The 57,671-nt window shown below is 65.9% G+C and carries 44 protein-coding genes and 1 pseudogene (2 of these 45 running past the window's edge); 20 read left to right on the forward strand and 25 right to left on the reverse strand.

Going from position 1 to position 57,671, the window contains the following annotated elements; all coding sequences use genetic code 11:
• The 4 genes in view from H1Q64_RS17005 to H1Q64_RS17020 are tightly spaced (at most 9 nt apart) and all read right to left on the reverse strand, a layout consistent with a single transcriptional unit that may run on beyond the window.
• Positions 1-320, reverse strand: partial view of an ABC-type transport auxiliary lipoprotein family protein gene (locus tag H1Q64_RS17005; RefSeq protein WP_237906310.1) — the beginning only. The gene continues 361 nt to the left of window position 1, outside the view; only the first 320 of its 681 coding nucleotides appear in the window; its start codon is at positions 318-320; the stop codon falls past the left edge of the window.
• The gene (locus tag H1Q64_RS17010; protein ID WP_137140833.1) at positions 317-1,276 is read right to left on the reverse strand and encodes an MlaD family protein; all 960 of its coding nucleotides are present in this window, start codon (positions 1,274-1,276) and stop codon (positions 317-319) included. Before H1Q64_RS17010 ends, H1Q64_RS17005 begins: the two co-directional genes overlap by 4 nt.
• A 9-nt stretch (positions 1,277-1,285) precedes the next feature.
• Positions 1,286-2,080, reverse strand: coding sequence for an ABC transporter ATP-binding protein (locus H1Q64_RS17015; RefSeq protein ID WP_237906311.1), 795 nt, complete (start codon positions 2,078-2,080; stop codon positions 1,286-1,288).
• Positions 2,081-2,086: 6 nt separating this feature from the next.
• Positions 2,087-3,223, reverse strand: coding sequence for an MlaE family lipid ABC transporter permease subunit (locus H1Q64_RS17020; RefSeq protein WP_237906312.1), 1,137 nt, complete (start codon positions 3,221-3,223; stop codon positions 2,087-2,089).
• Between the two features lie 199 nt (positions 3,224-3,422).
• Between H1Q64_RS17020 and H1Q64_RS17025 the strand changes: the two genes are divergently transcribed.
• Both H1Q64_RS17025 and H1Q64_RS17030 read left to right on the forward strand, forming a co-directional pair.
• Positions 3,423-3,938, forward strand: coding sequence for an adenine phosphoribosyltransferase (locus H1Q64_RS17025; protein WP_035678983.1), 516 nt, complete (start codon positions 3,423-3,425; stop codon positions 3,936-3,938).
• Between the two features lie 255 nt (positions 3,939-4,193).
• Complete coding sequence (locus H1Q64_RS17030; protein ID WP_237906313.1) at positions 4,194-5,867, forward strand: CocE/NonD family hydrolase; 1,674 nt, start codon at positions 4,194-4,196, stop codon at positions 5,865-5,867.
• A gap of 13 nt (positions 5,868-5,880) precedes the next feature.
• Here the strand turns inward: H1Q64_RS17030 and H1Q64_RS17035 are convergent, their stop codons facing one another.
• Positions 5,881-6,687, reverse strand: coding sequence for a Fic family protein (locus H1Q64_RS17035; RefSeq protein WP_237906314.1), 807 nt, complete (start codon positions 6,685-6,687; stop codon positions 5,881-5,883).
• Between the two features lie 220 nt (positions 6,688-6,907).
• Here H1Q64_RS17035 and H1Q64_RS17040 point away from each other — a divergent pair, with 220 nt between their 5' ends.
• Positions 6,908-7,330, forward strand: coding sequence for a bacteriohemerythrin (locus H1Q64_RS17040; RefSeq protein WP_269145397.1), 423 nt, complete (start codon positions 6,908-6,910; stop codon positions 7,328-7,330).
• A 72-nt stretch (positions 7,331-7,402) separates the two neighbouring features.
• Here H1Q64_RS17040 and H1Q64_RS17045 read toward each other — a convergent pair whose 3' ends face one another.
• A complete protein-coding gene (locus H1Q64_RS17045) occupies positions 7,403-8,047 on the reverse strand; it encodes a BON domain-containing protein (protein ID WP_237906316.1) in 645 nt (214 codons plus the stop codon).
• A 207-nt stretch (positions 8,048-8,254) separates the two neighbouring features.
• Positions 8,255-8,731, reverse strand: a complete 477-nt coding sequence (locus tag H1Q64_RS17050; protein ID WP_237906317.1) for a CYTH domain-containing protein — start codon at positions 8,729-8,731, stop codon at positions 8,255-8,257.
• 199 nt (positions 8,732-8,930) lie between these two features.
• Here H1Q64_RS17050 and H1Q64_RS17055 point away from each other — a divergent pair, with 199 nt between their 5' ends.
• On the forward strand, positions 8,931-9,167 hold the full coding sequence (locus tag H1Q64_RS17055; protein ID WP_014198603.1) for a hypothetical protein: 237 nt from the start codon (positions 8,931-8,933) through the stop codon (positions 9,165-9,167).
• 66 nt (positions 9,168-9,233) lie between these two features.
• Here H1Q64_RS17055 and H1Q64_RS17060 read toward each other — a convergent pair whose 3' ends face one another.
• Complete coding sequence (locus H1Q64_RS17060; protein ID WP_014198602.1) at positions 9,234-9,392, reverse strand: DUF3309 family protein; 159 nt, start codon at positions 9,390-9,392, stop codon at positions 9,234-9,236.
• Between the two features lie 163 nt (positions 9,393-9,555).
• Positions 9,556-11,217, reverse strand: coding sequence for a CorA family divalent cation transporter (locus H1Q64_RS17065; protein WP_237906318.1), 1,662 nt, complete (start codon positions 11,215-11,217; stop codon positions 9,556-9,558).
• A gap of 189 nt (positions 11,218-11,406) precedes the next feature.
• Between H1Q64_RS17065 and H1Q64_RS17070 the strand changes: the two genes are divergently transcribed.
• Both H1Q64_RS17070 and H1Q64_RS17075 read left to right on the forward strand, forming a co-directional pair.
• Entirely contained in the window at positions 11,407-12,096 is a 690-nt protein-coding gene (locus tag H1Q64_RS17070) for a hypothetical protein (RefSeq protein WP_237906319.1), read from the forward strand.
• A 199-nt stretch (positions 12,097-12,295) separates the two neighbouring features.
• Positions 12,296-13,060: a metallophosphoesterase family protein gene (locus tag H1Q64_RS17075; protein ID WP_237906320.1), complete on the forward strand. Its 765-nt coding sequence runs from the start codon at positions 12,296-12,298 to the stop codon at positions 13,058-13,060.
• Between the two features lie 7 nt (positions 13,061-13,067).
• On the opposite strand, the gene H1Q64_RS17080 is transcribed toward H1Q64_RS17075, so the two are convergent.
• On the reverse strand, positions 13,068-13,976 hold the full coding sequence (locus H1Q64_RS17080) for a LysR family transcriptional regulator (protein WP_237906321.1): 909 nt from the start codon (positions 13,974-13,976) through the stop codon (positions 13,068-13,070).
• Between the two features lie 136 nt (positions 13,977-14,112).
• Between H1Q64_RS17080 and H1Q64_RS17085 the strand changes: the two genes are divergently transcribed.
• On the forward strand, positions 14,113-15,114 hold the full coding sequence (locus H1Q64_RS17085) for an aldo/keto reductase (RefSeq protein ID WP_237906322.1): 1,002 nt from the start codon (positions 14,113-14,115) through the stop codon (positions 15,112-15,114).
• A 106-nt stretch (positions 15,115-15,220) separates the two neighbouring features.
• On the opposite strand, the gene pyk is transcribed toward H1Q64_RS17085, so the two are convergent.
• A complete protein-coding gene (gene pyk, locus H1Q64_RS17090) occupies positions 15,221-16,639 on the reverse strand; it encodes a pyruvate kinase (protein WP_014198596.1) in 1,419 nt (472 codons plus the stop codon).
• A gap of 1,502 nt (positions 16,640-18,141) precedes the next feature.
• Between pyk and H1Q64_RS17095 the strand changes: the two genes are divergently transcribed.
• Entirely contained in the window at positions 18,142-18,546 is a 405-nt protein-coding gene (locus tag H1Q64_RS17095; protein WP_237906323.1) for a hypothetical protein, read from the forward strand.
• Positions 18,546-23,129 (forward strand): caspase family protein, encoded by a 4,584-nt coding sequence (locus tag H1Q64_RS17100; RefSeq protein WP_237906324.1) that lies wholly within the window; start codon positions 18,546-18,548, stop codon positions 23,127-23,129. Before H1Q64_RS17095 ends, H1Q64_RS17100 begins: the two co-directional genes overlap by 1 nt.
• A 45-nt stretch (positions 23,130-23,174) precedes the next feature.
• On the opposite strand, the gene H1Q64_RS17105 is transcribed toward H1Q64_RS17100, so the two are convergent.
• The 5 genes from H1Q64_RS17105 to H1Q64_RS17125 form a co-directional block, all read right to left on the reverse strand.
• Complete coding sequence (locus H1Q64_RS17105) at positions 23,175-25,778, reverse strand: DEAD/DEAH box helicase (protein ID WP_237906325.1); 2,604 nt, start codon at positions 25,776-25,778, stop codon at positions 23,175-23,177.
• Entirely contained in the window at positions 25,775-27,574 is a 1,800-nt protein-coding gene (locus H1Q64_RS17110; protein WP_237906326.1) for a site-specific DNA-methyltransferase, read from the reverse strand. The genes H1Q64_RS17105 and H1Q64_RS17110 overlap by 4 nt, the downstream gene beginning before the upstream one ends.
• A 181-nt stretch (positions 27,575-27,755) precedes the next feature.
• Positions 27,756-29,096, reverse strand: a complete 1,341-nt coding sequence (locus tag H1Q64_RS17115) for an McrC family protein (protein WP_237906327.1) — start codon at positions 29,094-29,096, stop codon at positions 27,756-27,758.
• Positions 29,065-31,431 (reverse strand): AAA family ATPase, encoded by a 2,367-nt coding sequence (locus tag H1Q64_RS17120; protein ID WP_237906328.1) that lies wholly within the window; start codon positions 31,429-31,431, stop codon positions 29,065-29,067. Before H1Q64_RS17120 ends, H1Q64_RS17115 begins: the two co-directional genes overlap by 32 nt.
• Positions 31,428-35,996 (reverse strand): caspase family protein, encoded by a 4,569-nt coding sequence (locus tag H1Q64_RS17125; RefSeq protein WP_237906329.1) that lies wholly within the window; start codon positions 35,994-35,996, stop codon positions 31,428-31,430. The genes H1Q64_RS17120 and H1Q64_RS17125 overlap by 4 nt, the downstream gene beginning before the upstream one ends.
• A 234-nt stretch (positions 35,997-36,230) precedes the next feature.
• Here H1Q64_RS17125 and H1Q64_RS17130 point away from each other — a divergent pair.
• Positions 36,231-36,684: pseudogene (locus H1Q64_RS17130) on the forward strand (transposase); the annotation flags it as partial.
• 335 nt (positions 36,685-37,019) lie between these two features.
• Here the strand turns inward: H1Q64_RS17130 and H1Q64_RS17135 are convergent.
• Positions 37,020-38,336 carry an MFS transporter gene (locus H1Q64_RS17135; protein ID WP_237906330.1) on the reverse strand — a complete coding sequence of 439 codons (1,317 nt, stop codon included), beginning with the start codon at positions 38,334-38,336 and terminating at the stop codon, positions 37,020-37,022.
• A gap of 323 nt (positions 38,337-38,659) precedes the next feature.
• On the opposite strand from H1Q64_RS17135, the gene H1Q64_RS17140 reads away from it, so the two are divergent.
• The 3 genes from H1Q64_RS17140 (at position 38,660) to H1Q64_RS17150 (ending at position 41,005) form a co-directional block, all read left to right on the forward strand.
• Positions 38,660-39,691, forward strand: a complete 1,032-nt coding sequence (locus tag H1Q64_RS17140) for an alpha/beta fold hydrolase (protein WP_419468846.1) — start codon at positions 38,660-38,662, stop codon at positions 39,689-39,691.
• 64 nt (positions 39,692-39,755) lie between these two features.
• Positions 39,756-40,220 carry a response regulator transcription factor gene (locus H1Q64_RS17145; RefSeq protein ID WP_237906331.1) on the forward strand — a complete coding sequence of 155 codons (465 nt, stop codon included), beginning with the start codon at positions 39,756-39,758 and terminating at the stop codon, positions 40,218-40,220.
• A gap of 131 nt (positions 40,221-40,351) precedes the next feature.
• Positions 40,352-41,005 (forward strand): response regulator transcription factor, encoded by a 654-nt coding sequence (locus H1Q64_RS17150; RefSeq protein ID WP_237906332.1) that lies wholly within the window; start codon positions 40,352-40,354, stop codon positions 41,003-41,005.
• On the opposite strand, the gene H1Q64_RS17155 is transcribed toward H1Q64_RS17150, so the two are convergent.
• A complete protein-coding gene (locus H1Q64_RS17155; RefSeq protein ID WP_237906333.1) occupies positions 40,987-42,228 on the reverse strand; it encodes a sensor histidine kinase in 1,242 nt (413 codons plus the stop codon). The two genes, H1Q64_RS17150 and H1Q64_RS17155, sit on opposite strands and share 19 nt — an antisense overlap.
• Before the next feature lie 251 nt (positions 42,229-42,479).
• Here H1Q64_RS17155 and H1Q64_RS17160 point away from each other — a divergent pair, with 251 nt between their 5' ends.
• From H1Q64_RS17160 to H1Q64_RS17170, 3 genes are all read left to right on the forward strand, one after another.
• Entirely contained in the window at positions 42,480-42,926 is a 447-nt protein-coding gene (locus tag H1Q64_RS17160) for a (2Fe-2S)-binding protein (RefSeq protein ID WP_237906334.1), read from the forward strand.
• A 98-nt stretch (positions 42,927-43,024) separates the two neighbouring features.
• Positions 43,025-45,217 carry a xanthine dehydrogenase family protein molybdopterin-binding subunit gene (locus H1Q64_RS17165; RefSeq protein WP_237906520.1) on the forward strand — a complete coding sequence of 731 codons (2,193 nt, stop codon included), beginning with the start codon at positions 43,025-43,027 and terminating at the stop codon, positions 45,215-45,217.
• A gap of 189 nt (positions 45,218-45,406) precedes the next feature.
• Complete coding sequence (locus tag H1Q64_RS17170) at positions 45,407-46,615, forward strand: MFS transporter (protein ID WP_237906335.1); 1,209 nt, start codon at positions 45,407-45,409, stop codon at positions 46,613-46,615.
• 64 nt (positions 46,616-46,679) lie between these two features.
• Here the strand turns inward: H1Q64_RS17170 and H1Q64_RS17175 are convergent, their stop codons facing one another.
• The 3 genes from H1Q64_RS17175 to H1Q64_RS17185 form a co-directional block, all read right to left on the reverse strand.
• On the reverse strand, positions 46,680-47,438 hold the full coding sequence (locus H1Q64_RS17175; RefSeq protein ID WP_237906336.1) for an SDR family oxidoreductase: 759 nt from the start codon (positions 47,436-47,438) through the stop codon (positions 46,680-46,682).
• Positions 47,439-47,625: 187 nt separating this feature from the next.
• Complete coding sequence (locus tag H1Q64_RS17180) at positions 47,626-48,579, reverse strand: GlxA family transcriptional regulator (protein WP_237906337.1); 954 nt, start codon at positions 48,577-48,579, stop codon at positions 47,626-47,628.
• A gap of 200 nt (positions 48,580-48,779) precedes the next feature.
• Positions 48,780-49,349, reverse strand: a complete 570-nt coding sequence (locus H1Q64_RS17185; RefSeq protein WP_237906338.1) for a TetR/AcrR family transcriptional regulator — start codon at positions 49,347-49,349, stop codon at positions 48,780-48,782.
• A gap of 184 nt (positions 49,350-49,533) precedes the next feature.
• Between H1Q64_RS17185 and H1Q64_RS17190 the strand changes: the two genes are divergently transcribed.
• The gene (locus H1Q64_RS17190) at positions 49,534-50,724 is read left to right on the forward strand and encodes an acetyl-CoA C-acyltransferase (protein ID WP_330874575.1); all 1,191 of its coding nucleotides are present in this window, start codon (positions 49,534-49,536) and stop codon (positions 50,722-50,724) included.
• A gap of 127 nt (positions 50,725-50,851) precedes the next feature.
• The gene (locus tag H1Q64_RS17195) at positions 50,852-51,187 is read left to right on the forward strand and encodes a carboxymuconolactone decarboxylase family protein (protein ID WP_237906522.1); all 336 of its coding nucleotides are present in this window, start codon (positions 50,852-50,854) and stop codon (positions 51,185-51,187) included.
• A gap of 73 nt (positions 51,188-51,260) precedes the next feature.
• Here the strand turns inward: H1Q64_RS17195 and H1Q64_RS17200 are convergent, their stop codons facing one another.
• Both H1Q64_RS17200 and H1Q64_RS17205 read right to left on the reverse strand, forming a co-directional pair.
• Positions 51,261-51,896 carry a helix-turn-helix transcriptional regulator gene (locus tag H1Q64_RS17200; protein WP_237906339.1) on the reverse strand — a complete coding sequence of 212 codons (636 nt, stop codon included), beginning with the start codon at positions 51,894-51,896 and terminating at the stop codon, positions 51,261-51,263.
• Between the two features lie 118 nt (positions 51,897-52,014).
• Positions 52,015-52,911: a LysR family transcriptional regulator gene (locus tag H1Q64_RS17205; protein WP_237906340.1), complete on the reverse strand. Its 897-nt coding sequence runs from the start codon at positions 52,909-52,911 to the stop codon at positions 52,015-52,017.
• Positions 52,912-53,073: 162 nt separating this feature from the next.
• Between H1Q64_RS17205 and H1Q64_RS17210 the strand changes: the two genes are divergently transcribed.
• Together H1Q64_RS17210 and H1Q64_RS17215 are read left to right on the forward strand one after the other, a co-directional pair.
• Positions 53,074-53,790: an SDR family oxidoreductase gene (locus tag H1Q64_RS17210; protein ID WP_237906341.1), complete on the forward strand. Its 717-nt coding sequence runs from the start codon at positions 53,074-53,076 to the stop codon at positions 53,788-53,790.
• A gap of 43 nt (positions 53,791-53,833) precedes the next feature.
• On the forward strand, positions 53,834-54,388 hold the full coding sequence (locus H1Q64_RS17215; RefSeq protein WP_237906342.1) for an ester cyclase: 555 nt from the start codon (positions 53,834-53,836) through the stop codon (positions 54,386-54,388).
• Between the two features lie 25 nt (positions 54,389-54,413).
• Here H1Q64_RS17215 and H1Q64_RS17220 read toward each other — a convergent pair whose 3' ends face one another.
• On the reverse strand, positions 54,414-57,203 hold the full coding sequence (locus H1Q64_RS17220) for an ATP-binding protein (protein ID WP_237906343.1): 2,790 nt from the start codon (positions 57,201-57,203) through the stop codon (positions 54,414-54,416).
• A 275-nt stretch (positions 57,204-57,478) separates the two neighbouring features.
• Positions 57,479-57,671 carry the 3' end of a hypothetical protein gene (locus H1Q64_RS17225; RefSeq protein WP_237906344.1) on the reverse strand. It continues 707 nt past the right edge of the window, so 193 of the gene's 900 nt are visible here — the last part of the coding sequence; its start codon lies beyond the right edge, outside the window — the gene reads right to left on this strand; it ends in the stop codon at positions 57,479-57,481.

Here is a 57,671-nt window from a genome sequence, read left to right on the forward strand (position 1 = left end):
TCGAAGGATTGGACGATCAGCCCCTGCACCATGTTCGGCGCCCGATCGGCCCAGGACACCCCGGCGAAGTAGTCGAGCGCGGTGGCGGAGCGGGTGACCGCGATGCGCGGCGTGTCGATCCCGGCGCTGGCGGCCGGAGGCTCCACCAGCAACTGCCAGCGCACCGGCGGCAGTCCGGACTCCGCCACGGTTCCCGGCGTCAGCGTGTAGAGGCGGGGCGCGGTGGGGTTCAGCGCCGCGCAGCCGGTCATCAGGCCGACCGTCAGCAACGCCGCCCCCACTCCCTTCATCAAACGGCTCGTCACAAAACGGCTCGTCATCGTCCACGCACCTCCACGCCCTGGCGGGTTCCGCCGAACAGGAAGTTCGACGGGTCGTTCTCGATCCGCGTCACGACGCGGGACAATTGCCCCGACAGGTCGCGCAACTGCGAGATCAGCAAGGTCAGCTCATACAGCCCGCCGCCGGTGAAGTCGCGGATCGCCCCGCGGTTCTCGCCGATCATGGCGTTGAGCTGGTTGGCGGTCTTGTTCAGCGATCCGGCCAGCGTGTTCAGGTCACCGGTCAGCGTCTTGGTGCCGCTCTCCACCGCGGCCAGGGTGCGCTGCGCCTGCTCCATCGTCTGGCCGAGCTGCGGCCCGACCGTCTCGAAGCCCTGGAGCGTCCGGTTGGCCTGGGCGAGCGTCGTGTCCAGCCCCTGGCTGGCGCGGGCCAGCTCGCCGGTCAGGTCGCGGGTGTTCGCCAGGATCTCGGCGATGGCGGCCTGGTTCTGCGGGGTCAGCAGGTCGGCCACCCGGTTGGTCAGGTCCAGCGCGCGGTTCAGAAGCTGCGGGGCGGCGTCGACGAAGACCGTGAGCGACGACGGGCGCGACGGGATCACCGGAATGCCGCCGTCATGCGCCGTGCGCAGAAGCTCGCTCATCTCCGTGCCGCCGGAAATCTGGACGTAGGCGCCGCCGGTGATGCCCTGAACCTCCAGCGAGGCGATGGAGTCGGTCTTGATCGGCGTGCCTTCCTGCACCTCGATCCGCACGCGCACGCGGCTGACGTCGTTGGGGTCTAGGCGGATGTCGGTCGCCGTGCCCACGGGAATGCCGCGGTAGCGCACCGGGCTGCCCTCCTGCAAACCCGTCACCGAGCCGGTGAAGTAGATGTAATAGGGCTGGCGCGTCTCCTCCAGCTGGATCTTGGCGACCCATACCGTGAAGACGAAGAGGCCGGCGAGCAAGGCCAACACGAAGCTGCCCACGAGGATGTAGCTGGTGCGGGTTTCCATGGCGTCCGGTCAGCTTTCTGCATGGCGCGCGGCGCGGCCGCGCGGTCCGTGGAAATAGTCGTGAATCCAGGGATGCGGGTCGCGGAGATGCTCCTCCAGCGTGCCCACGCGAATCTTCTTGCCCACCAGCACGGCGATGCGGTCGCAGATCGAGGTCAGGCTGTCCAGGTCATGGGTGACCATGAAGACGGTCAGCCCCAGGCTGCGCTGCAGGTTGCGGATCAGCTGGTCGAAGGCGGCGGCGCCGATGGGGTCCAGACCGGCCGTCGGTTCGTCGAGGAACAGGATGTCAGGATCGAGGGCCAGCGCGCGGGCCAGCCCGGCGCGCTTGATCATGCCGCCCGACAGCTCCGACGGGAACTTCGCCCCGGCGTTGGGCGGCAGGCCGGACATGGCGATCTTGACCCGCGCGATCTCCGCCGCCAGCGCCGCTGACAGGTCGGTGTGCTCGCGCAAGGGAACCATCACGTTCTGCGCCACGGTCATGGAGCTGAACAGGGCGCCGTTCTGGAACAGCACGCCGGTGCGCGCCTGGAGCGCCACCCGCTCCGCCTCCGGCAGGTCGGCGGTGTCGCGGCCGAGAAGCTCGATCCGGCCGTCCGCCGGTCGGATCAGCCCGAGGATTTCCTTGAGCAGGACCGACTTGCCGGTGCCCGACCCGCCGACCACGCCCAGCACCTCCCCCCGCCGCACGTCGAGGTCGAGCCCGTCATGGACCACCTGCGGGCCGAAGCGCGTGACCAGCCCGCGCACGCGGATCACCGCGTCCTGCGCATCCGGTTGTCTGTCGTCAAACGGCGCCACGGTCCCTCACAGCCTGAGGAAGGAGAACAGGACGGAGAACACCGCGTCCAGGACGATCACCAAGAAGATGGACTCCACCACCGACTTGGTGGTCAGCGTGCCCACGCTCTCGGCGCTGCCGGAGACTTTCAGCCCCTCGTAACAGCCGACCATGGCGATCACCAGCGCGAAGACCGGCGCCTTCACCAGTCCAACCAGGAAATGCGGCAGGGTGACGGCGCCGTGAAGCTGGCGGATGAACTGCCCGAAGGTGATGTCCAGCGTCGCGTAGCTCATCACCGCACCGCCGAACAGCCCCATGATGTCGGCGTAGAAGGCCAGCAGCGGCAGGGTGATCATCAGGGCCAGCGCGCGCGGCACCACCAGAAGCTCCACCACGTCCAGCCCCAGCGTGCTTATGGCGTCCACCTCCTGGTTCACCTTCATGGTGCCGATCTGCGCGGTGAAGGCGGAGCCGGAGCGCCCCGCCACGATGATGGCGGTCATCAGGATGCCGATCTCGCGCAGGATGGACACACCCAGCAGGTTGACCACGAACAGCTCCGCCCCGAAGCGGCGAAGCTGGTCCGCCCCCTGGAAGGCCAGCACCACGCCGATCAGGAAGGACAGCAGCCCGAGGATCGGCAGGGCGTTCAGCCCGGTCTGCTCGATGTGGAACATCACCGAGCGGAAGCGCAGCCGCCGCGGATTGACGATCAGCCGCCCGAAGGTGATCGCGATGAGGCCGAGGAAGGACAGCAGGTCCCGCCCCTCGCGCAGCCCATCCACGGCGGTGCGACCGGTGCGCTCCAGCATGTCGAGGATCGGGTGGTGCGTCGCCGCCCGCTCGACCGGCGGGGGACCGACCTCGCGCACGGCGTCGAACAGGGCGGCGTGCTCCGGGCGGATGGCGGCCAGATCGACGCCGTGGCCCGCCGCCTTCAGCCGGTCGGACAGGGCGGACAGCAGATAGGCCCCCACCGTGTCCATGGCGTCCAGCCGCGACAGGTCGAGGCTGACCGCCCCGCCGCCGTCCAGCGCGAAGCGGTCGAGCGTGCCCGACAGGGACCCGGCGGCCTTCAAATCCCAATGGCCGAGAGCCGTCAGCCGCCACTCACCGTCGCCGGCGCGCGACGATTCCAACCACGCCCTTTCGCGCGCCATGCCCCGTCCTGCCCTTCCCTTCCGGTGCCGCCATGCGGCGATGCTCATGCTTGTGGAGAGGAACTTGGCCGCAAGCCCCCCCGATGGTCAACCTCAAGCCGGGGAAAAACAGCCGCACAGCGGTGGTTTGCACGCGGGCGGCCGCCCCGATAGTATGGCGCCGCCGTTGCACAGGAACCTTTTCACCATGCCGAACCCCATCGATCTGAAGAACCACATCCGCGGCATCGCCGACTTCCCCAAGCCCGGCATCCTTTTTTACGACATCTCCCCGCTGCTGGCTCACGCCGAGGCGTGGAAGGAAGCGGTGGACCAGCTCGCCGAGGCGCTGCGCCCGCACAAGCCGGAACTGCTGGTGGGCATCGAATCCCGCGGCTTCCTGATCGCCGCCCCGCTGGCCCTGGCGCTCGGCACCGGCTTCATCATGGTGCGCAAGCACGGCAAGCTGCCCGGCGACAAGGTCGCCCATTCCTATGACCTGGAATACGGCACCGACACCATCGAGGTTCAGGCCGACGCCGTGAAGCCCGGCCAGCGCGTGGTCGTCCTCGACGATCTGCTGGCGACCGGCGGCACCATGGCCGCGGCGATCAGCCTGCTGCGCCGCGTCGGCGCCGACGTCCGCGCCGCCGCCTTCCTGGTCGAGCTGACCTTCCTCAACGGCCGAGACAAGCTGGACGTGCCCAGCGTCTCGCTGATGAGCTACGATTCGTAAAAGCGCCTTCAGGAAAGGCGTCTGCCCATCGTTTGTGCGAAGGCAGCGCAACACAGGTCCTTCTCCCCCCTGGGGAGAAGGTCAGGATGAGGGGGCGCCGAAAGCGGCCACCGCCGCAGGACAGGAGCTTTTCTCCGCCCTGCCGGGCGTAAATCCCCCTCACCCGGCCCTCTCCCCAGGAAGGAGAGGGTTTGGACCGGTCATGGCACAGCGCTTGCGAGAGTTGCCGGTCACAGTTGCTCGGCAGGGCGCCCCATGACCCATATGGCCCCGGTGATTCTCGAACAGCCGCCCCTCCTGGCCGTCCGGCCTCCCGAAACCGTTTCCATGCGGACGCGCGACAGTGTGCGGCTGGACGCCGACCTCTACCGCCCCGACGGGGTCGGCCCCTGGCCGGTCCTGCTGCTGCGTCTGGCCTGCGGGCGGCGCACGGCGATGACCAGCCATTACGCGCACCCGCGCTGGTACGCCGCCCGTGGTTATGTCGTCGTGGTGCAGGACGTGCGCGGTCGCGGCACGTCGGAGGGCCGATTCCGCCCCTTCGAGGCGGAGCGCGAGGACGGCGCCGACGCGGTGGCCTGGGCGGCTTCCTTGCCCGGTTCCAATGGTACGGTGGGCATGTACGGCAGCGGCTACGCCGGGATGGCGCAGCTCCTTGCTCTGGCCGAGCGGCCCGCCGCGTTGCGCGCGGTGGTCCCGGCGCTGGCCGGCTGGGACGTGTTCACCGACTGGGCGACGGAGGGTGGGGCCTTCCGGCTGGCCGACGCGATGGGTTGGGCGCTGCACTGCGCAGCGGAGTCCGCCCGCCGGCTGGAGGATGGCGCGGCCTACCGCGCGCTCCTGGAGGCGATCCGCAGCCTGCCGCTGGACGACGAGATTCCATCCCGCCCGCGAGTGCTGCGAGATTACGCACGGCATTGCCATTACGACGACTGGCTGACCACGCCCGGCCCTGGCGGAAGCTGGGACGAACTGTCCCCCCGCCACGCCCTTTCCGGCGGTATCGGTGAGGTCTCCGTCCTTCAGATCGGCGGCTGGCACGACCCGCGCCTGACCGGCACGCTGGCGGCGCACGAGGCCCTGTCCGCTGGCAGCGACGGCACCGTCCGCCTGCTGGTCGGCCCCTGGGATCGCCACGGGGTGGCGGTCCATGCCGGGCTCGACAGCCTGAAGCCGTCCGACGTGCCGTCCTTCGACGCCCTGCAACTCGGCTGGTTCGAGCGCTTCCTGAAAGGGGAGATGAACGGCGCGGAGCGCGGCGGGCTGATCCGTCTGTTCGACGTTCTGGAACGCCGCTGGCGCGACCTGCCGGCCCTGCCGCCCGCCGCACAGCCGCTGCATCTGTCGAGCGACGGACTCGCCACGCGGCGCGGCGGTGCCCTGCGCGACGATGCTCCGGACGAAGCGTTCCTCGACGTGCTGGTCCACGATCCGCGTGATCCAGTGCCCACCGTGGGCGGTCACGCGGTGCCCGATGCCGGCCCACGCGACCGCGCCGCCGCAGACGCCCGCCCCGACGTGGCGGTCTACGACACCGCGCCGCTCACCGCGCCGCTGACGCTGTCCGGCCTCGCCGCTTTGGAAATCTGGGTGGAGGCGGACGCCCCGTCCTTCGACGTCAGCGCCGTCCTGTCCGCCGTGCTGCCCGACGGGCGCGTCCTGCCGCTCAGCCAGGGCCACGCGCGGGTCGAACCGGGCGGCGAGCAGCGTCCAATGCCGGTGGCCCTGCGCGCGCTCTGCGCGACCCTGCCCACCGGAAGCGCGCTGCGCCTCAGCCTCGCCGGGTCCTGCTTCCCGGCCTACCCCATCAATCCGGGGACGGGGGCCGAGCCGGGCGAAACCCGGCTGGTGGACGCGCAGCCGATCACCCTGCTCATCCACGGCGGCGGCGCCCGCCCGTCGCGCCTGCTGCTGCCGGCTCGAGGCTGACCGTCAAACCCCGTCAGGGGCGCCGGCCATAGCCCTCGTCATGGTCGCCGTCGAAGCCGTGCTCATCCTCGTCGGCCGGTTCGAAGTCGCGAAGGGCGCGGGCGGCGCTGCGCAGGCACAGATTCAGGCTGCGATCGAGAAGGCGCATCATCAGGTCGCGGAACGGCGTCTTGTCGCCGAGCGACCAGGCGCGCTCGACCATCGCGGCGTACATCTCGCGATCCTCGTCCGTGATCACCACCGGCGGGAAACCGGCGCGGTTGAGGATCAGATTGCACAGCAGAAGCGCGGTCGCGGCGTTGCCTTGGAAGAAGGGTCGGACGCTCATCAGCCGGTGATGCGCCTCGAAGGCGGCTTCCGGCCCCGCTTCCGTCCGGCGCAGCCAGCCGGACAGCGCCGACATCGACACCCGCACCTTCGCCGGATCGGGCGAAGCCCCGGCGTCGTCCTTCAGCGCGCCGTCCCGGTAGCGCCCGGCGTTCGTGTCGATCCCCTGATAGAGCACGCCGTGGAAGGCCGCGATGGTGCGCTCCGTCACCACCCCGCCGCCCTGGAAGGACAGGCGAGCCATCAGTTCCAGCGCGGCGCGGTGGTTGAGCGCGAGGCGCTGCGGCTCGGCCGGACGGCTGCGAAGCACCGCGCCGCGGTCCAACACCATGCGGATGTCCTCGGAGGACAGTTCCACCCCCTCGACAAGGAGGCAGGCGGTGGTCAGGCCGCGCTCGAATCGGTCGGCCAGATCGCGGACCACCGTCAGCGGCATCGGCCGGGCGTCGTCCAGAACCCGCTTCTTCTCCAGAATATCGTCCAGCAGCGCCATCGTCCCGAACTCCGCAGATCCCTGGCATTTTCATAATGCCTGGACGGCGCGCGGGGAAGCACATCCTTTGCCGGCCCGCAAGATCAACAGGGTGCGGCGCAACCTCCGGCCTGCGGTTTTTTGCCGCTTGTGCCGCCGCGGTTGCCGGTTTTAACATCGCAATACAAGATTTCCGCCCCCCTATACTCGCCTGACCCGGCCCTCTGAAAGGATTGATCCGATGCAACATGTTGCCTGGGATAAATCGATGAGCGTCGGCGTCGAAATTCTCGACGACGACCACCGAAAATTGCTCGACATGTTCAACCGGCTGCTGAAGGCCGGGATCGCGGAGAAGGACCGTGACAGCCTGTCCGGGCTGCTGGGGGGCTTGCAGGAATACACGACCGTGCATTTCGAGCGGGAGGAGGCGCTGATGGAGCAGCAGGGCTATCCCGGCCTCGACGCCCACCGGGCCGCGCACCGCTATTTCATCGACGAGGTGCACAAACTGACCCTGGACGATGACGACAGCAACGAGATGATGCTGCGCATCGACCTGATCCTCCTCCTGAAGGAATGGTTCATCGAGCACATCCAGTCGGTGGACAAGCAGTACAGCCCCTTTATGGCCGAAGACGCCGGCAGCACCGCCGCCCATTGAGCGCACGCGCGAGACGCCCCCGCACCGGATGGAGCGGGGGCGTCTCGCAGCGCCTCGGAGGCCGGCACCCGATCAGAAAGCCATGGTGCCCCCCGGCTCGCGAAGGCGCAGATTGCTCTGGACGTGACGGACGCCGGAGATGGCGTCGGCCAGATCCTCGGCGCGGCGCTTCGCCATGCGGTCGTCCACCGTGCCGTCCAACGTGACCTCGCCAGCCGACACGGACACCGTGATGTCGGAGGCATCGAGATAGGGGTCGTCGGTCAGCCGGTCGTTCAGATCGTCGCGGATTCGCTCGTCCGACCGGGTGTAGCCCCGTGGGCCGCGGCCGCGGAACTGGGCGCGCCGCTCGTCCTCCTCGCGGCGGCGCTCGGCGTCGTCGTTGCCGAACCAGGAGGCGACCTCGTCACCGGCCTGCTCCCAGAAGTTGCGCTCCCGCGCCATGCCGACGGGCTCGTCGCGATAGCGCTCACCCCGCACCCGGTCATCCCACCCGCGGTCGTCGCGATGCCATCCGCGCTCGGCGTGGCCCCAGTCGCTGCCCCAGCGGCGGCTGGGATCGCGTCCGCCGGAACCGCCGCTTTCGTAATCACTCCGGGGATAACCGCCTGCGCCGTAGGCGCTGCGCCCAAATTCGTTGCGGTCGCGGACGTCGCGGCGGTCGTCCTCGTCCACGTTGCGGGCCTCGTCCTTCCACCGGTTCTCGTACTGAGTCATCGTGCCAGACTCCCGTTCGCCGTTGACCGCCGCCCATCCGGACGGCCCTTTTGCAACAGGACGGCGCCGGGCTGCGTTCCCCTTTCGGCGCATCGCCAGAGTGTCCGCACAATCTGGCACGCGGATTGCTGCGCTGCACACAGTCATCCACGCAGCCTTGGCCCCGGTCCCCCTTCGGACCGGGGCTTCTTTTTTCCGGGAGGGCAGTTAAGCCGCGCTGACCCAGTGGCGGATCGGGCTGCGCGACAAGGCGGAGTTGCTGTAGGCCGCCCGGTGCGTGATCTCCGCCCCCACCCAATCGGGAAGCGGAACGACTTGGTCGGGATGGGACAGTTCGACCTCGGCGATCACCAGACCGGCGTTCTCGCCGCCGAACACGTCGACTTCCCAGCAGAGACCATGGTGATGGATGAGGTGGCGGGTCTTCTCGATCAGGCCGCCACGGCAACTGTGACGCAGCAGACCCAGGGCGAGGTCGAGGGGGAGTTGGTGTTCGACCTCCTCGCGACACAGGCCGCGACGGGGGCCTTTGACGGTCAGCGTGGCGTCCGGCCCGGCCACCCGGACCCGCACCGTGCGGCCATCGTCAGAAGGCAGATAGCCCTGGACGATGGACAGGCCGTTTCGGCACAGGGGACGGATGTCCCTCCGCACCAGAAAGCGCCGTTCGATCTCAACCGCCATGATATCCGCCTTTCGGCATATCGGACACCGCTGAGGATAATCGTCCGCCACGCTGCGGTGCAATCATGCCTCATACGCATGAAGTCCATCTCTGCGTTGCGGTATTACCATTTGGACACATCATCGAACAAGCGCCCACGGCGCGGTTCCCGACGCTCCGTGGTGGGAGCGGCCACCCGTTCTGGGGTAGCATGCCGCCATGGCACAAGACTTCGCACCCTGGTTGATCCTGTTCGCCCTTTACGGCGCGCCCCTCCTCCACGTGATGCTGTCACGGCGCGGCGGCCCGTGGCGTCCCCCGCCCGGCACGCGCTGCCCCTTCGGCCCGCGGGCCGGCTGGGTGGTGATGGTTCTGATTTTGGGGCCGATCGGCTGGCTGATGTTCGTCATGCGCAACGGGCGCCGTTCCCGTCCCGGCCGCAGCCCCGGAGCGTGACGCCCAGAAGCCGGTGGCGGAACGGGAACGGCGCCCGCGCGTCGGGTTGCCCGGACGGTTTACCCGTCAGATGCGGCCCATCAGCAGCAGCACGATCAGGACCAGCAGCAGCACGCCGAGGATACCGCTCGGGCCATAGCCCCAACCGCGGCTGTGCGGCCAGGCCGGAACCGCGCCGATTAGAACGAGAATCAAAATGATGAGCAGAATGGTGCCGATGCTCATGACGTCCTCCCAAATGTGGAGCTTTCGCTGAGAAGAACGCGAGCTTGGCCGGCTGGTTCCTGCCCCTCTCCTGTTCTTTGGCGCCCGTCATCTCCATCCGGGGAAGCAACGCCCTACCCTTCCGGCTTTTCTACGAAGTTCACGTCCACTGACTTTCCCCGGCTCACAAAGGCGGTCCGACGCGGCGACTCGGGCGTTCCCACACCTTCGCCAGCAGCGCCAGCTTGCTCCGCCCCGGCAACCGTTCGTCCGACAGCGCTTCCAGGAAGTCGGCCAGACGCTTGGAGCGCATCACGCTGAAGGCGATCAGACCGACCGTCGCCAGCAGGACGAACAAAAAGAACAGAACACGCGTCGGCAGTGGGTCGTCGGCCATGGCGAGCAGATTCATGCCGAGGAAGCCGGTGACCAGCGTGCCGATGGTGCTGACCACCGTGACCACGGTCAGCCGCAGCACCGTGTTGGCCTGCCGCCGCAGCCCGTCGCTATCCAAATAGTCCGACATGTCCTGAACCTCGTCCCGCACCTCGGCGTAGAGGCGGTCGGTGCCGAGATGCCCGGCCCACAGGCGGAACAGGTCGCGCAGCGGCCCCTGGATCGACAGCTCGTGGAACCAGTAGCGGTGGGTGAAGCGCAGGAAGATCTCGAACACCTGCCGGATGTCGCGCTTGAACCGCTTCACCGACTCCACGGTGCCGATGTCGAGCTGGCTGACCGCCAGCACCAGCCGGTCGGACAGCATCACCAGCGCCGCCCGGTGGAAATGCACGACCAGCCCCAGCAGGAAATACTGGTGCCGGAACTGGCCGAGCAGCCCGGTTTCCGCGTCGGTGAAGAAGGCGTCACCCTCCGGCCCTACCATGACCAGCGAATGGCCACAGCACAGGATGCGGCTGCGCGTCCAGGCGCCGGGCGCCCGCGGGTCCCAGTAGCGGTCGTAGCAGTAGCGCTGTTCGAACCCCTCCAGGAAGGCGGGGGCAAAGGGCATCACCTCGCTGGGTCCCGGCCCGGGCGATGTGGCGAAGCCCAGCCGCACCCAATCCGCCCGTTCCAGCCGTTCCGGCTCGTCCAGCGACAGATAGGCCATGGCCGGCATCCGCTGATATTCGAGCTGGCGGTAGCGAAGCAGCCCGGTCTCCTCCGAATGGTGGTGGACCAGGGGACGCAGAAGGAACAACCAGTGGGCGGCGATGCGCGGCGCCCGGTGGCGGCACACGAAGGACAGGTAATCGGCCTTCCGCTCATAGTCGGAGACGGCGAGCACGGCGCCGTCGGCGCCGATCCATTCGACGCGGTGCGGGCACTGCGCCGCGCTGCCGTCCGGCTCCCAGGCGGGCGGATAGGTGCGGCCCAGCCGGAACAGCGTGTCCTGCACGCGGTCCAGCGGAATGTCCTCGCCGAACAGCTCGACGACGAGGATCGCCACATCGACGTCGTGGAAGAAATGCAGATCGACATGGGCGATGGCGAAGCGCAGCGGCGCCTGCCCCCGCCGCAGGGTGACCATCAGCGCCGCCACGTCGCGCCGCCGGAAGGCGCGGATCGGAGAACCTCCATAGCCGGGCCGATGGTCGCGCGATTCCCCCTCGCCATAGAGGAAGCGCTGCACATAGGGCAGGAAGGACACGAACTCGCTGTAATGACGCTCACTGAATTCGCCGGGGTCCTGAGTGAACTCGTCCGCCACCTCCTGCCAGGGACAGTCCGGCCCACCGAGCCACTCCCAATGGTTCTGGACTTGCGCGCCCGCCTTCAGCGGCATCAACTGCACCGGCCACAGCAGGATTTCGCGAAACCGGCGCACGCGGATCGGGCTCTCGTCCATGGCGCCCCTCCCCCTTGTCCTTCTTTTCCCACATCCTAGCAGAGTCCGGACCGGCGAAAACGCCGCACCAAGGTGGGGTTGCCGGGCATTCGCACCATCCCATCGAACCGGACCATTAACCAGGACGAAAGCCCGGCCCTGGTAGCGTCCCCCGTTCAGATCATGCGCCGGAGGAGGATTCATTTGCCGATGACGCGCCGGATCGGGCTGTTCCTGTTGATGGCCGGGCTGGGAACGGCCACGTCCGCCCTGGCCGTGGAGGCCCCTGTCTCCAACACTGTCTCCGACACCGTCTGCGCCGGCGAGGGTGCCGGGCGGCGCTGCACCGTGTCCGCCGTCCAGCCCTTCCCCGACAACCGCGGCGGCCTCGGCGAACTGAGCATCAGCGCGGTGCGCGACGCGACCTGCACCTCCCTCTACATCGTGTTCGACGAGCCCATCGCGCTCGCCCGCCCGGTCACCCTGGCGGTGGACGGCGCCCCGCCGCAGCGTTTCTACACACCGCAGCAGCTTTCCGACCTCGCCGATGCGCTCGATGAAGCAGGCCCGACCGACACGGCACCGGAAGAGGGGCCGCCCGAATTCACCCGCTTTCTAAGTCAGGTGGCCGAGGGCGCCATCGCCGACGAGGACGCCGGTACGGAAATGCTGAGGCGCTTCGCCGCCATTAAGGAACCGCGGCGCATCGGACTGACCTGCGGCCCGATGGAGCGCCTGATGCCGCTGATCCGCTCGGACCGCCCGCTGCGGCTGGAGTTCCAAAAGCAGGCCGGCGGTGCGACGCAGGTCTATCACTGGCCGCGGCTCGACCGGCGGACCGTGGAGTTCCGGCTGGGCGGGCTGCTGGAGGCCCTGGACCGGGCCATGCCCGGCTCCTGACGGCCCCGCCAAGGAAAGCCGTCCGGGGTACCCATTCCAGCCGCTTGACCGCACCCACTCTTTGCCGTCCGACTCGCCCCATGAGGATGAATTCGGTGAAGGCGGCCCGGGCAAGCGGCTGTCCGACTTGAGAGAGCGCGCCGTCATCCCCATCCTGTCAAGGCAGGACCCACCCATCGAAGACGGAGGAGAGCGGAGCGTGTTCGGCTTTGCGCGCAAACTGTGGTCGGACCCGGAACCCGTCGCGAGCCATGTGCCGCGGGGCGTGCGCGTCTACGCGGTGGGCGACATCCACGGACGCCTGGATCTGCTGGACCAGTTGCTGGCGCAGATCGACCGCGACGCGGCGAGCGGCGCCGACCTCGTCAAGTATCTGGTCTTCCTCGGCGATTATGTGGACCGCGGTCCGGATTCCGCGATGGTCATCGAACGGCTGTGCCGGGAGCCCCTGCCCGGCTTCGGCGCCATCCACCTGCGCGGCAACCACGAAGCCGCGATGATGGACTTCATCGAGAAGCCGGAGGCCGGGCCGGACTGGCTGGAGTATGGCGGGCGGGCGACGCTGACCAGCTACGGCGTTCCGGCCCCCGTCGAGGACGCCCCGCCGGAGCATGTGGACGAAGCCCGCCAGCGCTTCGCCGCCGCCCTGCCGCCCCATCACCGTGCCTTCCTGGCCGGGCTGCGCTCCAGCGTCGCCATCGGCGACTATCTGTTCGTCCACGCCGGCATCCGCCCCGGCCTGCCGCTGCACCGCCAGCGGGATGAGGACCTGCTGTGGATCCGGCGGGAGTTCCTGACCTCCCACCTCGACCATGGCAAGCTCGTCGTGCACGGCCACACCATCGTCGAGCAGCCGGACATCCGCTCCAACCGCATCGGCATCGATACCGGGGCCTACGCTTCCAACCGGCTGACCGCGCTGGTCCTGGAGGGTGGGGAGCGCCGCTTCCTTTGCACCATCTGATGACGCCTCACGGCACGGCGGCCTGACGGCGCCAGTCCTTGAGGAAGTCGAGAAAGGCGCGCAGCGACGCCGGGGGCTGGCGGCGCGAAGGGTAATAGAGGAAGGGGCCGGGAAAGCTCTGGCTCCAGTCCTCCAGCACGGCGACGAGACGGCCGGCGGCGATGTGTTCGCGCACATAATCGTCGAAGGTCATCAGGAACCCCAGCCCATCGAGCGCCGCCCGCAACTGGATGCCGGTGTGCCCGGCGTGGAAGGGGCCGCCGGGCTGGATGCGCACAATGCGGCCGTCCTTCTCGAATTCCCAGGGCGGGTGGGCGCCGCTGGCGTAGACGGTGGAAACGCTCGGCTTGCCCAGCAGGTCCTCGGGCCGCTCCGGCACCCCGAAACGGTCGAGCACGGACGGCGCTGCGCACAGCACGAAGCGCTGCGGCGGGCCGAGCGGCACCGCGATCATGTCCTGCGCCAGATGTTCCTCGTAGCGCACGCCCGCATCGTAGCCCTGCGCCACGATGTCGATCAGGGCGATGTCCACGGTGATTTCCAGCTCCACATCCGGAAAGCGGGTCAAGAAAGGCGTGACCATCGGGGCCAGCACAAGATCCACCGCCGGGGCCGGCGCGTTGATGCGCAGCCGCCCCGCCGGACGCCCCTGGCGTTCCCGCAGGTCGGACAGAGCGCCAGCCACCTCGCCCAGCGCGGGTTCCAGACGGCGGAGAAGCTGCTCCCCGGCCTCGGTCGGGGCGACGCTGCGGGTCGTGCGGTTCAGCAGGCGGACGCCGAGATGCTCCTCCAGCTCCCGCATCCGCTGGCTGAGGCTGGAGACGGACACGCGCTGCTCCAGCGCCGCGCGGCGGAAGCTGCGGTAGCGGGCGACGGCGGCGAAGGCTTGCAGGTCGCGCAGGTCGGTGTCGTCCATTTCCGGGTTCCGATTGTTCGATGTCGTGAACAGCCTGTTCTGGATTGTCCATCTTATCGGATCAATGGCACCGGATCATCATCCAGGGCAAGGCGGCGCTGAGACGGCGCCGCGACGGACGGAGAGGATCAGGAACATGGAACAGCGCACGCTCGGGGCCGCGGGCCCCGTCAGCTCGGTCATCGGCCTCGGCTGCATGGGCATGTCGGACTTCTACGGTCCGGCCGACCAGGAGGAGAGCATCGCTACGATCCACGCGGCGCTCGACGCCGGGCTCACGCTGCTCGACACCGGCGACTTCTACGGCATGGGGCACAATGAACTGCTCATCCGCGATGGCCTGCGCGGACGCGACCGCGACGGGCTGCTGATCAGCGTGAAGTTCGGCGCCCTGCGTGACCCGCAGATGGGCTGGAACGGCTACGACTCCCGCCCGGCGGCGGTGAAGAACTTCCTGACCTACTCGCTGCGCCGGCTGGGGGTAGACCACATCGACATCTACCGCCCGGCCCGGCTCGACCCGAGCGTCCCCATCGAGGACACGGTGGGCGCCATGGCCGACATGGTGAAGGCCGGCTACATCCGCCACATCGGCCTGTCGGAGGTCGGCCCGGAAACCATCCGCCGCGCCGCCGCGGTGCACCCGATCAGCGACCTGCAGATTGAATATTCGCTGATCTCCCGCGGGATCGAGGAGGCCATTCTGCCCACCTGTCGGGAGCTTGGTATCGGCGTCACCGCCTACGGCGTGCTGTCGCGCGGCCTGATCAGCGGCCATTGGAGCAAGGACCGTGCGGGCCAGGATTTCCGCAGCCGAAGCCCGCGCTTCCAGGGCGAGAATCTGGACCGGAACCTGGCGCTGGTGGAGCGACTGCGGGACATCGCCCAGCGCATCGGCGGATCGGTCGCCCAGGTCGCCATCGCCTGGGTGGCGGCTCAAGGCCACGACATCGTCCCGCTGGTCGGCGCCCGCCGCCGCGACCGTCTGGCCGAGGCGCTGGGCGCCTTGGACCTCACCCTGTCGGCGGAGGATCTGGCGCAGCTGGCCGAAGCCCTGCCACCCGGCGCCGCCGCGGGCGAGCGCTACCCGGCGGCGCAGCTCGTCCATATGGACAGCGAGACGTATAGGCAGCGCTGACCCGCCCCCACCCCGGCCCTCCCCCGCTTCGCAGGGGAGGGAGAAGCAAGTCCTCTCACCTGCGTCAGCGGGGGAAGGTCAGGGAGGGGGCACCGTTGCCCACGCCTTACCCCTCGACCTGCACCACGCGCAGGTTGTTGGTGGTCCCCGCCTTGGCGAACGGAATGCCGGCCACCACGACCATCTGGTCGTTGGGCTTGGCGAAGCCCTCCTCCTTGGCGAAGCCCAGCGCCCGCTCGACCATCTCCTCATAGGTATGGATGTCGGCGGACAGGACGCTGTGCGCGCCCCAGAGCAGGGACAGACGGCGCGACACCGCGGCGTGCGGCGTGATCGCCAGGATCGGCACCGCCGGGCGGCGCCGGGCGATGCGCGCCGCCGTGGTGCCGCTGGAGGTGTAGGCGACGATGGTCGATGCGTGGATCACTTCGGCCAGATCGGCGGCGGCGGCGGCCACCGCGTGGGGCGCGGTCTGCTCCTCGCCGGGGTCGGACGCGTCGATGATCGAGCGGTAGAGCTTGTGCTGCTCCGTGCTGCGGATGATGCGGTCCATCATCTCCACGGCCTCCACCGGGAAGGCGCCGCTGGCCGATTCCGCCGACAGCATCACCGCGTCGGCGCCGTCATAGATGGCGGTCGCCACGTCGGACGCCTCAGCCCGCGTCGGGGTCGGCGCGTTGACCATGGAATCCAGCATCTGAGTCGCCACGATCACCGGCTTGACGGCGAGGCGGCAGGCGCGCACCAGCTCTTTCTGGCGGCCCGGCACCTCCTCGTGCGGGATCTCGACGCCCAGATCGCCGCGGGCGACCATGACCGAGTCCGACAGGCGGATGATGTCGTCGATGCGGTCGAGCGCCGCCGGCTTCTCGATCTTCGACATCAGCCCGGCGCGGTCGCCGATCAGCCCGCGAGCCTCCAGCAGGTCCGCCGGCTTCTGCACAAAGGACATCGCCACCCAGTCGACGCCCAGTTCCAGCCCGAAGGCGAGGTCGACGCGGTCCTTGGCGGTCAGGGGCGACAGTTCCAGCACGGTGTCGGGCAGGTTGACGCCCTTGCGGTTGGAGATGGTCCCTCCAATGACCACTTTGGCGTCGATGTAGTCGTCGCCCAGCCCGGTCACGGCAACGCGCACGCGCCCATCGTCGATCAGCAGATTGTGGCCCGGCATCACCGCGGCGAAGATTTCCGGATGGGGCAGCGGGATCGCGGTCTTGTCGCCATCGGCGCCGGACAGGACGAAGCGGATCGATTCGCCGGCGGCGACGGTGATCTTGCCGTCACGGATGGTGCCGACGCGGATCTTCGGTCCCTGCAGGTCCTGAAGAATGCCGATGGGACGGCCCATCTCGGCCTCCAGGGCGCGGATGGCGGCGTGGACCTTTGCGTGGTCCTCGTGCGTCCCATGGCTGAAATTCAGGCGGAAGGTATCGACGCCGGCCAGGAACAGCCGCTTCAGCATCTCGGGGGTGTTGCTGGCGGGACCGACCGTGGCAACGATCTTCGCGCGGCGGTGACGACGCATATAATTTCGGCCTCTTGGGCCGCCTCCTTGATGGAGTGTCGAACGGCGGGCATGCCGGGTGGGAAGCGGGCGGTCATGGAACCGCCCGGCTGCCGTTCACATTGGTGGGTAATGGCCCGCTGACAACCACCGAACCCGCAATAATGCCCGGCTGTGGCAGAGCCGCCGCCGCCGGGCCGGTTCCCGCGTCCGTTCGCACCCCCAATCATCATCGATCCGTCACCGAACGGTCACGTGGAGACGCTATCCGGCAACCAGCCGGGGTGCGACGCCATCAGCCATACACTTAGTGCTGGCCTGCGCCCCCCTGGCGCGGGACGGGATTGGACCGGGTGCCGGCTTCGGATCGGGCAACTGCTCCAAAGTCGGCCCAGGTTGCGCCATGTGCTACGCAGCGAGCTGGTGCTGGAGATGCAGCCCTCCGGGAAGACGTTAACACCGTCAGGTGCCCGGCCCTCCACCACGGCCGGTGGCCTTTGGCGACGCCGTCGCATGATCATAGGGCGTTGATCAGTGACGTGGTCTGGAAATGCGAAAGGCCGGTCCCGAGCGGGAACCGGCCTTGGCGAACAGGTGATTTGGTTGCGGGGATGGGCAACCGCCCTTGTTTGCTGCTCTCGGCGGAGTGCCTGCTCCTCAGGCAGCGGGGGTAGGTGATGGTTTGTTCGCCATTTTTCCGTTGGCACATCCGTCGAGCGTCGAAGCTCACCCATCGATGCCGGAGACTTGTGGCGTCACGCCGCGTAAACACTGTCGCGTCGAACGCGACGAGCAGCAGATCAACCCCGCCATTGAGCGCTTCTCTCTCTCCGCCCGGCCCAAGCCGGAGAAATGTTCGACCGTCGGCTGAACATAGGACTCGGCCAATCCAGCAGCGTAAACGGGGGCAATGTTCCCAACAACGGCCAGGGCGCTTGAGATTGCCCGCCGCGCGATGAGGCTGTTGAACTCTTGCGGGTCAGGTGCCCGCTCGTGACGGAGGCAGAGCACCGGTGCGAAGCAATGGTAACATCCGAAGACAGCAGATCACGAACGTGGCCAATGTCCGGAGCATGCAGTAGCGCGGCGTTGGTCGGGAGGGAGGCCGGTCGGCTTGGAAGCCGCAGCGACAGCTTCAACGTGATCCCGCCCTCCTGGTCGGCCGTCACACGCACCGGCGCATGTCAAACGCATAATGGCATTCACGGCGACAGCCGCTACGGCTGCCACGAAGCGAAGAACGGGGGCGAACGCCACCACGTCAGCCACATCTTCGACATGGGCGGTAACACGGCCCGGCTCGTGCGCACCGCGGGCCCAGCCGAGAATGTTGCGATGGGTTGGGTTGCCGGCGAGGTGAACAAGGTGCGCCTTGCCGGCGAGTTGCACTTCAGCGCCCGCTATTGGAAAGTCAAGCGCCGGGTTCATCGCCCATGGCGAAGGGGAAGACCCATCAAAACCCGTGTCGCCGCGCCCAGGGGCCAACCTTCCCCGTGCCTCCAACAAGCCCTTTCGGAGCGCTGATGGATGATCCGGGCGAGCTTCTTTACCTTGCCCTAAGCTGTACGGAATATGGCATCATCCACTCTCAATATGTATTTGGGGAAACATTCATGTCCAAATCGACCATTCCCGTGATCGTCACACGCACCAGCGATCCGTTGGCCACCAAGAGCATCGTCGCGAAGGCTGCCGAAGCCGTGCGGGAAGTCGCAAACATCGATACCGAAGTCCTGAGAAACAATCTGTCCGAGCTTATCGGCCGTGTGAGCAAGGTTATCGAGGTGGCCGAGGCATCGGCCGGGGGCCTGACGCTGACCGAGGTGGAGGTTGGGGTGGAGATCAACGCGGAAGGTGGGGTCGCCCTGATCGGCACGGCGTCGGTCGGCGCCACGGCTTCCATCAGCCTGACGTTCCAGAGGAAATAATGAACAATCGCCGGCACGCCCTTCTGCTCGCAATCGCGGATTATCAGCAAGTCACTGCGCTGCCTTACGTTCACGGCGACGTGCCGCGGATGAAAGACGCGCTCAGGCGGATGGGCGTGCCGGACGACAACGTTCGGGCACACGGGGCAGGAGGCGACGACTCCCCCAGCATGAGCCGCAACTACATCCGCTCACGCATTCGAGAGTTCCTCGACGCCGCCGCGGCGGAAAGCCATCTGATCGTTTATTTCTCCGGTCACGGTTTCGAACAGGAAAACCACCGCCTGCTGCTTCCGCAGGATTATGACCAGCGATACCAAGCGTCCGTGTCGGAACTCATCAGCGACCAGGACTTGGTCGATTGGGCACGGGAATCGAAAGCGGCATCCGTTCTGTTCATCATCGACACATGCCGCCAAGGGGTGCGATTCGAGCCCGTGCCGGTGAGCAAATCGGCGCTCGAACGGCCTCCCGCGGCCGACTTGACCCCGTCCCTGCACACTCCCACGATCGCCATCGTTTTCAGCTGCGATTCCGGTGAATTCAGCTGTGTCGACCGGCAGGACAAGGAATGCAGCGCCTTCACCCGCGCCTTCGCGGAAGCGCTGCAGATGGATGGCGACCGCAGGACGCTGGCCGAGCTACGCGCCGACGCCCAGGAATTGCTGAACAAATACCAGTCCGTTCCCCAGACCATCGTTCTTGATCCGCGTGCCCATGGCCGCGGCGGCCACCCCTGCGATCTGGCCGTCACGGAAAACGCGGGTACCCGGTTCCTGGATCAGTTGGCGCAATCGGACTGGGTGCGTCAGTTGAAAGACCTTCAGCCATGGCAAGACCTGGACAAGGCCGAGCCGAATTTGGCGACGCAGGTCGCGTCCATCGCCTTGGAGGCGCACAATCGTGTGAGCCAAGCGGCCGGCAACCCGCCTCGGCAGGGTTGGCGCGCTCCCGACGCCCCCATCCGTTTGCTAAAACGCCTCGCCAAGCACGCCCTGGCCGGCATGGAGCCGACGCCGGCCGAGTGGGCCGTCCTTCTGGCCGTGCCCTTCGTCTACGAGACGGTGCTGGCGGAGGCGGAGCGGCGCTTGGTTGCTGAAGGCGCGGGGCTCGACCCGCTCGTTCCCGCCGAACGGGAAGAGGATACCGCGTTCCGGCGCGCGTGGCGCACCGCTGGACAGAACGACGACGCTGGACGCCGCCTCGTCAAGCGGCTGAGCGATCGGGGCCAGACCGAAGCGGCGACGGACGTGGCGGCTTGGCGCTTCAACGCCTTTTGCCACCGCGCGGGAGAGTTGTGGGACGCCAAACCCTCCGGCTGGGCCACGGCGGCTGTCGGCGAGGTGGTCAGGCTGGCGCCCTTGCCGGATGTGTTCAGCGATCCGGGCGTGAAGGACCTCCTCACCCCCGGCCGCCTCTTGCGTCTTGCGCGGCTGATGTTCGCCGAATTCGAAGACGTGAAGCTGGAGGAAACCGGCCAGACCGGGCCGAAACTGAACCCGGATTTCCGCTGCGGCCAAGAAGCGAGAACTCTGCACCTGGACGAGGTGACGGTCGCCCATCGGTTGAATCTGGGCGCCCGTCTGGCGTTGGACGCCCGGCGTCTGCCGCCTCTTTTGGCCGAACATCTGGGCAGTGACGGCCGGCTGACGCTGAGGTCGGTGCAGACCCTTCTGGAAAGCGGCGTTGCTTGGTACGATCGCTCACCGTCCCTATCCCTTGGCCTGACATGCCCGCATGAGGCGCTCGACGCAGCCCTGCGGGAGGCCGTGGACAGCCTCGACACCTATCACCGCCGCCTTGTCGCCACCGGCGAACCCCGAAAGCGCGCTTACGAGGGGCTGCCCACCACCTTCACCGCCGAAGATCTCAAGGCGGAAGGCAGCGATTCCAACAATCCCGTTTATGACAGCAACCACCTGCGCTTCTCCCTGGACCAGGGGCGCGTGATGGGGCTGCTGATGGGCAAGGAGTTGTACGGCGATCCCGATCTTGCCTTGCGCGAGTTGTACCAGAACGCCCTGGACGCCTGCCGCTACCGTCGCGCCCACGACGCCTATATGCGCAAGCAATCCGGAGCGTCGTCGGATGACGGCGGATACAAGGGAGAAATCATCTTCCGGTTCGCCACCGACAAAACGGGACGCCGCTACATCGAATGCCAGGACAATGGAATCGGCATGGCCGACCGCCATCTGCGTCGCCTGTTCGCCCGCGCCGGCCAGCGCTTCACCGACAGCCACGAATACCATCTGGACAAGGCGCGCTGGGAAGAGGCCGGCATTCCCTTCTATCCCAACAGCCGATTCGGCATCGGTGTGCTCAGCTACTTCATGCTGGCCGAGGAACTGGAGGTGGAGTCCCAGCGCCTTCCCCGACTTGGCGAACGGTCGGACGACCCCGTACACGCTCGCGTGCTGGGCAGCGGCAGCCTGTTCCGCCTAGCGCGCAAATCTATTCATCACTTTAATCTCAGCGGCACTCGCGTAAGGCTATATCTTGGGGACCAAACGTGCCCTCTTGAAGACTATCGAGACGCGATACTTGAATGGCTTTGGTTGCCGGAGTTTCGTACGAGCTTGTTTGTTGAATGTGAAGAGACAAAACATCTGACGGCCGGAAAGCCGACGGATCGATTTGAAGATGAAATGGGCCCACTAATTCCAATGACTGGAAGTGAGGACTCCAACGGCACACCACAAGCATACTGGTGTTTAAAATGCGACCACGCTCTAGAGGGCGGAAACGCACTTCGATCATCAATATTATCGGACGGGATTTTGGTGAAAAGAATCGGCTTTAGTGACTCAAGGTATGAAAAAGAGAACGATCATATCCTCGGCACAGCAATTAATATGACAGAAAAACTGAAATCAGATCTCTCTGTAAATAGATGCGAGATACTTTCTACCAATATAGCATATAAATTTATAAAGAACTGCATTAATTCTGGAAGCTGGAGGGATTTGTCGAATTGGAATGCACCAAAATTATCTACCTTAGTTTATCTTCTTGAGTCATACCCTATTGCTATTTATAATATTAGCGGATCCTTGCGAGACAACTCCATTTCCATGCCAGGAATTACTACTGATTTTGGAGCTGGCGGACCAAATCTTCCATCTATAGCTGGCGTATGCGATGTGGATGCCATCCTTTTTGGTCATGCGCTTCGTGCTAATCAGCAATGGGAGCCCCTTTCCATTGGACCAGCATCGGCGAACTTCGGACGACTTTTAATGGTCCGCCTTACTGAACTTGCGCGAGCGGGAATGCCAATATCCATGAGAGAACAAGTTATTACAGATTTCTCCAATTGTATTCACGCCTCACTTGAAGCACCCAGAGTATTTTCAACGTTATTTATGTACGATATGTCTGATGTATACTATAATGCAAGATTTGATTTTTTATCAATGAGCCATATTAGCACAGGAGAACTACTCAGTGTTGCAAATTTACGAGAGACCCCAATTTCAATTGTGGCAGATATGGCACGATCTCTACAGTCAGTTGGCGTCTCCACTCCGAATCTTGATGGCTGGAGTGATGACTTCTATCCAGACAGACGCCACATTGAGATAATGTCCAGGACTTTTGATGGATCATCGCCATTCATAGAATCGCTTGCTCCCTTTCATCTACTACGTGCAGCCAAGCTCTGGTCCTTGCCGTTATCAGAAGTTATGGAGCTTATTCACCCTCTTAAGAAGTTAGGAGTCGCATTCCCAGAACCCGGTGATTGGTTGAACACCACTTTAGGAGATCAGCAGATTGAACTTGTGAGTTTTAAATTATATGGCTATACTCATCATTTTGATGAAATATTTCCTAGCCGAATGGCACATATTGTCCTTCAACGAGAAATTCCGATAAACGAGGCTGTACAATCCGCTCGATCGCTGTCCGATCTTGGTGTTTCAATGCCAAATCTTGACGCCTGGACCACCACTACGCAGTTCAGCGATTTACAAGAAAAACTGTTAAAAATGGGCGGAACATGGCCCAATGAAATCAAAAACATATTTCTGCCAATTGACCTATTGATTTCATCAGACAAACTAAACATACCATTATCAGAGATAATCGAAGCTATAAACCCATTAGACTCACTAGGATTCTGGGTTCCAAACCTAGATTCTACTATGTCCCGACCAACCCTTGATGCCCAAACAATTCGTCTCCTGTCCCGCGAAGGAAACGGAAGGGAGTTATGGAATAACGCCCTATCGCTTCCCATTCTGCTTGTAGCTGCTAAGAACAACCGCATGTCCCTTGCGGAAGCGATCGAACACCTCACCCCCATCCTCCCGTTCTATCCGGAGCTTCAGAGACGGCTTTCGGTGGCCGGGGAGATCACCCCGGCGACCGAAACCCTCATTGGTCGGGTCTATTCGGGATACGAGGACGGCTCCGAAACGCTGAGCGTCTGGGATCTGGCCGGGGCGGCGGCGGAGATGAACGTGCCGGTGTCCAGTCTGAGGAAGGAACTCGACAAACTGGAGATCCTCGGCATCGGCAACATCGGGGAATGCCGGGCATTTGCGGAATTCTGCGCGGCGCGGGAAGGCGTCACTGTCTGACGAACACGGGTGCGGCGGCCGGCATCGACCGCCGCACCCGCGCCGTTAGTTCGTCCAGACCAGATCCTCGATGGTGAAGCGGCCGCCGACGTGGTGGCGGCGGATGTCCGGGCGGTAGACGACGTTGAACCACTCGCCGCGCTCGTCACGGAAGACCATCAGGGCGGAGCGGTAGCGGCTGTGCTCGGTGCGGACCTTGTCCGTGTTGGTCATGCTGAACAGGCGGCCGGTGCGGCCGTCGTCCTTCACTTCGACCAGGGCGATGGAATCCTCCGACCGGCGCCGGGCGTCCACCCCGACGACGAAGTCCGGATAATGGCGCCGGCCCGTCGGCAGGATGATGCTGACCGCCCAGCGCGTGCCGGATTCGTTGCGCAGCCACCAGCGCACCGTGCCGGCCCCGTCCTCGTCCAGCAGGCGGGCGAAGGCCAACTCCTCCTCATTCATCGAGGCGGGGAACACGCCGTAGACGTTCTTGGCCGCCCGTTCCAGCAGGTCGGGACCGGCATAACGCTCGGGAATCGGCTCGTCTTGGCGGACCTCCACCACCTGGGCCAGACAGGCGCGGCAGGCGTCGTGCAGAAGGTCGGGCCGGGCGAGCGCCAGGAGATCGACGGCTCGGCGCAGGTCGCGCTCCTCCGGCACGTCGTGCCCCCGCTCCTCCAGTTCGCGCCGCAGGCGGGCGATCAAGGCCGGCTTCAGGTCTCGCTCGTCGATGGCGTCGTTGAACCGAAAGGACATCTGCGCCTGCTGGCCGATGCGCCAGCCTGACAGGGGAACGGTCTCCCGCCGGCTGGTCCGGTCGATGCCGAACACATCCTCCTCGGTCACGGTCACCTTGCCCCGGGTACGGTTGACCATGGCGATCACCTCGGCGTCGATCTTCACCCGATCGGCGATCCCGGCGACGAGCCCCTCCATGGTGCGCGGCATAACCTCGCGCGCCAGGAAGCGGGGAAAATCGAGGTCGGTGCGCAAAGGGTAGACCGTCTGCCCGGGAGGCGTTCGCCGCGCGGCGACCTCCGGTGCGGTCAGCGTGAAGTCGCCGGCGGGCATGCCATCCGGACGCGGACGCCGAACCAGCGTATCGCCCAGATCGAAATAGCGCTGGATGCGCAACGCGGCGCTGCGCAGAGGCGCGGCCGGTTCATCGGCGTCGGCGCGTTCGAGGCTCGATCCGCCCGATGCCGCACCCTCCACGGCGTCGGCCACGGACGCGACGGCAGGGGACAGTTCCAGCATTTCGGCAAAGCCGTCCTGCGGATTGACCAGGACGGCGCGCCCGCCGCTCACCTGGATGACCGCCACGGTGTCGGTGACGGTGGCGATCCCATCGTGCAGCGCCGTGATCTCGCTGGCCGCCGAGGCGATGCCCAACTGGGCCGCCGGGTTGGCGAGGAACACATAGCCGTAGTCGAGCGGCCCGGCCTCGCCCGGCGGGGTCGAGGTCCAGGGGTGGAGATGCTGGATGCGCCCATGCACGCGCATGATGCGGCCCAGAATTTGACGCCCGAACTCCGGCCCCGTGGAGGTTCGCAGCGACACGAGCGTCCAGGCCCGGGGAGCGTCGAAGCCCGTCGCCGCGGCCACCTTGAAGATCAGGATCTCCTTTTCCTCGTCGTAGGCCAGCGCGTGGAACATCGGGTCGGGTTCCCCGCTGGTGTGCACGGCGATGGTGTCGGCGGAAACCCCCTGGGCTTTCAGGAAGTCGCGCATCCGGTCCGCGGGATCCGGCTCTCCCTTCGCCGCGTTCTCGACCTGGATGAGCATCAACGGGGTCAGGTCGATCCCGGCTTCGGCCAGGCTCTTCTTGATGGCGTTGTGGCGGGCCAGCCCGAAGAACACGGCCACCTCCCCCATGTCCAACAGATTGGCATCCTTCGGATCGGGGCGGAAATGCACCGCCTTGACCCCCACCTTGTTCAGGCCCGCCCGAACCGCCTCCTCACGCGACACCTCCACGCGGTTGACGCGGGTGATGCCGGCCAGCCGTTCGAAGCGCTCCAGCTCGTCGTCCTTGGGGGTGGCGGTCGCCAGGATGGTAAAGTCTGGCTGAAGAACGTCGAGATAGAAGCCCGCGGCCTGTTTGGCGCTGGTTCCGAAATTGACGTGGGCCTCGTCGATGACGGCGCCGATGGTCCAGCCGTCGGCCCGCAGCGCCACAATGAGCCGGTCGACGCTGGGCAGCGTCTCCGATTCCCGGCGCGCCCGCTTCCCCTCCTTGGTCGCCGAGGCAACGCTGGCCCAGGTCGCCACGAAGACGTCGCCGTCGCGCGTCGTTTCCGGAACGCGGTCCGTTTGCAGGTCACGCAGGCGCAGCGTGGGGCATTGCGCCTTCAGCGCATCGCGTGTCTGCGCCACCAAACCGGAATAGGGGGCGAACCAGAACCAGCACGTCCGCCGGGGCAGCGTGCCGATCAGCCCTTCGAGAGCCCGCCCCATGGTGAGCGTCTTGCCGCTGCCCGTGGGCGCGCGGAGCAGCGTGACGCCCTGGGCCAGCGCCACGTCGCGCCGACGCGCGGGATCCGCTTCGATTTTCGAGGCGGTGTCGGCGATGATGCGGGCAAGCGCCTCTCGATCCCGGTTTTGGAAGGGCTTGAGCGGCAGCAGCGTAAAGCGCGATGCGGCAGTCATGGACGGGGCGGTCATGGACGGAAGCCCTGCACCAGAAGGTCGGGAACGGCGCGGATCTCCAGCCCGCGGTGGCCTTCGAACGCCTCGCGCACGGAGCCGGGAGTCCAGCTGTAGACAAATCCTGTCCGGCCCTGCGCCAGCGCGCGCACCCTGTCCTCGGCTTCCGGTGTGAAGCGGTCGCAATAGGCGACCAGTTCGCGTTGATCGGACACGGCGACGTGGACCGGCTGGTCCGGATCGTAGGGCGTGAACGGCAGATCATGGAGCGCCTGAACCGCCGTCCACACCTGTGCGGGCGCCAGTTCGTAAGCAAGGTCCTCGAACGGCAGCGTGCGGGCGGCCAGATAGGCGAAGTCGCCTCCCCCCAACTCCGCGGCCACACGCCGCACGCGCTCGGCGCAAACGTCGCGGCAGAGGTTGCGGTCCGGCTCGTCCCCGCTGTTTTCGCACGAGGACACGAGAATGAAGCGGCGGCGGCCATCGTCCTCGGCGTTCAGGGCCAACACCGCGTGCGCCGTCGTGCCCGACCCGGCGAAAAAATCCAGCACCAGATCGTTCCCGCCGCACACCTGCGCCAGCAGGTTCTTCATGAGCGACAGAGGCTTCGGGTAATTGAAGACCTTTTCGCCGAACATCTTGTTCAGCAGCGTGGTGCCTTCCTCGCCCATCAGCGAGGAAATCTCCGTCACGCCCTCGTCCCGATGCTCGTCGGTCTTGGAACGGACCCAACTCGACAGCGGCGCGTATTCGGACTTCAGCTCACTGCGGTGGCGCTTGTAAAGCGGGCTGCCCCAGCCGACCGGCTTCCCGACCCAAAACTCCAGATCCGGCAAACCGCGGCGCAGGATTGGAACGCCGCCACGAAACGGCACATCCAGCCGGTCGATCGCATCCAGCAACGCGTCGAGCGTGTGCCAGACCTGAACCCGCTCGTCCTTGGGAAACAGGATTTTGCCCTGGGCGATCAGATCCTCCACAGGGGCTTTTTTGGTGCGCTGCCCTTTCTTGAGAAAGACCTTGCTGGCAAAGCGCCAAACCCCGTTTGGATTGCAGGGGTACCAAATGCCGGTTTCGGGGTCCTGCAACGAATAATAGGCGTTGCCCGCACGCCGATCGGTGTATTTGACCGCTACGGTCAGATTATCAGCAAACCAAGGATCATCCGCCCCCTCGTCATAATTCTTGTAGTGACCAAGATCCTTCTTCGTCCCGCCAAAGCGGAACCCTGGCATGGCATAGACGAGGACATGCTCGTGATTGACTGACAGGTGGCACTCGCCCGCGTCGTTGCCGCCAATGCGCGAGCGCCAGACAAGGCTACCCTTGCGCATTCCAGGAAACACCTCGTCCATCATCAGTTCCAGCCGGGCGCGGTTGTCGTCGCTGATGGACACCAGCAGAACGCCGTCCTCCGTCAGCAAATCGCGCGCCAGCGACAGTCGCTGGTAGAGCCATTCCAGCCACATCGAATGGCGAAACCGGTCCTCTTCCTTCACATGGTGATCGTTGTAGACCCAATCCTTGTTGCCCGTGTTGTAGGGCGGGTCGATGTAGATCACCTTGATGCGCCCGGCATGCGTCATGCGCAGCCAGCGCAGCGCGTCGAAGTTCTCGCCTTCGATGATCAGATTTTCGTAAGGGGCACTTCCGCAGGAATGTTCGGCCCGGTGATCCATGACCACGAAGCCGGTGTTGAGAGCGCGGTCATGTTCGATTTCGTCGCGTTCCCACACTAACCCAAGCTTCCGGCGCGCATCGCGCTTCACGAGCAGATTGATGAGTTGCTCGCGTGATAAATCGCTGTAATCCATGGCAATCGGGCCATTTAGGTTGTATCGGCAATCTTTTTCCCTTTTTGGGAGAGCCGTAAATGCCATGCAATCAGCGATTCGACAACAGAAAACGTCTCACGCATACTTATGAACGCACAGCATTCATAAGTATGGCTCAAGAAAATTACATGCATATGGAGTTTACAGCTCCGATTCATCCTTATACGGACAGCAACCTATTCGCCAAAGCACTGAGCCAGTTTTCTGTATCCCTGGTTTCTGCGCCAGCAAGACGATCGGCAAGCTCTTCAATCAACAGGGGGCGCAAAACGACGGCTCCAAGCTGGCCGCCGCGCAGCGGGTCGCGCAGAACCACGCGTTCTTCCCGTGCCTCGGCCGATACCGTGGGATAGAGGATCACCGCCGTGCGGCATTCGGTTCCCATTGCGTACAGTGAGAGCTGGTAGAGCCAATCGTCCGGCAAGCCCTTCGCCCAGAGGTCACGGTATTTGGCGTCGGCGAACAGGCGGACGCGCCCCTTTTTCAGCACGGCGAAGTCGGGGCGGGGCGTGGGTGCGCGGCGGCGGCGAGAGCCAGCATCGTATGCGAACATCCCCGACAGCCGGTGCTGGTCGGCCAACTCCATGCCATCCAGGCGTTTGCGCAAAAGCCGCGACAGGAGCCGTTCGAAAAAGCGGTTCATGTCGAACAGAAATCCCGGCAGCGGCAACGAGCCTTCGGGCGTGTCCAATGTGATTCCCTGCCCGGAGAGAAGCAGATCGATCAAGGTCAGAGCCGGCCGATAAACGGCCGTCTGCCGATCAAGCCGCTCGATCGCGCGGCGTGGCGCATCGGCATCCAGGCGCATCGGCGCAACATCGTCGGTCATAGGAGCGGCCATTTCGGCGGCCAAGGCACGAAGTCGCCGTTGAAGAGCGTGGTCGGCGGCGAGGGTGGCGGCTCGCTCCAATCCGGTGCGCAGCAGGCGGTTGAGCGGCCAGTTGGCGTCGCGCACGAAATAGCGGCACGGGAGCGCTGCCGTTACCAGCCCCCCTCGGGCGGCCAATCGCGGGACATCGAGCCGCCCCCGTGGAACGGCGAGTTCCTCGCGCCTCTCCACATAGCGCCGGATCAAGCCTCGCCGCAGCAAAACCTCGGCTTCCTGGGCCAGTTGCTGCGCGAGCAGGTCGGCAAACCCGAACGCCTCCGTCGAATGCTCCGCATCCCCGACCCGGCGCACGTCGCTCAATCCGTAGGTCCAGCGCAGTAGGGCGGACAGCCGTCGCGCCTCCAGCTTCGGACTGATCGCCAGCGCCATCGGACCAAGGCGCAGCCGGCCGACCAGAGACGTGGAATCGACCGTGATCCCGTCACGCCTCTCCACGATCTTCAGCCGACCGCTCCTGGTGAGTTCTTCGGCGAGGATTCGGGCTTGCGGCTCGCCGTCGAAGGACAGCCCGCGGAGTGCTGGATGCGATGCCGGCCCGGCACGCTCCCACTCCGCCAACGCCACGGGGATACCGCCCTGGTCAGCCGCCCGCATCATCCAGGTCATCGGCATCGTCAGCCTCGTCATCGTCCTGAGTGCGCATCGCCTCCGGCGTCGTCGCGGTCTCCGGAAACATCCGTCGGACCGCATCGACCAGATCCGCCTCCCCGTCCGGGCTGAAGCGCTGGTCCCGGATCCGCTGTTCACGAACATCGACGAAGTCGGTGCCCAGGATAGCGGCCAGTGCGTTCCAATCCCCGTAGCAGTGCTCCTCCAGCAACGGAATGATGTCTTCGCGCAGGATCCGCGCAAAGGGGGCGAAGTCGGTGACGGGCACCCCGCGTTCCATCAAGTAGGCATGGCCGATTTGCAGGTTGCGCGCATCCCGTCCCAGCGCGTCGCGCAGCCGCGCGTTGAGCGCGCCGAGCCACGCCGCGAGCGACACGCCACGAACCGCCGCGGCGCCAAGCGCCTGAGGATCGGGCATCAGTTCCAGAAAGCCGAAGCGCCGGCGCAAAGCCGCATCGAGCAGGGCGATCGAGCGGTCGGCGGTGTTCATGGTGCCGATGATGCGCACGTTGGGCGGAACCACAAAGCTGTCGCCGCGCAACGGTAACAGGACCGGCAGCCCGCGTTTGTCGAGTTCCAGGAGCGTCAACGTCTCGCCGAAGATGCGCGGCACGTCGCCGCGATTGATCTCATCGATGAGGAGGAAGAAGTCGCGACAGGGGTTGTCGGCGGCCTCGTCGCACAGCGCCTTGAACAGGCCGGGTGTCGGGTCGAAGACCAGGGCGCCCGCGTTGCCCCGCGCCGGCCGCAGCCCTTCGATGAAGTCCTCGTAGCCGTAACTTGGGTGGAAGGTGCACAGGCGCACCAGCCCGGGTTTGCCGGGCCGTCCGCCGATCGCCTCCCGTTCCGCCGGGGTGGCGTCCTTCCACGCGCACCCGAATGCCTTGCGCGCCGCCAGTTCACGGGCAGCGGTGAGGGCCCAGTGCGTCTTCCCCGTGCCGGGCGGTCCATAGAGGATGATCTGTCCCTTGCGCTCCAGAACCCCGGGGATGCGCGCCAGGATGCCGTCGAGCGGCGGCGGTGCCGGGCGCGGCGGAACCGGGTCCGGCCCACCGTCCGCAGGGGGGCGGGGCGGACGCGGCGGCATCGGGGGCTGCGGCGCCCCAAGAAGCAAGCGGCGCTCGATCTCCACCAAATGGGCCGGATGCACCAGTTCGCGGCAACGGGTCCGGCGGGCCTCCCGCTCCGGCATCTCCCAGGGTGCGGTGTCGAGCCACTGAACCGGACGCAGGTGCGTCCATGGAATGCGCGGGTCATGCCGATAGCCGCCCGTGACGCGGCCGATGGCCCGGACGGTCTGGCCGTCTCCGGCCACCACGATGTCGCCCTCTGCCATGTCGCGGGCAAAGGCGACGAACTGACTGGCCGCGCTGTTCACCGCCAAGACCGCTTGGCCGGGCGAGGCCCTGTGAAGGTGGGCGCGCACCACCTGCCCAACCTCCGACGTCGCGAGGAACTGGCCAGCGTCCGGCACCTGCGGATAGCCGACGGAAACGTGCCCGTCGGCAAGCATGTCGGGGAAGGCGTCATGTCCGTCTTCGTCCCGGGTGCCCACGCGCCAGTACCGGTGCCGGTCGCCATGCCGGTTTCTCAGCACCCGACCCAGCGCCGGAAGCGGGACATCCAGCAATCCGGCAAAGACCTTGAATCGCCCGGCGCTGATGAACCGCTGGGTGCGCGACGCCGCCCCGGCAAGCGGCTGGGGCGGAAGGTCCAGCAGCTTGACGAGGTGAAATCGCTGCACCGGCGCGCTGTGAATGCTCGGGAGCGTTCCGGGAAAGAGCAGTGCCCAGTACTTGTGCGCCCAAATGGCGTCCGCGAGCGGTCCCGCCGCCTGTTCCATGTCCCGCTGAAGATCGCGGCACATGTCATCGTACAAGGTATGATACGGCGCCCAGCCGTGCAACGCTTCCACACCGTTCAGCAGTTGCTTGCGTTGCCGCCGGGCGATCTGCACCGCTTCGGCGACGGAAATCTCCCGCGGCTTGGCCGCCGATCCCGTCATCCAGGCGCCATCGCGGTTGCGCCGATAGACCTCGAACTTGAAGGCGTTGCCGCCAGCGATGGAACCGTAGTCGGACGGAAACTCCTCGTCGTTCTTGAATTCCAACCAGTAGACGAGGCTTTCGTTTCCACGTCCACGCCCATGCATGACGTCCAGAAGGTCCTCGCCGTCGAGGCGGGCAAGACGCTCGGGACCGAAGCGGTCGCGGAACGCCATGGTGTGCCGGTCGATGTCCGCCGGGCTCAGCAAAGCACCATCGGCGGCGAGCCGGTCGCGCCGTTCCCCAAGATCGTCCAGGACAATGGAAAGAAGATCGGGCTGACGGTTCGTCATGCCGCCACTCCTTCACGCTCGGCGCAGAAAGCCGCGAACGCCCGGCACTCCTCGATGTTGCCGATGCCGAGGCTTTCCAACGTGTCCAACTCCGCCATCAAGCTGGACACCGGCACTCCCAACTCCTCCGCCGCCCCGGCGAGGTCCCAGCAACTCAGCGAATGGGGGCCATCGACCTCGTCCTCCGAGTAGACGCGCAGCAGGAGGACTTCCGTTTGCTTGGTGATGGACACCCGCGAGAGCGTCGCCTGGATTTCGGGAAGGAAGGCCAGTATTGGAGCGAGGTGGTCCAAGGCACCGGCCAGCGTGGTGTGGTTGTCTTGTGCGACGCGCGCGAGGAGGGGAAGCGACAGCGTGTCATTCCATGGATACTCTCCATTACCTTCCCGCGACAGCAGACGGAGCGCCTGCGGGTCGAACGATGGCTGATTCGGCGTTTCGCCAAAGTTGGGAATACTGAAGCCCAGCACGCCAAGCGGGCGCGCTATATCAATGATCTCCGCAAGAGGTCGGCGCCAAGTCCATGCTGCATGGAGCAGGTGGATAGGAGACAGTTCATCAAAATATGGCGCTTTGCCGTCCAAATAGACGGTCAACAAAAGCCGCTGCTCGTCGGTCAGCACGACAGCATCCACCCAGCCAGACAGATCCGGGGTTCGCAGCCCGAGAGCCACCAGCGGGCGCACGAAATCAGCGACCTGACCAAATGGCAGTTCTTGCTTAAACGCAATCTCAATGAGCTCTTCTCTTGTCAAATTTCCTGGATACCTTAAAAATCCATGTAGAAAATTTATTGCAAGATCATCTTGCAAAAGTCTATTCAATTCTTCTAAAGATTCCGCATCCGGAACGGACAGTCCAAACCCAGAAAGAGGTCGAAGGGCTTCAACAACTTCCTTAAGTTTAATCCCAACAATTCTGGAAACGCTCAGAAATTTTATCGGCCTTTTCTCGTCTCCTTTTTCCCAAATATGCCACCCGCCTTGAAATAGGAGAAATCGCTGCTTCTTGGAAAGGCACACCACGCCTTTGTCCCGAAGCGGACCAAATTCAGGCGTTGAAATGCCAATTTTTGATAGAGCACAGGAAATCTCCTCAAGTTTTTCTATTGGCAAACCGCTTCTGTTAGATGCAAGAAGAAGATCTGTGACTAAAAGTTGATGCCTAAAAGACCATTCATTCGCTGATGAGTAGAGATTTCGCCAAAAGATGCTCACGGAAAGCGGCGGGCAACGAGGCAGTCCTAACTTCCCCATAAACGCCGCAAGCGAAAGCGGGATCGGCGCCCCCTCCAGTCCTGCATCGAACAATTCCGCCAATCGGATTACCAGCAACCGGCTTTCCGCTGGGGAGACACCATGCCTTGCCAGAAATCCTCCGCGTTCGGCAATTGTGCCCAGCAAAATTTGATCAAAGTCACAGACGCCTGCCGTCGAGGGAAACTCCATCGATATATGATTTTTCCCCGCAGAAATGGCGGGCCACTGGAAAGTCTGCTCGACCAGCGCCTCGCTGATTTGAGCGAGCGCAAGAGGACAGGACTCAAACAGCGCAAATATCTTGTTCAATTGTGGTGCGTCCCACCGTTCAAGTCCACGCCAGCCACCACGGTCGATGCAGTCCCAAACAAACTGAGCGGCGGTTTCATCGGACAAGACTTGGCGACGGTCCACAGACAGACGCGGGCGCAGGTTCTCCGTGAGGTTGGCAGCCGTACCCTTCGGCAGCTGCTCTCGCCTCGGGTGCGTATCGAAATCCATCGGTTCTGGACATTCAGTGCGAATTCCATCCACCAGAAGGGCCGATCGAAGTGGCCGGCGCGAGTGAATGCGTTCGCCAAACTTCAAGCACCAGAATGCCCTCGGAACGCCTCTCGAATCCTCACTGCCGGGCATTGGCAGCACGGGGCCCATGTCCTCCTGAAACCGAGGGGTTGGCTGGCCGCCTGTCAGGTCGTCAACCAGGGCGCCCTCCACCTCAATCCGGACCCGGAATTCAGGAAGCCAGAGCCAGTCAAGCACCGTGCCGCAATAGTCTTCGAGTGGCCGCTCCTGGTCTGTTAGGTACAGTCGCACACAGGTTCCGCTGCCATCGAAGATCTTTCGGACTCCCCGGTCCAAGCGGAACAGACTGCCACTGCCCAGCACGCGGGCATGCATCGGCTCGTCGGACCGTTCGCTGGGCCGCGGAAGACGCTGGGACTCCACCTCCACCTCTTCGGCCAGCATGAAATAGCTGAGCACGCCGATGCCGAAGCGGCTGTTGGGATAGAAGGAAATGCCGGCCTCTTCCCAACGCGCCTTGTCCAGATGGTATTCGTGGCTGTCGGTGAAGCGCTGGCCGGCGCGGGCGAACAGCCGGCGCAGGTGGCGGTCGGCCATGCCGATGCCGTTGTCCTCGCATTCGACGTATCGCCGTCCGCTTTCGTCCGTGGCGAACCGGAAGACGATGCCCCCTTCGTACGCCCGCGCAAGGGACGCCACCTTCCCCGTCTTGCGGAGCCAGTCCTCGTGCGCACGGCGATACCGGCAGGCATCCAGTGCGTTCTGGTACAATTCGCGCAAGGCAAGGTCCGAATCGCCGCACAATTCCTTGCCCATGAGCAATTCCATGACCTGCCCATGGTCGAGCGTGAAGCTCAGATGCTCGGGATCATAGAGGGGGGCATTCCCGCTGCTTTCCGGCTTCAAGTCCCTGGCGTCGAAGGCGGCGGGAAGCGCCGGCGCAATCCGGCAGTGGAGCTCATCAGCCGCGCCCAAGCGGCGCAGATAGGCGTCCAACTCCTCCACAGCATCACGCAACGCGGCGTCGAGCGCCTCGTGCGGACAAAGGAGACCGAGCGTCAGCCGCTCGCCCCGCTCGTGCCATTCGGTGTGCTCCAGGCGTTCCTGTATCTTGGACAGGGTCAGGCGGTCGTCACAGCCCAAGTGCTCGACCAGAACGGCCGACAGACGCCGGGCATCGAGCGCCAGACGAGCCCCGATGTTCAGCAAATGGACGACCTTCACCTCGTCCAGCGTCAGCCCCTTCGCACCATCGCCGACTCGCACGTCGTGATCGAGCCGCGCGCCGGAGCGTCCGGACGCGTCCAGCACCACATCGTCGAACTCGGCGAACATCAGCCGCGCAAAGCGCAAAAGGCGCTCAGCGCTCAGAACGCGCGCAACCCGGTCATCTCCCCACCCCTCCTTCAGCGGCGTCGGGCTGACCGTGTCGGCGACGACAGCGGCGGCCCAACCGATCGACGGGCTGGGGTCCCACAATTCCCCGGCACGATGGCAAAAGGCAGTGAAGCGCCACGCAGCCATATCATCGGCCACCTCGGTCCGGTTACGTTCCCGATGGCGGTCGACCCGGCGGAATCCCGCTTCGTCGTTCAGCGCAGCATTGCGCCAAGCCCTGTGGAACGGGCTCGCTCCGCTGGGGCAGTCCTCGGTGGGAAGCGGGGTGAGCGGCGCCCCTTCTGCCGCCAGCCGTAACTCCGCCGCGGCAAGAACGGCTTCGTAGACGAATGGCACGGCCAGCAGAACCGCGGTTTCCGCCAGGGTGGCATCGGCTTTCGGGAGCAAACACTGCGCGGTTCGCTCCAACGTGCGGAAGGGCGCATCGTCGGCGCGCCAGCGCTGTTGGGGAAAGGCGCGTCGTGTCTCTCTTACACGGCTTTCCGCGCGCAGGGCGATGGCCTCCACCTGCATGGCCAGCGCTGGAGCCTCCCGCTGGAACGGCTCCCACAGCGCCATCGACTTCAGGCGCCGCACCCATGGCGAATTCCCCAACCGGTCGCGGAACTGGCCAGCCCGGCTTTCCTTGACCGATAAACGCCACGGTTCCTTGCGCCGCCCCACCGACGACAGGTCACCCAGGGTGATGCGCTGCGGAGGGTTTGCAAAGCCGTTGAGGCGTTCCTGCGCCAAGGCGATGACGTCGGAGAGGTGATGGCGGTCGTCCTCCGCCTCCAGTGCCTCGGCAAAAGCGCGGGTAAAAGCGCTGCACGCCCCCGCGTCCCTTTCAGGACCGCTTTCCTCGCCTGCGCCACAGCTGAAGATGATGACGATGGTGGGGGCGTCATCCAACGGGCTGACGTCGGCCTCGGAAACATGCGGCGGCAGTCCCTTGGTGTCGTGCTCCAGCGTCAGCCGCATTCCCGCCCGGCACGCGTCGATCAGATAAAGGACCGACGCTGCCTTGGATTGCCGCGCCCAAGAAAACAGGTCCGTGTCACTGATCATGGCCGACACAGGCGATGGATACTCGGTGTTGTAATCCTGTGGAATGATCAGGCGGTGCCCACTCAGCTCGATACCATGACCTGAGAAGTAAACAATCAGATCGTCACCTTCCTCGGCGCCTTTCAGGAAATCGCGAATGCGCGTTTGCATACGAGCCGTGCTGAGATCCGCACCCGGATCCTCGCATCCTGCGCCATAAGCCGACACATTGTTTAGCGGAACTCCCATCCGTTCCAGTGCCTGGCGCATTCGCGGAACATCACTGCGGACATATTCTAGCTTGGGGACCCACTCGTAATCGGCAATCGCGAGCAGCAGGGCGCGGCGGTGGCTCATGATTATCTCTGACGGATGCACGTGATGAATGAAACGGATGCAGCCCAAATCTAATAGCAATAATCCCTGGTATGATAAATCCTCGATTGATACTCAGCCCTTTCCGAGCGACACCGCACCGTAAGACTCCCGCCGAGGGGTCGTGGGTGGCCCACGATAGATCGTACTTCAGGGAGTGGTGTCTCAGCTGGACTTTGCTCATTTACGCCGAAAAGCAAGCGTCGCTACGCGGAATTGAGCACGAGCGGCGATACGCTTGAGCGGCTGTTGTCGGTGGTGGACTTCAAGGTTTTCTGGCCGCCGCTGGACGCGGTGATGATGTTAAAGATCGGTGCTGCAGGCTCTGTACGGTCTGTCGGACGAGCAGGCCGAACATCAGGTCCACGACCGGCTGTCGTTCATGCGGTTCCTCGGGCGGGGGCTGGGCGACCGGGTTCCGGACCGCGCGACCATCTGGCTGTTCCGCGAGGCGCTGGTTGTGGCGGGAGCGATGGAGGGGCTGTTCGCCCGCTTCGACGCGAACTTGAAGGATCGTGGCTACTTCGCGCTGATCGGCCAGATCATCGACGCCTCCATCGTGGAAGCGCCCCGGCAGCGGCTGACCCAGGAGGAGAAGCGCCAGATCCGTGACGGCGAATATCCTCCCTGGCCCCCGGCCAAGGCGCGCCAGAAGGACACGCAGGCGCGCTGAGCGGTGAAACGATGGCAGGTCGAGGCGAAGCCGGGGCCGACGCTCGACGGGTCCGAGGCGCGCCTCGTGGAGGGGCTGCCGATCCCGGCCTTCGGCGAAAATCCGCCTTTTCAGCCAGAATCCAGAGCTCAGCCCCCACACAACGCTGCTTTATCGAGGTGTTCAATCGCGATTAAATCTACCGCGAACGCGAAAAAAACCCGCCAAGCGATTAACTTGACGAGCTTTCTTTCCGGAAATTTGGTTGCGGGGGCAGGATTTGGCCTTTACCGAACACGGTCTCTGCGCTGAGGAGCCGAACGCAAGCGCATCACAGCGCTTACGATTGAGACTCACCCGGCGGAGAGTTCGGGCTTATCTGATACGCTGGATTGCCGCGACCGCTGCGCTTCGCGCATTCTCGAGGCGCCGCAGACGGTCGCGAGGGCGCAGGCCGTGACGTACCAGGCCGGGGAGATCGGATTGCCGGTGACGCTGATCAGCCAGGTGACGATGAACTGGGCGAAACCGCCGAAGATCGATACGCCGACACTGTAGACGATCGACAGGCCTGAGGCGCGCACACGGGACGGAAAGCTCTCCAACAGCAGAAGCAGGCAGGCCCCCGCCCCGACCGCATTGATGGCGATCAGCATCCCGACCACCGCCAGCGCCGCCGGAACGCTGGCGACGTGGGACAGCACCCAGAAGGCGGGATAGGTCAGCACCGCACTCGCCAGCGCGGTCCAGACGACGAAGGGACGGCGCCGGTCCAGGCGATCCGACAGAAGCCCGGCCAGCGGAGCCACCGCCAGCATCGTCGCCCCGGCGACGCAGCCCGTCAGGAAAGCGGTCTCGGGCGGCAACCCGACCATCCGGATCAGATAGGTCGGCATGTAGAAGATGTTGACGTAAGTGGAGGCGGTGCCGCCCATGATCATCAGAACGCCGATCAGCAGCTTTGCCCGGTGACGGGCCAGCAACTCTGCCAGGACGGCGTGGCCGGGATCGGGCTGAGCGGTTTCCGGAAGCAGGCGGCGCAGATAGAGGCCGACCGGTACGATCAGCAGCCCGGCCAGGAAGGGAAGGCGCCATCCCCACGCTTTCAGCGCGTCGGCCGGCAGGTGGGCCGACAGCAGATAGCCGCTGAGCGCGCCCAGCAGGGCGGCCGCCCCCTGGCTGGCCATCTGCCAGCTGACCCGCAGTCCGCGGCCGGCGGGGTGGCCCAACTCCATCAGCATGGTCGTCGACACGCCGATCTCGCCGCCGGCTGAAAAGCCCTGAAGGATGCGGCCGACGACGATGATGGCCGGCGCGGCCGCGCCGATCTGCGCATAGGTCGGGCAAAGCCCGATCAGCAGGGTGCCCAGCGCCATCAGGGCGATGGTCAGCACCAGCGCCGGCCTGCGGCCGACCCGGTCCGCATAGGCGCCGATGACGATCCCGCCCAGCGGCCGGACGACGAAGCCGATGCCGAAGGTCAGCAGCGCCAGCAGCAGCGGGCCGAACTCCGACTGGACCGGGAAGAACAGTTTGCCGATGGCCAGGGCGAAGAAGCTGTAGATGGTGAAGTCGTAAAGCTCCACCGCATTGCCGATCGACAGCGCCAGGATGGCGGCGGGACGCGACGGCGCGGACGGACCGCCGCCGGCGGATTTCGACGATGCCATAGCCCTTCCCCCTCTTTCGGCCATCCGGAGCGCACGAAGGCATTTATAAGAATTCGGTCAATTAGTCTTCGCAAAACCAAAGGGAATGGCACATCCGGGATACCGAACGGAGAGGCTTGCGTCCCTTTTTGCAGCAGATCTGCAAATCAAGACACAAAACAATCCAAATCAACCCCTTGAGCGTCCCGATTATTTCCCCGGCAATATTACTAATACCTAGGGATAGCTTTGAAAAGCGCCCAAATCCGGTAGCCATTGGAGCACCGGCGAACCGCGGCGCCGATCAGCCGAACCGTTGACGCACACGTACGAGGACTTGAACCATGCGATCCGAAGACACGACGTCGGCGCAGGATGCCACGCGCCGCAGCTTCATCGTCGGAACCGTCGGCACCGCGATCGCCGGGGCCGCCGCAGGAGCCACCATCGCGACCACCGCCGCCGCGGCCGAACGCCAGCCCGCCGGAAACGGCTCTGTCCAGCAAAGGGAAGGGAAACGGACGATGACCAACGGCAAGACCGAAGACGGGTTCGTCACCGCCAAGGACGGCGTATCGATCTATTACAAGGATTGGGGACCGCGCGACGCCCAGACGGTCATGTTCCACCATGGCTGGCCGCTGACCGCCGACGACTGGGACGCGCAGATGCTGTTCTTCCTGAACCAGGGCTACCGCGTCGTCGCCCATGACCGCCGCGGGCATGGCCGCTCCACCCAGACGGCGACCGGCAACGAGATGGACACCTATGCCGCCGACGTGCTGGCGGTCGTCGCCGGTCTGGGGTTGAAGAACGTTTTCCATGTCGGCCATTCCACCGGCGGCGGCGAGGTTGCGCGCTACCTGGGCCGCCATGGCACCTCGCGGGCGGGGAAGGCGGCTCTGCTGGGCGCCGTTCCGCCGATCATGGTCAAGACCGAGGCCAATCCCGGCGGCCTGCCGCTGGAGGTGTTCGACGGCTTCCGCGCGGCTCTGGCCGCCAACCGCGCCCAGTTCTTCCGCGACATCCCGTCCGGTCCCTTCTACGGCTTCAACCGCGACGGCGCCCAGGTCTCGCAGGGCATCATCGACAACTGGTGGCGGCAGGGGATGATGGGCGGCACCAAGGCCCATTACGACTGCATCAAGGCTTTCTCCGAGACCGACTTCACCCAGGACCTGAAGAAGATCGACATCCCGGTCCTGGTGATGCACGGCGACGACGACCAGATCGTCCCGATCGCCGATTCCGCCCTGCTGTCGTCCAAGCTGCTGCCCAAGGGCACGCTCAAGGTCTACAAGGGCTTCCCGCACGGCATGGCCACCACGCATGCGGAAACCATCAACGCCGACCTGCTGGCCTTCTTCAAGACCTGAAGGATGCTTCGCCCCCGCAGGGCCGCGCCTGGCGCTGCGGGGGTCAACCTATACGCAGGTATGAATGGCGCAACCTGCTCCACCTGTTGAAATGGATCGGCCGCAACGGACAGGGTTGACGGGCCGGGCCGCGGCTGGAGTGCATGTTGTGCTGAGTGTTCCCACCATCTGCGTCGTCGACGACGATGAAAGCATCCGGGAGAGCCTGGACAACTTTCTGCGTTCGGTCGGTATGCGGGTCCGGACCTTTTCCTCGGCGGAGGAATTCATCGCTTACAGCGGCAAGGCGGACTGCCTGATCACCGACCTGAACCTGACCGGCATGGACGGGCCCAGCCTGCATATGGTGCTGCTGCAGCAGGGCCGCAGCCATCCCGTGATCGTGATGACCGCCTTCGCCACGCCGGCGGCCCGCAGCCGCGCGCTCGCACAGGGGGTCAGCGCCTTTCTGACCAAGCCGCTCGACCCGGAAAGCCTGCTCGTCCTCATCGAAAACGTGCTCAAGACCGAACGGGACCGCGCCCAATGACCGGCCAGCCTTGCCGCAGCGACACCACCGCCGGAGGATACCACTTCGCCGGCTTTGCCACGGGGGAACGGCCCGGCTACGATGGGCCGGCCGGCCGGAGCGGCGGGAAATCGGGTTCGGGGGAGAAATCCATGGCAGATGGCGACAACCCTTCCCTGGTCTGCATCATCGACGACGACGCGGACGTGCGATGCGCGGTGGACAGCCTTCTGCGCTCCGCCGATTACCGGGTGATGACCTTCGCCTCGGCGGAGGAGTTCCTCGCCTGCGGCGAAGCCGCCGATGCCGCCTGCCTGATGCTGGACGTCTATCTGGACGGCGCCGACGGGCTGGAGGTGCAGCAGGCGCTGCAGGACCGTTCCATTTCCGTGCCGGTGGTGCTGATGACCGGCCAGGGCGACATCCCGATGACGGTGCGCGGCATGAAGGCCGGCGCCGTGAATTTCCTGACCAAGCCATTCACCGAACCGGACCTGCTGCAGGCCGTCGCCGAGGCGGTGGAACTGGACGGCCGGCGCCGTGCCGAACGCGGGCAGGACGACACGGTGCGCGGACACTACGCCAAGCTCACCCCGCGCGAGCGCGACGTGATGGCCCTGGTCACCGCCGGACTGATGAACAAGCAGGTGGCGGCGAAGCTGGATCTCAGCGAGGTCACGGTGAAGATCCACCGCGGCAACCTGATGCGCAAGATGCAGGCGCAATCGCTGGCCGACCTCGTCCGCATGGCCGAGATCCTGGGCGTGCGCGAACGGACGGTGACCCGCTACAGCGTCGCCGGCTGAGCCGGTCCCGCCACCGGCAATGAGCCAGCCACCGGCAACGAGAAGGACAGGCTGGCGCCGCCCGGCGCGCCGTCGCGGCCGTTGGCCGCCCACAGCCGTCCGCCATGCTCCTCCACGATCGTCTTGCAGATCGACAGGCCGAGCCCCATCCCCTCCTGCTTGGTGGAGAAGAAGGGGTCGAAGATCCGCGGCAGCACCTCGTCCGGAATGCCGGGTCCGCTGTCGGTGACGGTGAAGGTCACCGCATCCGCCCCGTCCGCCGCCGCGGCGATGGCGATGCGGCGCTCCGGCGACTTCGCCGCCTGCATGGCCTGGATCGCGTTGTAGGCGATGTTGACGATGACCTGCTGGATCTGCGTGCGGTCGCCGACGACGGGCGGCAGATGCGCGGGCACGTCGATGGCGATCCTGGTCTTCTGCCGATAGGCTTCATGCTCCACCAGCGTGACCGCGTCGGCGATGCAGTCATGCGGCTTCATCGGCGTGGTGGACAGTTCCCCCCGCCGCGCGAAGGAGCGCATTTTCGCGACGACCCGCACCGCATGCTGCGTGCTGGCGGTGATGCGGTTCAGGCTGGTGGCCACCTCGCCGAGATTCGGGATCTCGCGGGCCAGCCAGCGTGTTGCCGCGGCGGCATGGGCGGCGATTGACGCCAGCGGCTGCGACACCTCATGCGTCAGCGACGCCGCCAGTTCCCCCACCAGCGACAGGCGCCCGGCATGGCTGAGATTGGCCTGGGCCTCCATCAGCGCCCCCTGCACCCGCTTCAGTTCCGTGACGTCGACGGCGAAGAAATAGAGGCGGCCGTAGGCATCGGGGCCGGCGGGGCCCGGCGGCAGGCTCGCCCGCCACAGGATGGGCACGGTGCGGCCGTCCCTGGTGTGCAGCACGCGCTCCCCCTGGCAGACGGCGTCGCCGCGCACCATCGCCCGGAACACCTGGACGTTGCTGGCGGGATTGGCCGGCAGCCTCACCCGCGATTCCCGCAGGAAGGTCTCCTTGTCCTCGAATCCCAGCAGGTCGAGCGCGGAGCGGTTGGCGTCGAGGATGCGGTGGAACCGCCGCACGTCGAAGAAGAATTGCGGATTGCCGTCCAGGAAGCGGTCGAAATCCGTCACCCCGCCGGCGATCACCTCGTCGACCGCGCGCTTCACCCCCGACCAGTCCTCGCACAGGATCGAGATGGGCGAGATGTCGAACAGGTCGGCATGCCGAAGGTCCATCACCCGTAACCCTTTCCCATCGCCGCACACCATACCGGGACATCGCGATCGGTTGTCCTTCACCATCTATAGGAAATTCTTGAAAAGACGGCAACTTTGTCTCGATTAGCGGCCTCGTGCCGTTTCCGGCCATTCAGTGTCGGAACGGTCCGGCATCCTTAATACCTAGGGATGGATACGAGACAGGCGGGCGGTGGGGAAGAATGGGCGGCAGCCGAACTCCCCACATGAACTCCTTCACGGAGACCGCCATGACCACCATCCATGTCAATGGCCGCGCCTATCAGGTGGCGGTCGAGGACGACACGCCGCTGCTCTGGGTCCTTCGCGACACGCTTGGACTGACCGGGACCAAATATGGCTGCGGCATCGCGCAATGTGGCGCCTGCACCGTGATGATCGACGGCATGGCCGTCCGCTCCTGCCAGACGCCGGTGGACAGCGTCGGCGACGCCGACATCCGCACCATCGACGCCATTGAGGAGGACCCCGTCGGCCGCAAGGTTGTGGAGGCCTGGGTCGCCGGACAGGTGCCACAATGCGGCTATTGCCAGTCCGGACAGGTGATGGCCGCCACCGCCCTGCTGAAGCAGACGCCCAACCCGACCGACGGCGACATCGCCGACGCGATGACCAACCTGTGCCGCTGCGGAACCTACAACCGCGTCGCCGCCGCCATCCGCCAGGCCGCCGGCTGAGAGGAGCACGCATCATGGAACGACTGCTCACAGCAGCGCCGAACAGGCACAAGGACCCGCTCGAACTGCAGATCGAGGCGCAGTCGGCCGTCGCGCTGATGAAGCCGGACGGCGTTTCCAACCTGTCGCGCCGCGCCTTCCTCGGCTTCGGCGCCAGCGCGCTGGTGCTTGGCGCCCTGCTGCCGTCCATGCCGGTGCGGGCGCAGACCGCCGCCTCCGTCAAGCCGGGCACCCGCATTCCGGCCTTCCTGGTCATCGGCAAGGACAATGCCGTCACCCTGCTCAGCCCCTTCGTGGAGGGCGGCCAGGGCATCAACACCGGGCTGGCCCAGATCGTCGGCGAGGAGCTGGACGTCAACCCAGGCCGCTTCACCGTGGAATGCGCCCCGCCGGGGCCGGATTACGCCGTCATCAACGGGCTGCGGATGACCGGCGGCAGCTTCTCCACCCGGTCGAGCTATCCGCTGATGCGCCGGCTGGGCGCCACCGCCCGCGACATGATGATCCGCGCGGCATCCGCAAAGCTGAAGGTCAAGCCGCAGAGCCTGACGACGGAGGACGGCTTCGTCATCCATGCGGCGAGCGGCAGGCGGCAGTCCTATGGCGAGCTGGCTCCTGTCGCCCTCGCCCTGCCGCCGCGCGAGGACGTGGCCCTGCGCGACCCGGCCAGCTTCCGCTATATCCGCCAGCCGGTGGCGCGGCTGGACGTGCGGGCGAAATCGACCGGAAAGGCCGTCTACGCCATCGACCAGAAGCTGGAAGGCATGCTCTATGCCGCGGTCCAGCATGCGCCGAACCAGGGCGGCACCGTGCAGTCCATCGCCAACGAGTCCGCGGTGGCGGTGATGCCCGGCGTCCATTCCGTCCACAGGCTGCCGGGTGCGGTGGCGGTGGCCGCCGACAGCTGGTGGCGCGCCCGCAAGGCGGTGGAGGCGCTGTCGGTGAACTGGTCCGCCCCAGCTGCCACGGGATTCAACACGGTGGCCGCCGACTATGCGTCGGACGGGCTGCTGGCCGCGCTGAAATCCTCCACCGAAGCCGGGCTTCCGGCGGAGACGGAGGGTGACGCCGCCGCCGCCTTCGCCAAGGCCGCCAAGGTGATCGAGGCGGACTACGACGCCCCCTATCTGGTCCACGGCCAGCTGGAGCCGCCCTCTTCCATGGCGCGCTTCAACCCGGACGGCACGCTGGAGCTGTGGGCACCCAACCAGATGCCGGAGCTGTTTCAGTCGGTGGCGGCCCAGACCGCCGGGTTGGCGCCGGAGAAGGTGATCCTGCATTCGCCGATCCTAGGCGGCTTCTTCGGCCGGCATTTCCTCTATGGCAGCGCCAACCCCTTCCTGCAGGTGATCCAACTGGCGAAGGCGACCAGCCGCCCGGTGAAGGTGCTGTGGTCGCGCGAGGAGGAGTTCCGCATGGACGCCCTGCGCCCGCTGAGCTTCAGCCGCTTCCGCGCCGCCATCGGCGCCGACGGGCGCCCCACCGCGATCCAGGCGCGCACGGTCGGCGAAGGGCCGCTCGGCCGCTGGTTCGGCGCGGTGTTCAAGGATCCCATCGACAGCTCGGCGGTGGAGGGCATTACGGAGAAGCCCTACGCCATCCCCAACCGGAGGATGGAATATGTCAAGTTCCCCCATCCCGTGACCATCGCCTTCTGGCGCTCCGTCGGCCATTCGATGAACGACTTCTTCTATGAAGGCTTCCTGGACGAGATCGCCGATGCCGGCGGCCAGGATCCCTTCGCCCTGCGGATGGAGCTGCTGAAGGACAAGCCGCGCCATGCCAAGCTGCTGGAGACCGTCGCAGCGATGTCCGGCGGCTGGAGGCGCGGCCCCTACGAGGTGGACGGCACCCGCCGCGCCCGTGGCGTCTCCATGGCCTCCCCCTTCGGGTCGGAGACGGCGACCATCGCCGAGGTGTCGGTCCAGGGCGGCGAGACGCAGGTCCACAATGTCTGGGTCGCCTTCGATCCCGGCAGCATCGTCAACCCCGCCATCGTGAAGTCGCAGGTGGAATCGGCCGTGGCGCTCGGCCTGTCGGCCACGCTGTTCGAGGAGCTCGTCTACAAGGACGGCGTCCGCCAGTCGCACAATTTCGACGACTATCCGATCCTGTCGCGCCGCTCCATGCCCGCCGTGCATGTCGAGATCGTTGAAAGCGGCGCCCCGATGGGCGGCGTCGGCGAGCCGGGCCTGCCCGGCGTCCCGCCGGCGGTGGTCAATGCGGTGGCGGCACTGAGCGGCCGGCGCATCCGCAGCCTGCCGCTGGCGAAGAACAAGATCGGGGTCTGAGGACTCCCCCTGCCCCGCCGCGCGTGAATGTCCGGAAACGTGGTTTCCACGACATTCACGCCGTCGGGCGTCCATCCTAAACTTCGGGCATCCGCCATTTCCGGCCGCCTGTTTCTGGCAGGGCGCGAGGCCGTTTGTCCCTGCCTGCCTCTTGTGCCGTCCGGAATGGCCCCGCACAGGAATCCTTCCATGGCCACCACCGCACTTCAGTCCAGGGCGCCGCTCTATTGGCTGGCGCTCGGGTCCTTCGCCGTCGGGACTGAGAGCTTCATGATCGCGGCGATCCTGCCGGACATCGCCGCCGACCTGTCGGTCAGCGAACAGGCGGCGGGACAGTTGGTGTCCGTATTCGCGCTGACCTATGCCGCCAGTTCGCCGGTGCTGACCGCCCTGACCGGGGCGGTCAGCCGGCGCCTTCTGCTGATCGCCACCATGCTGGCCTTCGTCGCCGCCAACATCGTGGCGGCGGTCGCCGGCAGCTATGGCGGGCTGATGGCGGCGCGCATCCTGCTCGCCATGGCCGCAGGGCTGTTCGTGCCCAATGCCAACGCGCTTGCCGGCGTGCTGGTGCCGCCGTCCGAGCGGGGCCGCGCCCTGTCCATCGTGACCAGCGGGCTCAGCCTCGCCATCGTGTTCGGCGTGCCGTTGGGCGCCATCGTCGGCCACACGCTGGGCTGGCGCATGACCTTCGGCGGCGTCGCCGTTCTGTCGGTCGCGGCGGCGGCCGGGCTGCTGCTCGGGCTGCCGCGCGCCATCGGGTCTTCCGCCCCTGTGGCCGGGCTGCGCGAGCGGCTGACGGCGCTCGGAAATCCGGCGGTGCGCCGGCCGCTGGCCGTCACCACCCTGTGGGCGATGGGGCCCTTCTCCGTCTATCCCTACATCGCCTCCTACCTTCACCAAGTAACCGGGTTGGAGGGGGCGGCGGTCGGCATCGCCCTGTTCGCCTGGGGCCTGTCGGCCTTCGTCGGCCTCGCCGTCGGCGGCCGGTTGGCCGACCGGCTGGGCGGCGCCCGCATCGTGGCGCTGACCCTGCCGCCGGTCTCGCTGGCACTGGCGAGCCTGTCGCTGACGGCGGAGCTGCTGCCGCCGGCCCTGGCGCTGCTTCCCGCCTTCGCCGGAATCATGGTGTGGGGCTTCGCCGCCTGGGCCTTCTATCCCGGCCAGCAGGCCCGGCTGATCGGCATCACCGGACCGCAACATGCGCCGATCATCCTGTCGGTCAATGCCTCCTTCCATTATTTCGGCTTCTCGCTGGGAGCCGCGCTGGGGTCGCTGGTGCTGAGCGTCGGCAGCGTGCGCGAACTGGGCTGGGTCGGCGCGCTCTGCGTCGCGCTGGCCTGCCTGCTGGAGTTCGCCCCGGCCAAGGCGCCGCGGGTGGCAGAATTCCCGGCCGAATGAGGCACACGCAATGGAAAGGGCCGCCGAACGGAGGTTCGGCGGCCCTTTCCTGTTTCGTATCCGATTAGACCGGGATCGGGTTCTCGGCGATATAGCTGTTGAAGCCCATCACCAGAGCATGTTCGTTCGGACCGGCGTTGTTGCGCATCGGGCGGGCACTCTCGACGATGGCCTCCTCCGCGTCCGTGGCCAGTGCCGCCATGGTCTGTTCGATGAAGGCGTCCAGCGGCATGGCGCGCGGATCGTCGCCCTTCTTGATCAGGTCGGTGTTGACCCAGGGCGGCGCGATTTCCTGCACGGTGACGCTGGTGTTGCGCAGCATGAAGCGTTGGGACAGCGTGTAGCTGTGCAGCGCCGCCTTGCTGGCCGAGTAGACCGCCGTGTTGGCCAGCGGCGTGTAGGCGAGCACCGAGGTGTTGTTGACGATCACCGACCGCGGCTGCGCCTTCAGATGCTCGATCAGGGCCGAGGTCATGCGGATGGGACCGAGCAGGTTGGTGGTGATGATCGACTGCGCCTGCGCATCGTCGATCGGGCCGGAGGCGTCGTCGAAGGGCATGATGCCGGCGTTGTTGATCAGGACGTTCAGCGTCGGGTTCTCGGCGATGAGGCGCTCGGCCGCGGCCTGGATGCTGACCGGATCGGCGATGTCCAGTTCGACGGACTTCATCCCCGGGTTGGCGGCGGTCACCTGCTCCAGCAGGGCCTTGCGCCGGCCGGCGATGATGACCTGATTGCCCAGCTTGTGGAACGCCTCGGCCAGCCCGCGGCCGATGCCGGAGGTGGAGCCGGTGATGAAGATGGTGTTGCCGGTGAGCTGCATGGCCTGGTGTCCGTCCTTGTTTGGAATAGAGGGTCTGCAATCGGGCAAGCGGGGGCATCGGGGAAATGAAGTATTCCCCAAGGAAACGCCGTGTCCGATGATGTGAAAACCTACCGCACCCGAAGTGTCGGCGGAGCCATATCTAGGTATTAATGAGTGCGGCGAATGTCCGGCCCCCGACCGGCGTTCATTCCAGCGCTGACGCCCGGCCGCTTTCCACGGACCGGCGGATCACCTGCGGCGGCTGTCCATAGGCGCGCAGGAAGGCGCGGCGCATGCGCTCGCGGTCGGCGAAGCCGGTTTCCCGGGCGACGACGTCCATCGAATGGCGCCCCTCCTCCATCATCACGCGCGCCGCCTCCAGCCGCAGATGCTCCACCGCCTTGGCCGGCGTCTGGCCGGTTTCCTGGCGAAACAGGCGGCTGAACTGGCGCGGGCTGAGGTTGGCCACCTCCGCCAGTTCCTCCACCGACAGCTCGTTCCTCAGATTCTCCTTGGCATGGACCAGCGCCCGCCGCACGCGGTCGGACCGCGGCTCCAGATCCAGCAGGGCGGAGAATTGCGACTGTCCACCGGGCCGGCGCAGATAGACCACAAGCTTGCGCGCCACCGCCTTGGCGACCTCGGCGCCGAAATCGTCCTCGACCAGCGCCATGGCGAGATCGAGGCCGGCGGTCATCCCGGCCGACGTCCAGACATTGCCGTCGACGCTGAAGATGCGGTCCTCCTCCACCTTCACGGCGGGATAGAGCCGTTGAAGGGTGCGGGCATGGTTCCAGTGGGTGGTGGCGCGGCGTCCGTCGAGAAGTCCGGCCTCGGCCAGCACATAGGCTCCGGTGCAGATGCCGGCGACCCGGCGCGACTCCCCCGCCGCCTCGCGCAGATAGGCCAGAAAGCCGGGGGTGGAGGGCTTGACCCGCAGCGAGCCGATGGTGACGGTCGTATCGAAGAATCCGTCACCGAATGGCCGGGTCTCCACGGAAAAGCCCAGGGAATTGCGCACCGGCCCACCCTGTTCCGACAGGACATGAACCTGATAGGCCGGCCGGCCGAGCACGAGGTTCGCCATCTCGAAGGCCGAGAGCGCAGCCAGCCCCATCACCTGGAAATCGTCGAACACCAGGAAACCGATGGTGAGCATGTCCCGCCCCGCCTTGTCAGCCTTGTCTTGCCCGCAAGCCGCAAGCCCGTGGATGCGGCGGCGGGACTGAGACTATGCCGCAGTCGTCTTGTCTGGAATGTCAAAGACACCACGATTCCGGACATCGCAGCCGGACGCCATGTCCGGATTCGCTCTCTCCCAGCGGTGGCCGCTGATTGCCCGGATGGCCCGCTCAGGGCTCACGGCTTGGTCAGGCTGGTGCGTGCCGCCTCCAGGATCTCGTCCGACAACGCTGGATCATCGACGGCACGGGCGAGGATGAGGGCACCGACCATCCCCGACAGGGTGACGAGCGCCGCCTTGCGCTTCGCCTCCTCCGAGCGGCCCGGCACCAGCCGCTGCAGCATGTCGATGAAGGGGCGCAATCCGCGGGTGAAGGCACTGCGCGCCACGCCGCCCTGCCGGGCCACATCGACGCCAAGCGCCGCGATGGGGCAGCCGGCGGCACTGTGGTCGCGGTGACGCGGCGACAGATAGCTTTCGAGCATCGCCGCCAGCCCGTCATCGCCCTTTGTCCCCGGCGCCTCGGCCCAGCGCCGTGCCGTGACCTCCATCGCGCTGGCGCAGGCCTCCGCAGCCAAATCCTCCTTGGATGCGAACTGCCCATAGAAGCCGCCATGGGTCAGTCCGGCCTCCTTCATCAGGTCGGCGACGCCGATGCCGTTGAAACCGCGTTCGCGGAACAGCGCGCTCGCCACCTCCACGACCCGGCGCCGGTTCTCCGCCGCCTGTTCCTTGCTCACCCGCATGATGCACCTTCCGTGGCCGGAGCCCGGCCCGTGTCTCCCACGAAAATCTCTCCGGGCTCCATTGACAAATTATATGACGATCATCATCAATTATGCAAACATGATGTCCATCATTTAAATGTCCCACCCACGGGGCGAGACCGATCCGGAGACCGCGACCATGCAGAACGACCTCAGCCGATCCATTTCCATCCAGGACCCCGTCGTCATCGTGTCCGCCGTTCGCACGCCGCTCGGGCGGTTCCAGGGGGACTTGGCGGCGCTGCCCGCAACCGCACTCGGCGCCCGCGCCATTGCGGCGGCGGTGGAACGCGCGGGCCTGCCGCCCGCCGGCATCGACGAGGTGCTGATGGGCTGCGTGCTGCCCGCCGGACAGGGGCAAGCGCCGGCCCGGCAAGCGGCCCGCGGCGCGGGATTGCCCGATGCGGCGGGCGCCACGACGATCAACAAGGTGTGCGGGTCGGGTATGAAGGCCACCATGCTGGCCCATGACCTGATCCGTGCCGGATCGGCCGACATCGTGGTGGCCGGCGGCATGGAGTCGATGACCAACGCCCCCTATCTGCTGACGAAGGCGCGCGGCGGCTACCGCATCGGCCACGACCGGCTGCTGGACCACATGATGCTGGACGGGCTGGAGGACGCCTATGAGGGCGGCCGCGCCATGGGTGATTTCGGCGAGGCGACGGCCGATGCCTACGGATTCACCCGCGCCGAACAGGACGCCTATGCGGCCGAGACGCTGACCCGCGCCCGCAACGCGGTGGAGAGCGGCGCCTTCGCTGCCGAGATCGTGCCGGTCGCCGTCCCGGCCAAGGGCGGGGAGCGGGTGGTCGGACAGGATGAGAACCCGCTGAAGGTCTCCCCCGACAAGATTCCGTCACTGAAGCCTGCCTTCCGCCGCGATGGAACGATCACCGCAGCTAGTTCGTCCGCCAATGCCGACGGTGCCGCCGCGCTGGTGCTGACCCGGCGGTCGGTTGCCGAAGCGGCCGGCCTGCCGATCCTGGCGGAAATCCGCGGCCATGCCACCCACAGCCAGGATCCGGCCTGGTTCACCACCGCCCCCATCCCGGCGATCTCCAAGCTGCTGGACAAGGTCGGCTGGTCGGTGGCCGATGTCGACCTGTTCGAGATCAACGAAGCCTTCGCCGTCGTCGCCATGGCGGCCCGGCGTGACCTGGGCATCGCCCCCGACCGCCTGAACGTCAATGGCGGCGCGTGCGCGCTCGGCCATCCGATCGGTGCCACCGGGGCGCGGCTGATCGTGACCCTGCTGCACGCGCTGGCCGTGCGCGGGTTGACCCGGGGTGTCGCGTCGCTGTGCATCGGCGGCGGAGAAGCCACGGCCATCGCCATCGAAAGGGTCGGATGAGGCTCCCGGAACGGCATCCCAAAGACGGGCGCATCCTTCTATATCGCGCCCGCACCGGGACGTAGCGTGGCCCCACCGACCGCCCCCTGCGGCAGCGGGACCGGAACTCTCAGGAGACACGACCATGATGCTCAACTGGAACGAATACCGTCAGCAGGTCCTCGCCGGCGTCGGCGAGATCGCCAAGCTCAGCCCCGACACGGTGAAGGGCTATGCCGGACTCAGCACCGCCGGCCAGAAAAAGGACCTGCTGGGCGCCAAGGTACGGGAACTGATCGCGCTGGCGGTCGCCGTCAGCATCCGCTGCGACGGCTGTATCGCCGTCCATACCGAAGCGGCGATCAAGCACGGCGCCACCCAGGAGGAGATTGCAGAGGCGCTGGGCGTCGCCGTCGCGTTGAACGCCGGGGCGGCGCTGGTCTATTCCACCCGCGTGATGGACGCCTACGCCGCGCACGACTGAACCGAAGGCGGCGGAGACGGACCACCGGGCCGCCGCCCTCCCTCCGCCGGGCTTCTCGTGACGCCGAACTCCGTCACTGTTCTTCAGCGTCCCCGTCGATCCGATACTTGTGCCGCCACAACCGGGGCGCCTCACCGGCGATGCGGCGGAAGATGCGCGAGAAATGCGACTGGTCCGAAAATCCGCAGTCGAGCGCGATCTGCGACAAGGGCGTGGCCGTGGTTTCCAACAGGTCCTTCGCCCGTTCCACCCGCCGGCGCACGATGTAGGCATGCGGCGGGCAGCCGAAGCTGTCCTTGAAGGCCTGACAGAAATAGCCGCAGCTGAGCTTGGCCGCCGCCGCCAGATCCCGATTGCGGATGGAACTGGCGAGATGGGCGTCGATATGGGCGGTAACCCGCCGCATCTGCCAAGCCGCCAGTCCGGACTTCGCCAATCCGGCCTTCGCCAGTCCGGTCTCCTGGCCGGCATCGTCCGACGCGTCACGGTCAGGACGATGCTCGCCGCCGGCACGCTGCAACCGGGCGAGAGCCAGCGACAGACAATGCTCCACCGACTGCCGATCCGGCGCCAGCATGTCGTTCGCCACCCGCAACAGCCAATCGGCCGCAGCCGTAAGCCTGTCTCCGTCATCCCCCGCCTGGCCGACGGACGCCGGGGCTGCCAACGCCGGAAGACGGCGCAAGGTCTCGGAAGCAGCCATATCCATGTCGATCTCCTGCTCAGGTCACCTTGACGGCGACAGTGCCGGAGGCCCGGGTGTGCGGGAACCCATACTCAGGTATCGATGGCCGGAGGGATGGAGACCGGAGGAACCGTTGCGCCCTTCACGTGCCACCCCCGCGATTCAGCCTCTGCGCCATAGCGTCGAGAAACAGCCTTACGCGCGTCGGCAACTGCCGCTGAGACGGGAAGAGTGCGCAGACGGGCGCCGGGTCGCCATGCCAGCCCGGCAACACCCGCAACAGACGGCCCGCCGCAAGATCGTCCTCGACATCGATCCGCGACTTAAAGATCAGACCGCAGCCGGCAAGTGCCCAATCCTGGGCAACGTCGCCGTTGTCGCTCCGCAGGCGCGACGCGGTCTCCACCTCGATGACAGCGCCGCCGGGCCCCAGCAGGCGCCAACGCCCGCCGGTGCCGCGATACTGAATGCAGTCGTGGCTCTCCAGTTCCTGCGGCGAGGCGGGATAGCCGCGGCGTTCAAGATAGCACCGAGCGCCGACCAAGACACGGTGGTTGTCCGCCAGCCTGCGCATGACGAGCGTCGAATCCTTGGGCGCCCCGATCCGCACCACCACGTCCATGCCTTCGTCGATCAGGTCGACCATGCGATCGGTCAAACAAAGATCGACGGATACCCCGCGATAAGTCTCGACAAGCTCGCGGCAGACGGGACCGACATGCATGCGCCCCAGCGCCGCCGGCGCTCCCACCCGTAGCATGCCCTGCGGCTCCACTCGGCCATGACTCAGCGCCTCCTCCGCTTCGGCGATCTCGGCAAGGATGCGCTGGGCGTGCTCGTAAAGCCGCTGCCCCTCCTCCGTCAGGGCGAGGCGCCGGGTGCTGCGGGCAACCAGTCGCGTGTCGGTCCGCCGCTCCAGCGATGCCAGACGCTTGCTGACGACGCTGAGCGCCAGATTCATCTCCCTTCCGGCGGCGGACAGGCTGCCCGCGGCGACGATGCGGACGAAGGTGCGTAGCTCGGCAATGTCATCAAGCATGCGCGCTGCATTCTTTCCGAATGGTGGAGGGTGTGTCGATCAGGTCCAGGATACTGCGTGGTTATGCGAAGGCCTAGATTTCTCTCCAGAGGATGGGCGGGCCGGCAACGCATCTCTTCCTATCCAAATCCACCAAGACCAAATCCCTACAAGGAATGCACCATGTTCGAGACCTTGAAGAACACGCGCGTGCTGGTGATCGGCGGCAGTTCCGGCATCGGTCTGGCGACTGCGACGGTCGCCGCGCGGGTTGGCGCTTCGGTAACCATCGCCTCACGGTCGCGTGACAAGTTGGACGCGGCGGTGGCCAGGATTGGCGGCGATGCGCGCGCCGCCGTGCTGGACACCCGCGGCTTGCAGGCCGTCGAGAGCTTTTTCAGTGACGAGCCGGTTTGGGACCACGTCGTCGTCTCCGCAGCGCAAACCCCCGGCGGCCCGGTGCGGGGCCTTGCCGTCGCCGACGCCCGGACCGCCATGGACAGCAAATTCTGGGGCGCCTATCACGTCGCCCATGCCGCCAAAATTCGCGAGGCTGGGTCACTGACCTTCGTGTCGGGATTCCTCAGCGTCCGGCCGTCCGCCACCTCCGTCCTGCAGGGCGCGATCAATGCGGCGCTGGAGGCGCTGGCCCGCGGGCTGGCGCTGGAACTCGCCCCGGTGCGGGTCAACGCCGTGTCGCCCGGTCTGATCGAAACACCGCTGTGGTCGGGACTGTCCGAAGAGAAACGGGAAGCGATGTTCGCCAGCGCGGCCCAGCGCCTGCCATCCCGCCGGATTGGACAGCCCGAGGACATTGCGAATGCCGTGCTCTTCCTCGCCACCACGCCCTTCGCGACCGGTTCCACCGTGCGCGTGGATGGCGGCGGCGCCATTGCTTGACCAGCCTTGCCCGCCCATTGCACCTCATGTTCTGGAGATCACGATGACCGCTGCGATCCACCATTTCGCCCGCGCCGCTCTGTTCGCGGCGGCCCTGGGCTCCATCCCCGCCGGTGCCGCCCTGGCTGCGGACGGCCTCACGATCCGTGATCTGGTCATGTCGGCGCCGCAGCCCGATGCCCGCAGCGATGCGACCGTCAGGGCGGTGCGCGCCTTCTATGATTTCTGGAACAACGGAGACGAGGCTTATCTGAAGCAGGCGATTTCCGACCGCTTCACCGACCATACCCTGCCCGCCGGACGGCCACAGGGTCCGGAAGGACCGGCCTTCGCCTCCCGCGCATTCCGCATTGCCGTGCCGGATTTGGGCGTCACCGTGGAAAAGATGATTGTGGCCGGCGATTACGTCACCGTCCACATGACCTTCACCGGCCATTTCAGTGGCAGGTTTGGCGACACGGCCGGCAAGGGACAACCAATCCATTTCATCGCTACCGACCTGCTGAAGGTCGTGGATGGCCGGATCACCGACAACTGGCACATCGAGGACAATCTAACTCTGTTCCAGCAGATGGGGCTGGCGAATGCCGCCCCGTGACTCGCTTCCCGGGACAGAAGGGTGTCTACAGCCGATCCAGAAGTGCCGCGGCCTCCCGGAGATCGGGGGTATCGTGCCCCTCGGCGAAGGTGCCGTAGATGGATGAAAGGGTCGACGCGGCATCCTGTTGACGTCTTGTCCCCATGGACCGCTTGGCCATGCTCATCGCCGTCCGCAGGCTCCAGGACCGGGCCCCTTGCTGGCCGGCGATCTCCATCGATTGCCGCAGCAACCTCTCCACCGTCTCCGGTTCGTCGGCGTTTTCCGATTTCAGGCGGAGCAGTTCGGCCGTCGCCCAATTGGTCGCGCCGTCGATCGCTTCATCCAGGATGGCTGGCGGGATCAGACGCGGAGCCACGGTTGCGAGCATCCGGATGCGTTTGTTCCGGTACACCTCGGCGAATCGCGAAGACCGGCGGAGCGCTGCGAGTTGGTCATCCTGCCCCTGCCGCGCCTCCAGCGCCAGCTGATAACACAGCCCATAGGTGCGCCAGACGAACAAGGAGCTTTCGTTGGTCTTTTCGACCAGCAGGTTGGCGTAGTGCGCCGTAAGGTCGTAGTCCCCGCACCAGAAGGCCACCGGGCAGGCACCGAGCGACAAGGCGAAGCACAGGGAGAGCACATGGCCCGACGCCAGCGCTTGCTCCACCGCTTCATGCATGGCCTCCCGCGCCCGGTCCGGATGGCCCTGAATCCAGGATATGCGCGCCATATGGGTGTGGGAGACGATCCGCTGTTCGAACTGGTAGCCCCGCAGGCTCGATCCGGTGGTCGGGGCCGGGGCACTCAGGCACCGTTCGGCGAAGCCGCGCGCACGGTTGAACTCGCCCACCGTGAGGAGGCCGAGCGCCATCATGCGCTGATGCATGGACTCCGCGCCGGGATCGGTGGGCGTTCCCAGGAGTTCCCCGAAGCGCTCCGCCGCCTCCAGCGCTTCATGGTCCTTCTCGAGGGCCAGATGGTAGAGCCACAGCCCCCAAAGGGCGCGGCGCTGGTATCCGACATTGCCGAGCTGCTGCGAAAGCTCAAGTCCACGCAGGAGCACGGCCTGGACCTCCGGCGCCGGGCCGAGCGAGTTCCAGAGTGCCGGGCCCAGATGCGCCGTGATCGACATTTCGGACTGCAGGTCCGGTTCCGGTTGTCGCCGGACCGACTGCAGCACCGTCTCGGCGCGCCGGCGGAATTCATCGGTCAGCGACAGCTGGAACCACATCGGGGCCGACGCGACAGTCAGGTCGACGGCGGTCGCCAAATCCCCGGCAGGCGACAGGGACCATTCCAGCGCGCTGCGGACATCGTCCACCCGGGTCCCGTACACGATGTTCCAGGCCATGGTGTTCGTCGACTGCGACCCGGCCAGCATCCGGCACAGATGCCGCGCCAGATTGCGGCAGACCACGTCAGCCTCGCCGCATTCCTGGAGCCGTTCCGCCGCATATTGGCGCGTGGTTTCGAGCAGGCGGAACTGCACGCTCTGCTGCCGGTGCTCGACGGACAGCAGTGACTTCTTCGACAGCTCCGATATGCCCTCGACGACGTCCTCCTCCGAAATTGCGCCGAAGGCGGCGACACCGACAGCAAGGTCGCCGGTGAAAGACCCGCGGATGACGGAAAGCCGGCGCAGGACAATGCGTTCGCGCTCGTCCAGCAGGCGGTGGCTCCACTCCAGCGTGGCCCGAAGGGTCTGGTGACGGGGCAGCGCGGTGCGGCGGCCGCCGCGCAGAATGTCGAAGGCCCGGTCCAGGCTTGCAGCCAGACCATGGATGCCCAGCAGGGGGACCCGGGCCGCCGCCAGTTCCAGCGCTAGCGGAACACCGTCAAGGTGGCGACACAGTTCCGCGGCGACCGGCGCGTCCGCATCCGACAGGCGGAACATGCTGTCGCCGGACGACACCCGTTCGACGAACAGCTCCACCGCCGGGTAGGTCAGCGCCTGCTCGGCGCTCAACATGTGTTCCCGCCCCGGCGGAACGGACAAGGGCGGCAGGCGGTAAACCCACTCGCCCTGCGCGCGCAGGATCTCGCGGCTGGTCACCAGGATGTCGATGTCGAGAGCCGTCGCCAGGATTCCCTCGACGACGATGGCGACCTCTTCGATCAGATGCTCGCAGTTGTCGAGGATCAGCAGGGCATCCAACTCCTTGACCGCCCCGAGGAACCCATCCAGGGCACCTTTGCCGCCACCGGTCAGATTCATCACCTGCGCGATGGTGGCGCAGACCAGCGTCGGGTCCGACAGGGTGCTCAAATCCACAAAATGGATGCCGTCCCGGTGGCTGCTCGCCGAAACCTGCGCCACTTCGATGGCAACGCTCGTCTTCCCGATCCCACCCACGCCGGTGATGGTGACGAAGCTCTTCTCCGCCAACTTCCGCACGATGTCGTCGATCGTCCCGTCGCGCCCGATCAGCCGGTCGATGTTGCGGGGCAAGAGGGTCGAAAGGTCCGCAGTCGGTGCGGACGGCTGCAAGACGGCGCCCTCCGCGGCCTCCTGCGGGAAGGGCGTCCGGATGGTCCCGACGAACCGGTAGCCCTGTGCCGGGATGTTCTCGATGTAGTCCGTGCCGAGGTCGTTCTTGCCCAGCAGCTTCCGTAGGGAGCCGATGTGAACGCGGATGTTCGCCTCCTCGACGAACAAGCCCGGCCAGACGCGGGCCATGATGTCGCGGTTGCTGACGACCGCACCGGCCTGTTCCAGGAGCAGGGCGAGGATGGCCAGTGGCCGGCTTCCCACCTTGACGGCAACACCGTTCTTCAACAGCCCGCGCATCGGGGAAAAGCGGAAGGGTCCGAAGCCGACCTCGTTCTGCTCCATGGCGGGTCCTGTCACGGACGGCGGCTGGGAACCGACGGAACGGTGGGAAACAGACGTATCAGCCAAAGGTCGCGCCCACCGCTCCGCCAACAGCAAAGCGGTGACTCAACCTCCGGCGCGGCTCCGTCCTCATCAGGTCATCGAAGGCAAAAGAAAGCGTCATTTCCCAACGCTAAGCATACGTAAGACCTCATCATCATACGTATGCTTTACCGTAGGTCAACGCATCATAACGTGGCATGGGGCGGCGCAGCAGGACGCTTGAGCACCGGCCATCAACGACCATCGGTGCCATCCTCCACCATGCCGGCTTCGACCCCGATGGCGTCGGCCCAGCGGCTTCTCACCAGTTCCACCGCGCGCCGTCGGGTGAAGTCACCGGATACGATGATCGCGGAGGGAAAGGCTGCCCGAATCCGGGCGGCGGCGCTGCGATCCTCATAGGGCAGATGGCCGAGCGGAGCCCCA

The sequence above is a fragment of the Azospirillum brasilense genome (assembly GCF_022023855.1).
In the GTDB taxonomy this organism is placed as follows: Bacteria; Pseudomonadota; Alphaproteobacteria; order Azospirillales; family Azospirillaceae; genus Azospirillum; species Azospirillum brasilense_F.

What these genes read in the sequence shown, in the direction of transcription:
- H1Q64_RS17040 (WP_269145397.1), top strand. Translation starts at nt 6,908, where the DNA reads ATGCAACATGTTGCCTGGGATAAATCGATGAGCGTCGGCGTCGAAATT.
- pyk (WP_014198596.1), bottom strand. Translation starts at nt 16,639, where the DNA reads ATGCGTCGTCACCGCCGCGCGAAGATCGTTGCCACGGTCGGTCCCGCC.
- H1Q64_RS17220 (WP_237906343.1), bottom strand. Translation starts at nt 57,203, where the DNA reads ATGGAGCAGAACGAGGTCGGCTTCGGACCCTTCCGCTTTTCCCCGATG.
- H1Q64_RS17020 (WP_237906312.1), bottom strand. Translation starts at nt 3,223, where the DNA reads ATGGCGCGCGAAAGGGCGTGGTTGGAATCGTCGCGCGCCGGCGACGGT.
- H1Q64_RS17115 (WP_237906327.1), bottom strand. Translation starts at nt 29,096, where the DNA reads ATGCCGATGACCTGGATGATGCGGGCGGCTGACCAGGGCGGTATCCCC.
- H1Q64_RS17150 (WP_237906332.1), top strand. Translation starts at nt 40,352, where the DNA reads ATGGCAGATGGCGACAACCCTTCCCTGGTCTGCATCATCGACGACGAC.
- H1Q64_RS17205 (WP_237906340.1), bottom strand. Translation starts at nt 52,911, where the DNA reads ATGCTTGATGACATTGCCGAGCTACGCACCTTCGTCCGCATCGTCGCC.
- H1Q64_RS17170 (WP_237906335.1), top strand. Translation starts at nt 45,407, where the DNA reads ATGGCCACCACCGCACTTCAGTCCAGGGCGCCGCTCTATTGGCTGGCG.
- H1Q64_RS17035 (WP_237906314.1), bottom strand. Translation starts at nt 6,687, where the DNA reads ATGGCGCTGCTGGACGATATTCTGGAGAAGAAGCGGGTTCTGGACGAC.
- H1Q64_RS17140 (WP_419468846.1), top strand. Translation starts at nt 38,660, where the DNA reads ATGCGATCCGAAGACACGACGTCGGCGCAGGATGCCACGCGCCGCAGC.
- H1Q64_RS17105 (WP_237906325.1), bottom strand. Translation starts at nt 25,778, where the DNA reads ATGACCGCCCCGTCCATGACTGCCGCATCGCGCTTTACGCTGCTGCCG.
- H1Q64_RS17145 (WP_237906331.1), top strand. Translation starts at nt 39,756, where the DNA reads ATGGCGCAACCTGCTCCACCTGTTGAAATGGATCGGCCGCAACGGACA.
- H1Q64_RS17045 (WP_237906316.1), bottom strand. Translation starts at nt 8,047, where the DNA reads ATGACTCAGTACGAGAACCGGTGGAAGGACGAGGCCCGCAACGTGGAC.
- H1Q64_RS17200 (WP_237906339.1), bottom strand. Translation starts at nt 51,896, where the DNA reads ATGGATATGGCTGCTTCCGAGACCTTGCGCCGTCTTCCGGCGTTGGCA.
- H1Q64_RS17095 (WP_237906323.1), top strand. Translation starts at nt 18,142, where the DNA reads ATGGATGATCCGGGCGAGCTTCTTTACCTTGCCCTAAGCTGTACGGAA.
- H1Q64_RS17210 (WP_237906341.1), top strand. Translation starts at nt 53,074, where the DNA reads ATGTTCGAGACCTTGAAGAACACGCGCGTGCTGGTGATCGGCGGCAGT.
- H1Q64_RS17160 (WP_237906334.1), top strand. Translation starts at nt 42,480, where the DNA reads ATGACCACCATCCATGTCAATGGCCGCGCCTATCAGGTGGCGGTCGAG.
- H1Q64_RS17125 (WP_237906329.1), bottom strand. Translation starts at nt 35,996, where the DNA reads ATGAGCCACCGCCGCGCCCTGCTGCTCGCGATTGCCGATTACGAGTGG.
- H1Q64_RS17030 (WP_237906313.1), top strand. Translation starts at nt 4,194, where the DNA reads ATGACCCATATGGCCCCGGTGATTCTCGAACAGCCGCCCCTCCTGGCC.
- H1Q64_RS17120 (WP_237906328.1), bottom strand. Translation starts at nt 31,431, where the DNA reads ATGACGAACCGTCAGCCCGATCTTCTTTCCATTGTCCTGGACGATCTT.
- H1Q64_RS17135 (WP_237906330.1), bottom strand. Translation starts at nt 38,336, where the DNA reads ATGGCATCGTCGAAATCCGCCGGCGGCGGTCCGTCCGCGCCGTCGCGT.
- H1Q64_RS17065 (WP_237906318.1), bottom strand. Translation starts at nt 11,217, where the DNA reads ATGGACGAGAGCCCGATCCGCGTGCGCCGGTTTCGCGAAATCCTGCTG.
- H1Q64_RS17195 (WP_237906522.1), top strand. Translation starts at nt 50,852, where the DNA reads ATGCTCAACTGGAACGAATACCGTCAGCAGGTCCTCGCCGGCGTCGGC.
- H1Q64_RS17070 (WP_237906319.1), top strand. Translation starts at nt 11,407, where the DNA reads ATGACGCGCCGGATCGGGCTGTTCCTGTTGATGGCCGGGCTGGGAACG.
- H1Q64_RS17155 (WP_237906333.1), bottom strand. Translation starts at nt 42,228, where the DNA reads ATGGACCTTCGGCATGCCGACCTGTTCGACATCTCGCCCATCTCGATC.
- H1Q64_RS17185 (WP_237906338.1), bottom strand. Translation starts at nt 49,349, where the DNA reads ATGCGGGTGAGCAAGGAACAGGCGGCGGAGAACCGGCGCCGGGTCGTG.
- H1Q64_RS17215 (WP_237906342.1), top strand. Translation starts at nt 53,834, where the DNA reads ATGACCGCTGCGATCCACCATTTCGCCCGCGCCGCTCTGTTCGCGGCG.
- H1Q64_RS17055 (WP_014198603.1), top strand. Translation starts at nt 8,931, where the DNA reads ATGGCACAAGACTTCGCACCCTGGTTGATCCTGTTCGCCCTTTACGGC.
- H1Q64_RS17010 (WP_137140833.1), bottom strand. Translation starts at nt 1,276, where the DNA reads ATGGAAACCCGCACCAGCTACATCCTCGTGGGCAGCTTCGTGTTGGCC.
- H1Q64_RS17085 (WP_237906322.1), top strand. Translation starts at nt 14,113, where the DNA reads ATGGAACAGCGCACGCTCGGGGCCGCGGGCCCCGTCAGCTCGGTCATC.
- H1Q64_RS17165 (WP_237906520.1), top strand. Translation starts at nt 43,025, where the DNA reads ATGAAGCCGGACGGCGTTTCCAACCTGTCGCGCCGCGCCTTCCTCGGC.
- H1Q64_RS17080 (WP_237906321.1), bottom strand. Translation starts at nt 13,976, where the DNA reads ATGGACGACACCGACCTGCGCGACCTGCAAGCCTTCGCCGCCGTCGCC.
- H1Q64_RS17180 (WP_237906337.1), bottom strand. Translation starts at nt 48,579, where the DNA reads ATGCTCACCATCGGTTTCCTGGTGTTCGACGATTTCCAGGTGATGGGG.
- H1Q64_RS17100 (WP_237906324.1), top strand. Translation starts at nt 18,546, where the DNA reads ATGAACAATCGCCGGCACGCCCTTCTGCTCGCAATCGCGGATTATCAG.
- H1Q64_RS17060 (WP_014198602.1), bottom strand. Translation starts at nt 9,392, where the DNA reads ATGAGCATCGGCACCATTCTGCTCATCATTTTGATTCTCGTTCTAATC.
- H1Q64_RS17110 (WP_237906326.1), bottom strand. Translation starts at nt 27,574, where the DNA reads ATGGATTACAGCGATTTATCACGCGAGCAACTCATCAATCTGCTCGTG.
- H1Q64_RS17175 (WP_237906336.1), bottom strand. Translation starts at nt 47,438, where the DNA reads ATGCAGCTCACCGGCAACACCATCTTCATCACCGGCTCCACCTCCGGC.
- H1Q64_RS17050 (WP_237906317.1), bottom strand. Translation starts at nt 8,731, where the DNA reads ATGGCGGTTGAGATCGAACGGCGCTTTCTGGTGCGGAGGGACATCCGT.